We start from the raw sequence: 57264 nt of genomic DNA on the forward strand, positions 1-57264 counted from the left end.
TCGCTGACGCTCTCGAGGGATTCGCCGAAACGTAATCATACAATCCGACAGATGTGTGTATGTTGTTAAACGATCGGGTCTCTACCTACCCAGAGGCTGCAGCCCACTCATGTCGCACGAGACGAGGTATCCCACATGACCGACCTGCACCCCAGAAAGATGGATTTCGCGTTCGACGAACAGGACGTCCCGTTCCTCTGGAACCCCGACAACCCGGCCTGGTCGAACATGTCGAATGCGATCTCGTTCCTGGCCGTCGGCTTCGAGAAGATGATCGTCAAGGCGATCATGCAGGCAAAGCCACGGATGACCGACCCCGAGGTCGCAGAAGAGGCCATGGCGTTCATGCGTCAGGAGGGTCACCACTCGACCGCGCATCGCCAACACGTCAAAGCCCTGATCAGGCGATACCCGGGGCTCCAGAACACCCTGGACGCGGTGATCGGCGAGTACGACCTCCTCACCGAGGCGACCTCCCTGAACTACCGACTCGCCTACACCGCGGATCTGGAGGCGACCTTCACGCCGGTGTTCAAGCTGATGCTCGACAACGACGCGACCCTGTTCCGACCGGGAGACGACCGGGTTGCGTCCCTGTTCATCTGGCATTTCGTCGAGGAGGTCGAACACCGGAGTTCCGCGATGATCATCTTCAATTCCCTTGTCGGGGAAGAGCTGTACCGGATGCGGATGGCGCCGTCGATCTTCGCACATGTGATGAAGGTGATGCGGATCGCCTGCGCCGGCTTCAATCAGCACGTGCTGCTCGAGGAGCGGAAGGTCGATTCGATGTCGATGTTCGCCACGCACCGCACGAAGCAGAAACTGCTCACGTCGTTCGCGCCCTACCTGAGCAAAGGCGTCATGCCGCGTGCGTTCGACGACCTGCCGCGCGGTGAACAGCTCACCGCGCTCGCCGGCATCGTCCGTAGTCAGATGCCGAAGCACGACCCAACCCACGAAAAGCTGCCCACGCTCGCCGACGAGTGGTTCGCCCGATACGACGCAGGCTACGACTGCACCCGCTGGTACACCGCGGACTCGCGCGAACGACGGACCGAGCCCGTCCCGGCGGTGGTCAACTGATGGCCGACCTCTGCTCACTCACCTTCGACCAACTCTCGGCAGCGCTCGGCTTCTCGTGCGCCGAGGCCGGCGGACTCGTCGAGGTCCGTAGCCCGTCGGCGCTGGAGAACTGGACCCTGCCGGTTCTCGAGCTCACCATCGTGGTCGGGTCGGTGCTCGCGCTCGTATTCGCGATCCTGCGCTGGCGCCGCAACGGCGATCCGACCAACCTGGTGCTCTGGTTCGGCGCCACGGCGTATCTGTTCGTCATCGAGCCGCCGCTGTACTTTCCGGCGGCCTTCGGGATCGAAGAGCACGTGGACACGATGTTCGCGCACAACGTGTTCACCGTGGACTTCCTGTGGGGCCGACTGCCGCTGTACATCATCGCGATCTATCCGCTGATGGCCACGCTTGCCTTCGAACTCGTCCGGATGCTCGGCGTCTTCCGGAAGTACGGCGTACTCGTCGGCGCGATCTGCGTGGGCTTCGTGCACCACGCGTTCTACGAGATCTTCGACCAGCTCGGACCACAGCTGAGGTGGTGGGAATGGTCGACCACCAACCCGGTCAACCAGCCCATGTTCGACTCGGTCCCACTGCCGAGCGTGGTGGTGTTCGCGGCCCTGTGGCCCATGTCGCTGGCCCTGTGCGTTCAGTTCTTTGTGGGCCGCCACGCCGACCGGGGCCGGGACTTCACCGGACTCGAACTGGTGTGGCGCACGATCGTGATCGGTCTCCTGGCATCCTTGGGCACGTTCATCCTCCCGATCCCGGCGACGATCCTCGGAATGGAGAGCACCACGGTCCGGGGAATTCTGTATGCGGCCGAACTGATCGTCATCGTGCTCGTCGCGATCCCGATCCTGCTCCGGCAGTGGTCGCAGCTTCGACGGCGGACGTCGGACGTTCCTATCTACTCGAACGATTTCGTCCGTGTCTACAGCGTGGTGTATCTCGGCGTGATGGGCATTCTGTGGGTGACCGCGTTGCCCAGCTACTTCGGCGCTGTCGACGGCGTCACGAGCAACGGCGATCCCATCGGAAATCTCTGGTACACCATCGCCTGCTTCGCGATTGCGATTCTGTGCGTCGCCGCCACCTTCACGGTGCCGCGGGGCCCCGCTGACGGACGCGGCCCGATCTCCGGTGAGGGTGCGGTGCCGAACGCGGTCCGATAGGCGCGACGACGGGAGCGACTGATTGGCCAACGCGGCCCCACCCGTGATCTGGCGGTGATGCGCGCAGATCACGGGCTGGGATGTCGTGACCTACAAGGCGCCGAAAGCTTCACAGGCCTTTCGCACGCCTTCACCGTAGGCGGGGTCTGCTTGGGCACAGTTAACGATGTGGCGCTCGATGACGGCAGCCGACGCTCCGGTGATGGCACGGGCGGTGTTCTCGAACAACAGAGTCTGCTGCTCGGCGCTCATGCTACGGAAGAGGTTGCCGGGCTGTTCGAAGTAGTTGTCGTCGTCTGCTCGGTAGTCGAACCGGTCGGCGACCACGCCGACTTCGAGCGGCGGTTCGGCGTAGCTGCGCTGGTCGGCGAATCGGCCGTGTGAGTTGGGTTCGATGCTCGGGACGCTGCCCTGGTTGCCGTCGACGCGCATGACGCCGTCGCGGTGGAAGGAATTGACATGAGTTGCGCCCCTGGGGCTGTTGACCGGGATCTGGTGGTGGTTGACGCCGAGCCGGTAACGGGCGGCGTCGCCGTAGGAGAACAGCCGGCCTTGCAGCATGCGGTCCGGGGAGAAGCCGATACCGGGAACGATGTTCGCCGGGGAGAACGCCGCCTGCTCGACGTCGGCGTGATAATTCTCCGGGTTCCGGTCGAGTTCGAGTTCCCCGACCTCGATGAGCGGGTAGTCCTTCTTCGACCACACCTTGGTGAGGTCGAACGGATGGTAGTGGTAGGTCTGGGCGTCGGCTTCCGGCATGATCTGCACGAAAAGTGTCCACTTCGGGTAGTTGCCCTCCTCGATTGCATTGAAGAGGTCGCGCTGCGCCGACTCGCGGTCGCCGGCGACGACGGCGGCGGCTTCTTCGTCGGTGAGGTTCTTGATGCCCTGCTGGGTGCGGAAGTGGAATTTCACCCAGGAGCGTTCCCCGGCGTCATTGACGAACGAGAAGGTGTGTGACCCGAATCCGTGCATATGCCGGTAGCCGTTTGGGATGCCGCGGTCGGACATCACGATGGTGATCTGGTGCAGCGCCTCCGGGAGATTGGTCCAGAAGTCCCAGTTGTTCTCCGCAGAGCGAAGGTTGGTCCTCGGATCACGCTTGACCGCATGGTTGAGGTCGGGGAACTTGAGGGGGTCACGGAAGAAGAAGACGGGGGTGTTGTTGCCGACGACATCCCAGTTGCCTTGCTCGGTGTAGAAGCGGACGGCAAATCCGCGGATGTCGCGTTCGGCGTCGGCGGCGCCGCGCTCACCGGCGACCGTGGAGAAACGCAGGAAGACCTCGGTCCGCTTACCGATCTCCGAGAATACGGCGGCGTTGGTGTGTGCGGTGATGTCGTGGGTGACGCGGAAGGTGCCGAACGCGGCCGAGCCTTTGGCGTGCATGCGGCGTTCGGGGATGACTTCGCGGTCGAAATGCGCGAGCTTCTCGAGAAGCCAGACATCTTGCAGGAGCATCGGACCGCGTGCGCCGGCGGTGAGGCTGTTCTGGTTGTCGGGTACCGGCGCACCGGCGACTGTGGTGAGTCCGTTCGGGTTGGTCATCGATTTCTCCTGTCTTACACCCGAGGCTGGGCGGGTGAATGTGGTTCGGCGAGAGCATCCCTCGAGGGAGAGCGAAGCGATGTCTCAATCTGACATTCCCGCGATACGGTCGGTCAGAGCACTATGCCGAATTCGCGGATCTTGCGGTAGATCGTCGCTCGGGACATGCCGATGGCGGTGGCGGCGGCCGTCTTGTCGCCGGCATGAAGCGCGAGCGCGTCCACGATCGCGTCCCGCTCGAGCGCCTGCATCCTGGTCAACGTTCGGCGTGTGGTGGAACGGCATGCGGGAGGCAGGGTATCGACTTCGACGACACCGGACCGTTGCCGGCGGTAGGTGTCCTCGAGAACCGTCTTCAGTTGGGTGACGTTTCCGCGCCACGCCAGACGGGCGAGCTGATTCGAGGCGGCCGGAGCCAGGGTGAGGCCGGTGGCCCCCAGGGTGTCGAGCAGGCTGCGCACGAGATCGGGAAGGTCGTCCAGGTGGTGCCGCAGGGGTGGCACCGTGACTGATTTGGGGAACATGCGCAGCAGTGGGGTGGTGTCGGTCGAGTCCTGGGGATACCGGGTGAGCACCACCCACGGTCTGCGAGGTGGCTCCTGCGCCTGGGGGCCCTGCAATAGGTCCGCGAGTGCGGTGAGATGAGCGTCGTCCAGGGCGTGTGCGTGCAGTATTGCCAGGTCGGATCCGCTGTCGAGTTCGTCGGAGACCTCGGGGAGGAGGTCGTCGCCGAGTGCGGTGGCGTCGAGTACGGCGAGCCCGCGGTCCGGTACGAGTTGGTGTGCCGCTCGGATCAGGGCGGTCTTGCCGACGCCGGGTTCTCCGTCGAGGACGAGCCAGTCCTGTCGCCGGCAGGCGTCGACGACCGCCTGGACCGTGTGTCGCCAGAGCGGGCTGGCTCCGGCGATCGCGGGCGGGATGGGCGCGTACACCTTCGGAGTGGAAAGACGCAGGGAAGAAACCTGTTTCGTGATCCGGACGATTCCCCCGGCCAGCCGGCTGCCGGTGAATGTCGGCTCGTAACTCAGGCGTGCGATCGTTCCGCTGGGCAGGTCGGTGAGGATCGTGACCGGCGTCGTTTCGCCGCCGATGTCTCGGGTGCGTTCGAGAATCGCCATCTGGTCCGGTGAGTCGAATTGTTGCCGGGCCAGCGAGTTCATCATCACGACCTCGTCACCGACAGCGACGACGGGCCGGCTGGAGCGCCGGCATGCGGATCGGTACGCACTGAAGATCGCCCGGTCCAGTTCGGTTGCGTCGTCGAGCATGCGCTCGCGAAGGCGGGCTGCGGCGAGTGTGGCGAAGGACAGCAGCAGGGTGTTGGAATTCTGCGCGGCGGTGGTCAGGTCCACGACACCGAGGATCGCCCCGGTGACGGGGTGTGTCACCGGCGCTCCCGCGCAGGAGAAGGACCGCAGCGGACCACTGAAGTGTTGGTCTCCGTCCACGAGGAGTGGCCGGCCGACCTCGAGCGAGGTGCCGATTCCATTGGTGCCGACCTGGGTTTCCGCGTAGCGAAAGCCCGGGGCGAGGTCGACTCGGTCCAGTGCGGCGAACAAGTCGCTGTCACCACCGGTGCGGGAGAGCACGATGCCGTTCGCATCGGTGAGAATCAATGCCACCGGCTCGTTTTCGATGTAGGCGGTCACGTCGGGCAGTACGGATCGGGCGGCGCGCTCGAGCACCGTGTCGGTGGCCACGCGCTCGACGTACGCGGCGGCGGGCCGGTCGTCGTCACCCAACGCCTGCCGAGATCGCGACCAGGACACCCGGAGCCAAGTGCTCAGACGAAGGTAGTCCGATCCCGCAGGCGAACTCGAGGGCGGAGCCAATTCGGAGTCCGACTTCGAATCCCGCGTCGTGCGGTGGTGTGACGTGCTGATGGGCTGTGGGGTCACTCGCTCTGGTCTCCTGTGTCGGCTGATCGAGGGCGTGATGGTCTGCCGCGGCGCGGGGCAAGTGTAGGCAGCCACCGCCCACTCGGAAGTGACCTGCGTCTCACACTGAGACGAATGAGAGCTGGCTCACGGGGTTCAATCAATTTCCACAACGTCCCCCCACAGCCGGCACCCGGCCGGCTCACGATCCAGGAGGCGCACATTGAGTAGGCAAAGCCTGACAAAGGCCCACGCGAAGATCACCGAACTGTCATGGGATCCGACATTCGCAACCCCGGCCACCCGGTTCGGCACCGACTACACCTTCGAGAAGGCTCCGAAGAAGGATCCTCTCAAGCAAATCATGCGGTCCTACTTCCCGATGGAGGAAGAGAAGGACAACCGCGTGTACGGCGCCATGGACGGTGCCATCCGCGGCAACATGTTCCGCCAGGTGCAGCAGCGGTGGCTCGAATGGCAGAAGCTGTTCCTGTCGATCATTCCGTTCCCGGAGATCTCGGCCGCCCGAGCGATGCCCATGGCCATCGACGCCGTCCCCAACCCGGAGATCCACAACGGGCTGGCGGTGCAGATGATCGACGAGGTTCGTCACTCGACGATCCAGATGAACCTCAAGAAGCTGTACATGAACAACTACATCGATCCCGCCGGTTTCGACATGACCGAGAAGGCGTTCGCGAACAACTACGCGGGCACCATCGGCAGGCAGTTCGGTGAAGGCTTCATCACCGGCGACGCGATCACCGCGGCGAACATCTACCTGACCGTGGTCGCCGAGACAGCGTTCACCAACACCCTGTTCGTAGCCATGCCCGACGAGGCGGCCGCCAACGGTGACTACCTGTTGCCGACGGTCTTCCACTCGGTGCAGTCGGACGAGTCGCGGCACATCTCCAACGGCTACTCGATCCTGCTGATGGCACTCGCCGACGAGCGCAACCGTCCACTGCTCGAACGTGACCTGCGGTACGCGTGGTGGAACAACCACTGCGTCGTCGACGCCGCGATCGGCACCTTCATCGAGTACGGCACGAAGGACCGCCGCAAGGACCGGGAAAGCTACGCCGAGATGTGGCGGCGGTGGATCTACGACGACTACTACCGCAGCTACCTCATCCCGCTCGAGAAGTACGGCCTGACGATCCCGCACGACCTGGTCGAGGAGGCGTGGAAGCGGATCACCGACAAGGGCTACGTCCACGAGGTGGCCCGGTTCTTCGCCACCGGATGGCCGGTGAACTACTGGCGAATCGACGCGATGACCGACAAGGACTTCGAGTGGTTCGAGCACAAGTACCCGGGCTGGTACTCGAAGTACGGCAAGTGGTGGGAGGAGTACAACCGGCTCGCCTACCCCGGCCGCAACAAGCCGATCGCGTTCGAGGAGGTCGGATACCAGTACCCGCACCGCTGCTGGACCTGCATGGTTCCCGCCCTCATCCGTGAGGACATGGTCGTGGAGAAGGTCGACGACCAGTGGCGGACCTACTGCTCGGAAACCTGCTACTGGACCGACGCCGTCGCATTCCGCAGCGAGTACCAGGGCCGCCCGACCCCGAACATGGGCCGGCTCACCGGATTCCGGGAGTGGGAAACCCTGCATCACGGCAAGGACCTCGCCGACATCGTCTCCGATCTCGGCTATGTTCGCGACGACGGCAAGACCCTGGTCGGCCAACCGCACCTCGATCTCGACGATCCGAAGAAGATGTGGACTCTCGACGACGTGCGGGGCAACACCTTCCAGAGCCCGAACGTGCTCCTGAACGAGATGTCCGACGCCGAACGCAACGCGCACATCGCCGCGTACCGCGCCGGCGGCGCAGTTCCGGCCTGATCTCAGGCTCGGTGGGTGGCGCCGCGGCCACTCCGGCGCCACCCACCGCTTCACCATTCATTTCACGAGTCCAGGAGAGACCCCGTGGCCGACAAGCACCGTATCAACTTCGAGCCCGTCGACATCGAGATGGAAGTCGGCGAAGACGAGTACATCCTCGATGCCGCGTTCCGGCAAGGCATCCACCTGATGCACGGCTGCCGCGAGGGACGCTGCTCGGCCTGCAAATCCTTTGTCCTCGAAGGCGATATCCAGATGGAGGACTACTCGACGTTTGCGTGCAACGACGCCGAGGTCGACGAGGGACACGTCCTGCTCTGCCGCTCGACTGCCTACAGCGACTGCACCATCGAGCTGCTCAATTTCGACGAGGACGAACTTCTCGGCGGCGTCCCCATCCAGGATGTGCGCACTCGGGTGACCAGGATCGAGCCGATGACCAAGGACATCGTGTCTCTCCGGTTGGCCCCGGTCGAGCCGGCGGGATACGAATTCAAACCCGGTCAGTACTCCGACCTGCACATCCCGGGCACCGAGGAGCATCGGTCCTTCTCCATGGCGACCACCCGGTCGACGCCGGGGCATGTCGAGTTCCTCATCAAGAAATACCCCGGTGGCAAGTTCGCCGGACTGCTCGAGGACGGGATCTCGGTGGGTGACGAGATCGCCCTGACCGGACCATACGGGTCGTTCACCATCAAGGAAGGCCATGTCCTGCCGATGGTCTTCATCGGCGGCGGCGCGGGGATGGCTCCGCTGCTGTCGCTGCTGCGGCACATGAGCGAGACGGGCAACACCCGGCAGGTGCACTTCTACTACGGTGCCCGCACCCCGCAGGACCTGTTCTACGTCGACGAGATCCTCGAGCTCGGACGAGGATTGACGGATTTCACGTTCGTGGCCTGCCTCTCGGAATCGATGGACCCGCCGCCGGTGGGTGCGATCGCCGTCGAGGACGGCAACGTCACCGACGTCGTCGGCCGCCGCGAACCGGACATCGGCCGGGCCGAGGTGTACCTGTGCGGGCCGCCGCCGATGGTCGACGCCGCCCTGGAACTGCTCGAGGCGAACGGCACCCCGAAAGACCAGATCTTCTACGACAAGTTCACCAGCCCCGCCTTCGAGTAGACGTCCTGGGAAACCACCTTCCTGCTCCACCGACAGAACAGAGAAACGAGATGACCGCAACCGCCGAGTCCAAGCAACGCAGCTTCCCGAAGATCGAGTTCACCGACTCCGAAGCCGGTGCGCTGGAGTTCCCCAGCTCCCGCAGCCGCACCTTCACCTACTACACGCCAGCCAAGAAGCGGTCGACGATGTACGAGGACGTGACCGTTGACGTGCAGCCGGATCCCGACCGCCACCTCTCCCAGGGCTGGATCTACGGCTTCGGTGACGGTCCCGGCGGCTATCCGCAGGAGTGGACGGCCGCGAAGTCGTCGAACTGGCACGCCTTCCTCGATCCGAACGAGGAATGGGACCAGACCATCTACCGCAACAACTCCAAGGTGGTCCACCAGGTGGAGTTGTGCCTGTCCAACGCCAAGCGTGCCCGGGTCTACGACGGCTGGAACACGCCGTGGCTGACGTTCATCTCCCGCAACCTGGGGGCGTGGATGCACGCCGAGAACGGGTTGGCTCTGCACGTGTTCACCTCCATCCAGCGGTCCTGCCCGACGAACATGATCAACACCGCCGTCGCGGTGAACGCCGCCCACAAGATGCGCTTCGCCCAAGACCTGGCCCTGTTCAACCTGGACCTGTCCGAGGCCACCGAGAACTTCGACGGCACCGCCCACAAGGAGGTCTGGCAGTCCGCGCCCGAGTGGCAGCCCACCCGTGAGGTCGTCGAGCGGCTCACCGCGGTTCCCGACTGGTGTGAGCTGCTGTTCGGCTCGAACATCGTCTTCGAGCAGCTGGTCGGCACCCTGTTCCGCAGCGAACTGGTCATGCAGATCGCCGCCGGGAACGGTGACTACATCACGCCCACCATCGTGGGCACCGGCGAACACGACTACGACCGCGACCTCGCCTACACCCGCAACCTGTTCCGGTTGCTCACCCGAGACCCCGAGCACGGGGAGGCGAACAAGGAGCTGTTCGGCACCTGGCTCGCCATCTGGGTGCCACGGTGCCTCGACGCCGCCCGGGCGCTGCAGCCGATCTGGTCGCAGCCGGCCGACAAGGCGATCACCTTCGCCACCAGTTTCGACGCCGCCACCGACAAGTTCCGTTCCCTGCTCGAGGACCTCGGGCTCGACATCCCCAAGGAGTTGGACCAGTGAGCATGCAATTCGGATCGTCCACAGAGTTCTCCAACATGTGTGGTGTCACCTTGATGAACACCCCCATCGGCCGTGTCGTCGCGGAGGTGATGGGCGCCAAGGACGGTGTGGAGCTGACCGAGTACCCGTCGATGATCCGCGTCGACGGCCAACGCCTGCTCGACTTCGACTACGAGGAACTCACAGACGCCCTGGGTCAGGAATTCGACGGCTCCATCTTCGAGGAGATCAGCTCCACCCACTACGGGCGCATGGTCCACCTCGACGAGAAGACCCTGCTGTTCGCAAGCCCGGAGGACGCCGCCGAGTACATCGGATTCGACCTCACAGCGCAGTAGACCGCAGCCGTCCGGGGCCACACAGGGTGGCCCCGGACACCCCCAGCCCACCCGAAAACCAGGACCAAGCGAGGACCCGATGTATCAGAAGGACGGTCAGAAATACTTCATCGTGGACGGCCACGTACACGTCTGGGACGCCCGCGAGTCGAACCAGAAGAACGTGCACGGCAAGCAGTTCATCGACTGCTTCTACGACTATCACAAGAACCTCAGCCCCGAAGAGGTCGTGTGGGACTACGACACCTACACGTACTACGGCAGCGAACGCTTCGAGCGTGACATCTTCGTGGAGGGATACGTCGACCACGCGATCTTCCAGGCCACCTTGCTCAGCGACTTCTACCACAACGGATTCGGGCGAACCGACGAAGCACTCGCCCTGGTCGCCAAGCACCCCGGCAAACTGACCTACAACCACGCCTACGACCCGCGCCACGAGGAGGCCGGGCTCGAACAGCTCCGCAAGGACGCCGACCGGATGAACCTGCAGGGCGTCAAACTCTACACCGCCGAATGGCACGGCGACTCCCGCGGCTACAAACTCGACGACCCGTGGTCGCGGCGCTACCTCGAAGAGTGCATCGAGCTGGGGATCAAGAACATTCACGTCCACAAGGGCCCGACGATCCGTCCCCTCGACCGCGACGCCTTCGACGTCTCCGACATCGACAAGGTCGCCACCGACTACCTGGACCTGCGGTTCGTCGTCGAGCACGTGGGCCTTCCACGGCTCGAGGACTTCTGCTGGATCGCCACGCAGGAGTCGAACGTGTACGGCGGCCTGGCGGTTGCCCTTCCGTTCATCCACACCCGGCCCCGCTACTTCGCCCAGATCATCGGCGAATTGCTCTACTGGATCGGCGAGGACAAGATCCTGTTCGGCAGCGACTATGCGCTGTGGACCCCGAAGTGGCTGATCGAGAAGTTCGTCGACTTCCAGATCCCCGAGGACATGCTGACCGACTACGCCCCGATCACCGCCCTGCAGAAGCAGAAGATCCTCGGCCTCAACGCGGCAGCGCTGTACGACATCGATGTTCCCGCGGACCTGCAGCTGCCCGAGCCGGCCGGGCAGGAAGGTGTCGAGGTCGCGGCAGGAGCGAGGGAGGTCGTGTCATCATGACCACCCTTGCCGTCGGCGCGGAGGAGGACATCCTCGCGGCGCTCGCGACGGTCACTGACCCGGAACTGGACGAGCCGATCACCGATCTCGGTTTCGTCCGGTCGGTGATGCTCGACGACGACGGGGTGACCGTGCACCTGCGGCTGCCCACCGCGTTCTGCTCGCCGAACTTCGCCTACCTCATGGCCTCCGACGCCCTCGACGCCCTGCGTCTGGTCGAGGACATCGGCGAGGTGCGGGTGCTGCTCGACGACCACCACGACAGCGACAAGATCAACACCGGTCTCGCGGCGGACGCCGGATACGTCGGGACGTTCGGCTCCGAGGCGGAGGAGAGTCTGCACGAGTTGCGCCGAACGTTCCGGTCCAAGGCACACGCCGCGGCGATGGAGCGGTGTGTCGAGGCGCACCTGAAGACCACCGATGTGGGTGTGAACGAGATCTACCGGCTCACCCTCAGCGACCTCGCTCCCGGGAAGGCCAAGGCCGCGCTGCTGCGTCGCCGGATCGGTATCGGGTTGAGCATCTGCCCCGCCAGTCGGGTGTTCGTCGACGACGACGGGAAGCGCATCGCCCCGGAATCGGTGCCGATGCGGCTGCGCTTCGCCAAGTCGGTGCGCATCTCGATGGAAGGCAACGCGCATTTCTGCCGCGGCCTGCTCGCCACCCGCTACGCCGACGGCGAATCCGTCGGCGCCACACCGCGAATCACCAATCTCAGAACCAGGAGCCCGCGATGAAGGCCGTGCAAGTGGTGGGATACCACACCAAACTGCAGCTCACCGACATTCCCGAACCCACGATCGACGGCCCGCTCGATGTCATCGTGCGCATCGGCGGCGCGGGTGTGTGCCGCACCGACCTGCACATCCTCGAAGGGCAGTGGGAGGCGAAGTCCGGTGTCGCGCTGCCGTACACGATCGGCCACGAGAACTCCGGCTGGGTCCACGCCGTGGGTGACGCCGTCACCAACGTGACGGTCGGCGACAAGGTGATTCTGCACCCGCTCATCACGTGCGGACTGTGCCGGGCGTGCCGGTCCGGTGACGACGTGCACTGCCAGAACAGCACATTCCCCGGCATCGACGTCAACGGCGGGTACGCCGAATATCTGCGCACCACCGCCCGCAGCGTGGTCCGGATCGACGACTCGCTCGAACCGGCCGACGTCGCCGCCCTCGCCGACGCGGGCCTGACGGCGTACCACGCCGTTGCCAAGGTCGCGAAGACGACTCGGCCCGGAGACGTGTGCGTGGTGATCGGGGCCGGCGGGCTCGGTCACATCGGCATCCAGGTCCTGAAGGCGATCTCCGGCGTCACCGTGGTCGTGCTCGACCGCAACCCCGCGGCCGTCGAACTCGCCGTGAAGATCGGCGCCGACCACGGCATCGTCGCCGACGGCACCCACATCCAGCAGGTGCTCGACCTGACCGGCGGTCACGGCGCCGAGGCCGTCGTCGACTTCGTCGGCGAGGGCGGTGCGACTGCAGAAGGGATCGCGATGCTGCGCCGCGCCGGGAACTACTACGTCGTCGGGTACGGCGAGAACATCGACGTCCCGACGATCGATGTGATCTCCACCGAGATCAACTTCATCGGAAATCTCGTCGGCTCCTACAACGACCTCCAGGAGCTCATGACCCTTGCCGCCCAGGGCAAGGTCACCCTGCACACCACCCGGTACCGGCTCGAGGACTTCCAGCAAGCACTCGACGATCTCGATGCCGGCCGGGTGCGCGGCCGGGCGATTCTCGTCCCGTAGCACATCGCATCCCCCGCTCGAGTACGCACGAAAGGAAACATCAGCCATGGCAAAAGAGCTGCGGTACAACACGGACGCCCGGGCGCGGCTCGAGCACGGCGTCAACGCCCTCGCCGACGCGGTCAAGGTGACCCTCGGCCCCAAGGGGCGCAACGCGGTGCTCGAAAAGCTCACCGGACCACCGACGATCACCAACGACGGCGTGACCATCGCCCGCGAGATCCAGCTCCGCGAACCCTTCGCCAACATGGGCGCCCAGCTGGTCAAGGAAGTGGCGATGAAGACCAATGGTGTGGTCGGCGACGGCACCACCACCGCAACCGTGCTCGCCCAGGCTATGGTCCGAGAGGGGCTGCGGTCCGTCGACGCCGGCGCCAACCCCATGCGGGTGCGCCGCGGCATCGAACGGGCCGTGTCCGTGGTCGTCGACTCCCTCCACGAACAGGCCTCCCAGATCGGGGGGCAGAGCGATCTGCAACGGATCGCGACCCTCGCCGCCAGCGACGACGAGGTGATCGGGCACGCCATCTCGAAGGCCGTCGACTACGTCGGCAAGTCCGGGGTCGTCACCACCGAGGAGAGCGACACCCTCGGGCTGTCGGTCGACATCGTCGACGGCATCGAGTTCGATCACGGCTACATCTCCGGCTACATGGTCACCGACCCGGAGCGGATGGAAGCGGTGCACACCAATCCGCTGATCCTGCTGACCAACAAGAAGATCACCCAGGTCCAAGACATCATGCCGAGCATCGAGGTGGCCAAGCGCGCCGACCGGCCCCTGGTGGTGCTTGCCGAGGAAGTCGACGGGCCGGCCCTGCAACTACTCGTCGGCGGCAACATGCACAAGACAATGCAGTCGGTGGTCGTCCGGGCCCCCGGTTTCGGACACCGCCGGGTCGCCGAGCTCGAAGACCTCGCGGTGGCACTGGGTGGGCACGTGATCGCCAAGGACACCGGCATCGAACTGTCCGAAATCAGTGTCGAGCATCTCGGTTCGTGTGACCGCATCACCGTCACCGAGAACGAGACCACGATCGTCGGCGGGCACGGGGACCAGCGCCTGCTCGACGCCCGCATCGCCCAGCTCGAGTCCCAGCACGAGCGCGCCAAGATCGAGGCGGACCAGGAAAGCCTCGAACTGCGCATCGCCCGGCTCACCGGTCGAGTTGCCGTCATCCGCGTCGGCGGCGCGACCAGCGTCGAGCTCAAGGAGCGGATGTTGCGCGTCGAGGACGCTCTGGCCGCCACTCGCGCCGCGGTGGAGGCGGGGATCGTCTCCGGTGGTGGTACCGCGCTGGCGCAGTCGCATCGGGCGTTGGCCGATCTCGACCTGACCGGCGACGAGGCCATCGGGTGTGACGTCGTGCGCCGCGCCCTCGCCGAACCGCTGCGCTGGATCGCGATCAACGCCGGGTTCGACGGCGACGAGGTCGTCGAGGTGGTCGCCGGTTTGCCGCTCGGGCACGGGTTCAACGCACTCACCGGTGAATACGGGGACATGTTCGACGACGGGGTGATCGATCCGTTCAAGGTCACCCGCGCCGCACTCGAGAGCGCGGCCTCGATCGCGGCACTTCTGATCACCACCGAGACCGCTGTCGTGGAAGAGGTGCTGGGCAATCCCGGCGCCATCATGGCACCCGGTTTCGGCGATCTCGCCGAAGGCATGGTCCGCCCGTCCAACATCTACTAGAGCAAGCCCGTGGGTCACCGCCTCGACGGTCCTGCGAGGCGGTGACCCACTCCCCCGTTCCGGCGGGGAGGCATTCGTCCGAAAGAAAGTGAGTCATCGTGATTTTCATCGTCGTGAAGTTCAATGTCCTCGACAAGTACCGGAACGATTGGTTACTCGTCACCAAGGAGTTCACCGACGCGACCCGATCCGAGCCGGGCAATCTCTGGTTCGAATGGCATCGCAGCGCAGACGATCCCGCCCAGTTCGTGCTGATCGAGGCGTTCCGGGACGGGCAGGCCGGCTCCGACCACGTCGCTGCCGACCACTTCCGGAAGGGATTGGACGCGATGCGCCCGGCACTGAGCGAGACACCGCGCATCCTCCACACCGAACTACCCGGCACCGACTGGTCCCGCATGGGCGAACTGGAGATCAACCGGTAACCCGGTGCGGTGCACAACCTGACGGAATACAAGATTATGGAAGGACAAGCATGACCGTGGTGACGACAGGCCCCGTCGCGGGTCTGCTCGCGGCACTGGGCGATGCCGTGATGACCGACAGCGACACCATGATCGCCTACACCCGCGACCAGTCGTTGCTCTCCCCCTCCGGACATCCGATCGCGGTGGTCCGCGCCCGGACCACCGATCACGTCGTCACAACCCTGAAAACCGCCCACCGGTACGGCATTCCGGTCGTCACGAGAGGGGCGGGCACCGGTCTCGCCGGCGGGGCCAACGCGATCGACGGCTGCATCGTGCTCAGCACCGAGAAACTCGACCGCATCCTCACCATCGACCAACAGTCCCGCACCGCCACGGTCGAGCCGGGAGTGATCAACGGTGACCTCGCCGCCGCGGCCGCGGATCGCGGACTCTGGTACGTCCCCGACCCCGGCAGTCGCGCCGTCTCCACGATCGGGGGAAACCTCGCGACCAATGCCGGCGGAGCATGCTGCGCGAAATACGGGGTCACCGGCGACCACGTCGCCCGGATCAAGGCGGTGCTCGCCGACGGCCGGATCATCCACACCGGTGCCGCCACTCGCAAGAATGTCGCCGGATTGAACCTGACCCAACTGCTCGTGGGGTCCGAGGGCACGCTGGCCGTCATCGTGGAGGCGACCATGCGGCTGCGTCGACCACCGGCACGCACGGCCACCGTCGTCGCCGCCTTCGCCGAGCCCGTCCAGGCGGTCGACGCGGTGATTGCGATTCAGGAAGTGGCCGACCCGAGCCTGGTGGAACTCATGGACCGCACCACCGTCTCGGCCGTCAACGACATGACCCACATGGGTCTCGACCAGACGGCCGGCGCGCTGCTGTTGATCCAATGCGACGGCGACGCGGCCGAGCAGGAGGCCCGGCGCAGCGCGGACGCGTGCCGTGCCGCCGCGGCCACCGAGCTGTACGTGAGCGCCGACCCCGCCGAAGGTCACGCCCTCATGCAGGCCCGCAGTGTGGCGCTGACCGCCCTCGAACGCCGCGGCAGCACTCTGCTCGACGACCTGGCCGTGCCCGTGCCCCGGCTACCGCACATGCTCGACGCGATTACCCGCATCGCCGACCACCACCACCTCCTCGTCGGCACCTTCGGGCACGCTGCCGACGGCAACCTCCACCCCACGATCGTGTTCGACGCCGCAGATCCGGACGCCACCGAACGGGCTCACCAAGCCTTCGACGAGATGGTGGCGGGATGCTTGGCGCTGGGCGGATCCATCACGGGCGAGCACGGCGTCGGCGACCTCAAACGCCGCTACCTCGAACCCATGATCGGCTCGGTGGAGAGGTCCCTGATGGCAGAAGTCAAGGCAGCGTTCGACCCCACCGGAATTCTCAATCCGGGGCGTGCGATATGACACCCACGAAACCACATGTCCGATCGAAGCGGGACGACGACCTCGTCCTGGAGTTCGGCAATCGGTGGGCAGTGTTCGGCGGCGGCAGCGCCGAAGACATCTTCGTCACGTTCGGGTGGACCGAGGCGCGGTACTTCGAACGCCTGAAGGTCCTGGCCGGGCGCCGTTTCCCGCCCCTCGACGACACCCTCCGGCACCGTCTTCTCGCCGTGTGCGCCGAGCGGCTACAGCGAATCGCTCATCCCCGTTCCCCTGCGTCGAAAGGCCACGTCGATGACAGTGCATCCCGGCCGACGCCGCGGCCCTCCCCGCACTGATCCCGGTCCTCCACCACCCCGTCTCATATTGAGACCCGTCTCACATCGAGACGACGTACCCTCAACTACGTGAGAGGCGGAGAATCGGGGCGTCAATACAGCATGACCAGCAAGGATCTACAGAAGGCGCGAGAGCTGTTCCTCGCCGACGACGGCCTCGACAGCTCCGTCCGCCAGCCCATCTCGTACTCGTGGCAGCGATCGAAGTCGCTCAAGGTGCGCCCCGACCAACTCGACCTCCCGTTCGTACGAGAGCCGAATCTGGACTGCCCTCTCGTGGCGGCAGCCGAACCCGTGCTGCGGCAACTCGCGGACGGACTGGTCGACGAACCGGTGAGCGTCATCCTGACCTCGGCTGACGGAGTGATCTTGACCAGGATCACCGCCAGCCGACGACTCAATCGCACACTCGACGACGTCCAACTGATACCCGGTTACAGCTACTCGGAAGAATTCGTCGGCACCAACGGAATCGGCACCACTCTCGAAACTCGTCAGCCCACCCTGGTGACGGGCGCCGAACACTACGCCGACTGTCTCGGGCAACTGGCATGCGCCGGTGTCCCGATCACCCATCCGATGTCGGGCGCCCTCGTCGGCGCGCTCGATCTCACCGGCTGGGTAGAGGACGGGGGCCCGCTGTTGGCCACCCTCGCCAAATCCGCCACGGCTCAGATCGAAGGTCGGCTCCTGGCACAGGCCAGTGCGGACCAGACCGCGTTACTCAACGCCTATCTGAAGGCCTGTCGACGGTCACCCCGAACGGGGGTGTTGGCGCTCGGCGACGACGTCGTTCTCGTCAACCGAAAACTACGCGTGGCACTGGATGCCCAGGATCAGGGTGCGTTGCTCGAACACGCCGTCGACCTGAGCGGCGCTCCGGCCATCCAACGACACATCGTCGCCCTCCCCAGCGGGCAGACGGCCCGGCTGTCCTCGGTCGAGGACTTCGGGCTCGGGGCCCGACGGCAGCTGGCCTTGTTCTACGTACATCTGCTGGAGATCCCCACATCGGGTTCCCCTGCTCTGGAGAGCATCCGCGTCTTGCCCGGAATCACCGGTAACAGCGCGTCCTGGCGTCGCAGTTGCCAGCAGATCGCTCGCTGCGCGCGCGAACAACAGTGGGTCACCGTCTCCGGCGAAGCCGGAAGCGGCCGCGCATCAGCTCTCAAAGCTGTTGCCATCGAGCATATTCCCATCCGCACACGGATCTTCACGGTGGCCGAACTGGCGGGCGACAGCGCCGGCCTGCCGGCACTCGAACAGGAACTCGGACAAGACCGATTCAGCGTCATCCTGCGCGACATCGACCTCCTCGGCGAGTCGCAGCTGCGGACTGTCGCCGACCTCGTTCAAGGACGCGAACACGCCGGATGGATCGGCGCGACCATCGGCGGAACCGATCACAACACCGACCTCGACACGCTGATCCTTCCCCACTTCAGCCATACCGTCACCATGCCCGCGCTGCGTCATCGCATCGACGATCTTCACAGCTTGGTACCGCATTTGCTGCGACAGCTAGGGCGCGGCGCGGACTTGTCTCTCTCGCCTGCGGCGATGCGCCAACTCTGCAAGTACAGCTGGCCCGGCAACGTCACCGAGCTCCGGCAGGTTCTGCACGACGTGGTCCAGCGTCAGCGCTCCGGGGTCGTCGAGGTCGAGCAGCTTCCCCCGATGTGCCGAGCTCTGAGCCGACACACACTCACACAGATCGAGGCCCTCGAACGCGACGCCATCGTGCGCAGCCTCGAAGAGAACCACGGCAACAAGAAGGCCGCAGCAACAGCTCTCGGCATCTCACGGGCCACCATCTACCGCAAGATCAAGGAATTCGGCATCGACATATGACGTCGCCCGCACCGCTTGGTGTCAGGAAATGAGACATGCATCACACCCCAGCCGGCGGATCATGAGGTCAGACAGAGAATCCCGCGCGGATCAGCAACTCGTTGAGGTCCAACCTTTTTCGAGTACCGGTACGCGACGGGGACCGACGTGAGGACGACCCATGACTACGAACCCGCTCGGCGCGGATACCGACTCGGTCTCCCCCGGCAGCACCACCTCCCGGGTGTGGCTGGTCGCCGCGCTGGCGCACACGTGCGAACCCACCGACCGTCCCGCGGTACGTGACGATCTGATGCGGACCTGGGTTCCGGAGCCGGGCAGCGGTTACCGCACCCACGATGGCCGTCGCCGGGCGACCTGGGCGCAATTGCACTCCCGGTTCGATCTCGTCGAGGTGACCCCATGACTACCTCCTACGCGATCCGTCTCGCACCGGCCCACCGCTCATCTGGGGTGAGACGGTCCTGCGCGACCGTGCTGAGTGATCAACTGGCCAGGGAAGACGCCGCTGAGGATGCGCGAACCTTGGCCCCCGACGATCGGACGACGTGCCCGCTACACCGACGGTGGATTCACCAATGCGTCGCGTCGCCGACACACGTCAACGCCGTCACGCGACACAGGTGGTGCCGCCAGTGCGCCGTGCCGCTCACCGTCACTGTCGACGAAATCGCACGGACCGTCACGATGGTGTGCCCGTCCTGTGGTGACGGCGGAAGCCCCGCCACCACCAGACTGGTGTCCGCGTGTTGCGCCAGCCTCGGCGAGGCCTCGAATCACACTTCGCGGACAGGCGCGTAGTGCTCTACGAGCGGGAAGGGATCGTAGAAGTGGTGCAGCAGGTCCTTCCACTGCTGGTACCGGCTGGATTGCCGAAAACCTTCGGTGTGGTCTTCGAGTTCTTCCCACTCGACCAGCAGGAGATAGACATTCGGTCGCTCGAGGCCGCGTGACAATCGCAGTCGCAGGAATCCGGGCATCGACGAAATGATCGACTCGGCCCGCCCGAATGCAGATTCGAATTCCTCGACTCTCTCGGGTGCCACGGACAGCAGTGCGTGTTCCAGGATCATCGGCACAGTATGCGACGCCGCCAGGAATGCACCGCCACGGATTCCGTCGCACAATCGAAAGGAGGAGAACCGCAATCCTGCCGGAGGTCGGATGATGCGTCGGGAGGAATCGGCACCGGTACCCACGCCGATCCGGTTGTGGCGACTCGGGCCGTGGAGTCGCAACCGCCTGATGCGCCGCGGCGACCGATACGAGGCCGTCCTCGTGCTGCTCGCCGCGATGCTTATACTGCTGCTGGTCCCGTGCGCCGCCGCATTCGGAACGGCGACCCACACCAGGTTGGAACAACAAACCCAAACGCTGCGCTCCGGCGTGCACCAAGTACCCGCAGTCCTGCTCGAGGACACCCACCCAGCACCCGACACCCCCGACGACGCACTTCGACACAGCCACAACCAGGACAGTGCCCGAGTCCGCTGGTCCACGCCCAACGGGGACCACACCGCCGTGGTACCCACCGATGCGCACGCGACGGCGGGTCAGACCACCACCATCAGCGTCGGCGCCGACGGCAACCTCACCGGCCCCATCCGAAGTAACCGGGAAGACACGGTGGTGGCCGTGACCGCCGCATGCGGGGTATGGGCGCTCGGATCCGGCAGCATCGCCCTCGTCCCGGCACTCGTACACGCAGTGTCGGCCCGGACCCGGATGCGGCAGTGGGCATCGGAGTGGACTCGGTTCGACGCACCACCGCGATGACCACCAAGACCCTCTACCCAGCGGCAGCCGGCCTCGAGAACAGCTCGCGGTGTGCGGCGACGTACTGCTCGACCGACTGCGCGGGCTGCCCGGTGACGTCCTCGACGTCGGTGGTCAGCCGATTGTAGCGATCGTCGCGGTGCAGTGTGGCGACCGTGAGAAGGTGTTGCACGGTGTGCGACGAGATACCGGGCACCGCGCCCATCAGCTCCACGAAGCTGCCGTAGGGCAGATCGGATCCCGTTACCGGCCGACCCAAGCCACGGGTGTACTGCTCGGCGAGGCCATCGATGTCCAGGACGGCGGGGCCGGTCAGCTCGAAGACCTGCCCGATACGTCCTGCCGGATCCTGAAGAATGGCGGCGATGACGCGGGCGACGTCGGTGGCGGCAACGGGCGAGGTCCTGCCGGTACCGAACGGCAAGGCCAAGACGCCGCGTTCGGCTACCGAACGGCTCGCCACGACGGTGAACAGCGGATTGTCCAGGAAAACCGTGGGTCTGACATGGACGACGGGCAGACCGGACCAGTTCATGATGCGCTCGGCGAGCCAGTGCAGCCGTTGGTGCCGAGACTCGTCGGTGCTGGTCGACGTCATCTGCGACACCGTCATCTGCGACATGTTCACCAACGCCTCGAGATCGCCCCGCTCGTCGGCGATCGCGCAGACGACAGCGGCGGCCTCCAGATAGTCCGCGGAGACACTCATGTTGAAGAACATCCGCCTCACGCCCGCCAACGCTGCAGCGACGTCGCCAGGGCGGGTCAGATCGCCCACGACGATGTCCGCTCCCAGCTCCCGTAGGGCATCGGCGCGGCCGTCGTCGCGATGAACCATCGCCCGCACGGGCTCGCCACTGCGGAGCAGCAGCTCGGCGACCAACCGGCTGATACTGCTGTAACCACCGCCGACACCGGTCATCAGGAACGGCGCGCGGTCACTCATGACCGAATCTCACTGTCCGCGTCAGCCGTGAGCCACGACTGCCCTGCTGATACGAAAATGCGCGCGATAGCCATCGTGAACCTCCTGGTTCTACCGGCCGGCGCAAACAAACAGACGGATGTGCGCCTGCGCAGGCACACCGGAGCCGACCTGCACTTCTACGACGGTACGACAAGCCAACGCACGTCAGCCACCCAACGAGTAAGACACGGATTCGTCGGACGGCACAAGTGCTAGCGGCCGTCTCGGATGAGCGGGCTGACAATCGCGCCTTCCTCTGGGCTACCCGAGCCGACGTCGCGAGGGCCCGTGCCGTGGAGGCGATCGCGGAAACGTCCGAGAGCTGCCCGCCGACCGCGCCCAGATCTCGTCTGGCTCAACCTGGACCGCACGACCGTGATGCGGCAGGTCACCACCCGCACCATTCGGCGGCATCTGCGCCGTAAAGTGCTGTGCTACAGCACCATCGAGACGCCCTTACACCGCCTCTTCCTCCTCCGCGACTACATCGTGCGGTGGGTCCTGTCGTTCGAGCGCGCCGGCGACATGCTCCGGAGCACTGATACCGGAGGCGGGCACGGGCGCAAGATAGTTCGTCAACTCGGCCGTCACCGCAGGCGATGTCGTGATGTTTGGCGCAAACGCGGCCGGGCGCTGCCGCCGCCTCAGGCTGTAGGACGGGTGTCTACGATTGCCCGGCCCGGTCGTTCACGTACCGGCTGTCACGTCACGCACAGGCGCCACCCTAGCTTCATTAGTCCACACCGTTCACATTGGTAATGGCGGCGCGATCGCATATGTCGCAGCCACCGCGAATTCGGTGTTGTGTTGTTTGAGCGGACCACCCGCACGGTACAGCTCACAGCTGCCGGGGCGGCGTTTCTGGGCAGGCGAAGGAAGTGCTGGGCGCGGTGGGGGTCGCCCGTAAGGCGGCACTGGCTGCGGGCAGGGGGGAGGTTGGCCGGGTCTCGTTGGGTTTTGCCGGAGCGAGTAGCGCACCGGCGGCTCCGCTCGGAACGGGCCCCACCCCGGAAATAGGGTACGGGCCGCGCTGCGGGGGTGAGGCCTACGCCCACGCCCACGCCCCCACGCTACGACGAAACGCCACCGACGCCATCCTCGACCAGATCGAACGCTTCGCACCCGGATTCCGCGACCAGATCCTCGCCACCGAAGTCCGCTCCGCCACCGACATCGACACCTACAACCCCAACTACGTCGGCGGCGACACCCTCACCGGCCGCAATGACCCCCTCCAGGTCGTCATGCGGCCACGGATCAGCCTCGACCCCTACCGCACCGGCATCCCCGGCACCTACCTGTGCTCGGCCGCCACACCACCGGGCTGGTTCCTCCCGTTGGTGACCTTCATGCTCTCCCCAGCACTGGTCCCGATCCTGATCCACGGATGCGGACATCTGTACGACAACCTGCGACCAACCGCCCCAATCGAGAACGCACGAGAGAGGGACTGTGATCGGACGGTGTAACTGCGGGGTACGGCTACTCACGAAGCGCCGGAATGCCACCGCCTCCACCCACGATCTACAACACTTTGCGCACCCACAGGTTTCGCTTGACGCTGCGGACCGCATCCTCGCTCCCCCCTATTACAGGGCTTTCGACACTGGGCTCCGACCCCGACCCGTTTCCAGACCGAGCCGCCAGCCTGCTACCGGGCCTCCTGGCAGCTACCCGGACCGGACTTACACCGGCAAGCGACGACGCGCTCATAGCCACACCTCTCGTGACCTGCTGGACGCACCCTAGATCGGGTACAGCCGGGGGCGTTTACGGGCGATCAGCTTCGTCGCCTTCGTCCCGGCCGATCCCCGGCAACGCCCAGATAGCGGTTTCCAGGTCCCACGCGGGCCCCCGGGCCAGCGGGGACCGGTTCACCGCGACCAGATCATCCGCGGGCCCCCGGTCCACCTCACCGGCCCGGTCCCCGGTCCTCGACCACGAATCGAAATGCGCCCCGACATAGGCATCGCCGCCCGGATACGGGCGGCCGTAGTACCGGATCAGTGCCGCGACCGCTACGGCGTCCGAGTCCATCGCGAGTGGTCGGCAACCGCAATGTCATACCCCGCACTCTCCGACCCCCAGGCGCCGGGAACCGAACCGAGGTGGTCGCTGCGCGCCCGGCCCGGCCGGAATCAGGGCGACCGCCGCGCGGCCGCCGGCTGTCTCCGGCACAAGCGTGTGCACCTTCCCCGCCAGATCCGGCAGACCCAACGCACCCCGCCAATCACCGTAGGCCCGCGCCGGGCAGCCAGAGCCGGTTCCACGTCCACCAGCACCACCGGGCTGGTGGAGTACACGAACTGGGCGATCTCGTCGGCGGTCAGGATTTCCCCGAGCGGCGGCGTAGTTGCTGCATTCCCGGTCATGGCCTCTCCCCATTGTCTGAGCTGGCTGGACGTGGTGTGCACAGTATCGCGTTGTGGCCGTGGCCCTTCGGACTTAGCGGGAAGTGGCATCGACCCAGGGCAGAGGGGTGAGATGCCTCCGCTTCCGACAGGTGTCAGGGCAGGCGGGTGAGGTGTCGCGGTCGACCCCACCGCGCTGCTCCGAGCAGCGGCATTCTTGCCGATACGGCAAGAACTCTCGCCGAAACCGTCGGTGCTATTGCACTGTGTCGGTATGGAAGAAGCAGGCGAGGTCACCGAGGTCAAGACGACATCAAGCGAGGCGGACGAATGGGATGCGCGCTACAGCGAGCGGGCTCGCGTGTGGAGCGGAGAACCCAACGGCGCACTTGTCGACGAGATGACCGGCGCACGGCCGGGACGCGCCCTGGACGTCGGTTGCGGTGAAGGCGCCGACGCGCTCTGGCTCGCCCGCCAGGGATGGGCCGTGACCGCGCTGGACGTTTCGCGCATCGCCCTCGACCGCGCCGGGGCCCACGCCGACGGGGAAGACGTGGACATCAAATGGGTATTGAGCGGACTACTCGATGCCGATTTGCCCGCGGGTGGTTTCGACCTGGTCTCAGCTCAGTACCCCGCGTTGCGCAGAACCGCTGAGCGTTCCGCCGAACGTGCGTTGATATCCGCCGTCGCACCGGGCGGCACCTTGCTGGTTGTGCACCACGACATCCCCGACGCGGATGCGGCGCGCGAGCACGGCTTCGATCCCGCCGACTGGGTCACCCCCGGTGACGTGGCGGCGCTACTCGATGACAGCTGGCACATGGACGTCAACGAGGTGCGGGAGCGTTCGATCAGCGGCGGCGCGGGTGCACACCACACCCACGACGTGGTTCTGCGCGCACACAGGCTGCCCCACCAAAGCCCTTCCATCGGGCACCGGACAGCCAATGGTTCTCTCGGCGCAAACGCAGAATCACACAGGAAAACAACGACGGGAACAGCAGCGCCCGCTTCAACTCCGTGTCGTCACTCACACGATCGCGCCCGCTACTGGGACCACCGACAGGCGCGTTGGGTCAAGCATCACGCCAACCAGACCCGAGACTAGAGGCCATCATCACTGGACTGGACGAGACGCCCACCCCTAGCAGGATTGTGGCCCGACAGAGAAGATGGTCAGGAAATGTCGCCGTGGGATGTCGAGAAGCCGCGCGCGGCTTCGTCCCCGGAGTGAATACGGCCAGAATGGGCCGTACCGCACCAAGGAGAACATGATGGCCAAGTACCTGCTGCTCAAGCACTACCGGGGTGCGCCCGCATCGGTCGACGACGTGCCCATGGACCAGTGGACGCCGGAGGAGATCTCCGCCCACGTGCAGTACATGAACGACTTCGCCGCTCGGCTCGAAAGCACCGGCGAGTTCGTCGACAGTCAGGCACTCTCCCCGGAGGGCACGTTCGTCCGCTACGACGGCGAGGGACGACCGCCGATCACCGACGGCCCGTTCGCGGAGACCAAGGACCTGATCGCCGGCTGGATGGTGATCGACGTCGAGACCCACGAGCGGGCACTCGAGCTGGCCGGCGAGCTGTCCGCGGCCCCGGGTGCGGGTGGGAAACCGATCCACGAATGGCTCGAAGTGCGCCCATTCCTGGCCGCCTCTCCCACCGCTACGGAGTGCGGCTTTCACAACGGGTGATGACATGTCCCCCGATCCTCTGATCGCAGTGCCGGGGCCGCTCGAACAAGGCGGACTGTCTACTTCGTGGGCAGGAGTGGGTTAGAGTCGGCGACGCTGCGGATGCACCGGTTCGAGTTCGTGCCCGGCAGGGACTATCAGATATTCGGTGGATCTGACTCTGGCACATCGATTTAGTTCTCACTCGGGGTGAGCCGGCCCTCGAACGTGATCGCGAATGCGTTCAGTGCCGGCTTCCACCTCATTGCCCATCGTGCTCTGCCCTTCCCGGTCGGGTCCAGCGCCCGGGTCGCGAGATACAGACACTCGAGAGCCGATTGGTCCGTTGGGAAGTGCCCGCGTGCCCGGATCGCCCGCCGGTACCGGGCATTGAGGCTCTCGATGGCATTCGTCGAGCAGATGACACGCCTGATCTCGACGTCATAGAGCCCGTCGCAAAATGCGCGTTGAGAGAACGGGTGGAGCAGTCGAGTCGATTTTCTCGTTTGCTGCCGATTCTGAGGTGGCCGACTCGTTCCGGCTGGCGCGTTCAGCTGGCTGTTGCTCGGTGGATCTTCATCAGGTTGAATGCGCTGGCCGCGAGGTTGAGCTCGCCGAGGGCGCTGTTTAGACCACGGCCGGAGAATCGGTCGAGGACCTTCTTCAGGTTGCCGATGCCGGGTTCGACGGTGGCCCCGCGGCGTTTGTAGAGACGGGATCCTTCTGGTGTGCGTAGCCGGTGCGACATCGCCTGTCTCGGGCTCGCGCCTTCCGGAGGTGGTCCTGTCACGGGCTGTTCTATGACCGCTTTCGCGTGGTCGCGTGTCTTGTTCAGCGCGATTAACCGCTCTGGTCCGGGCGCAGAAAGGTTGCTGTCACTGCAGTACCCGGTGTCAGCGAGGACGACACCGATGATGTGTTCGGATCTGCCGGTACCGGTGTGCAGCATCGCGGCGGCGCGCCCACTTGCCTCCATCATCGGTACAAGGGATGCAATGTCATTGGGACTCTGACCAATCTGTACGGCCGCGATGATTTGATCGCTGGTGCCGGCGAGTTGAGCGTTGTAGCCCTGGAGGAATCCGCGCCTGGTCGGCATTAACCGTGATTGTGGATCGGTGGTGTTGGCCACCGTCTTCGGCAATACACGTTTGGCCGGCTTCGTGGCGGAAGCTGTGTGTTCGGCTGCCAGTGCGGCTTCGACGACTCGTCGGGCGCGGATGATTCGTGAGTGCTGTTCCAATGGAACAGGTGGGGCGCCCATCGGTTTCTTCCCCGCGGCGATCAGTGCGGCACGCCGTTCGAGTTTCGACTGGTGAGTAGCGATTTCACGTGCCAGGTGGGCGCGTGCTTCCGCGAGCCGGTGCGGTCCGTCAGGGATACGACCGACCACAGGTTCACCCGCTCGAGATTTCGCCAACCGTGCCCGTGCCGCTGCATCGCGCTCATCTTCGTTGTTGCGCTGGCGTTTCAATTGTGCGGCCACCTCGTCGGCCGCTTGACGGATTCGCCGTGCACGACTGCTCTGGTCCATCAGCCGGGCAGGAACCCGATCATCGTCATCATGTGCACGCTGTGCAGCGCGGATGTTCTCGGTGGCGTCGGTCTGTTCGGCTTCGGCAACCATGCGAGTGACCTGCTCGCTCAGCCACTCATGCCCGCGGTTGGCGTCGATCGATGCGTTCGCGGCGATCTTGGTGCCATCGATTGCGACCGTTCCGAAGTGCCCTAGACCGGCGTGGCCGGCGATCATCAGTACCTGCGTGAACAACCCGGTGAACTCGTCGAACTGCTCCCGTGCGGCAGCCTCGTTGGCAGCGGTATAAATCGGTCGCAGATCCCGTGACATCTCGTCCCAGTATCTGCGGGATGCGTACCGAAACGTGTTGCGGAGCAGATGAATCACGCATGTCTGGACAATCGTTCGATCCCACACCGCGGTGATCGCGTCCGGCAAGGCCTTCAGTCCGTCACACACCACAATGCACACATCGGCGACACCTCGATGCTTGAGCTCGGTGAGGACGGCGAGCCAGAACTTCGCGAAAGCGCACATGTTCGCGCGAACGTGTGCGAGGTGACGCCTGAACTGTCACGGGTTCGGCAGGCGGGCGGTGTCGACGTGGTCGGAGAGGTAGGCGATGACGGCCTCGTTGCGCATGCCGTAAGCGGCGGCGACGAGTTTCGCATCGACGGTGCCGACGAGGTCGACCAGCCGGGTGGAGCGCAAGATTCTGGGTTGAATACCGACCGCGCGCAGGGTGTGCTTGACGTAGCTGTCGGAGGCGGCCGTGCGGGTGGCCTTGGTCTGCATTGTGATCAGCACATGGGAGTTACTGCTGCCCAGGTTCCGACGGTGCTGCAGGCAGCGCTGCAGCGCGGTCCAGGTCCACAGGTCCAACGGAGTGGGATGCGGTCGACGCCCCAGCCTGATGCGGTGCTGGTCATGGTCGATGTCGTCGTCGGCGAGGTGCTGCAGGTCCTGGGTGGTCGCGCCGTGCAGCAGGGCGGCAAGCCCGACGAACGCCTCGTGCGGGTGCACGTGGGGGTCGGTGCTCCATCGCCGGAACAATTCGCGCTGGCGGTCGACGGGAAGCGTCGGTCCGCGGAATGCCATGGTCTGTGGCGCTTGCACCCCGGCGGTGGGATTGATGAGCATCAACCGTCGGCGCAGCGCGTAGCGGCAGAACTGCCGCAGACCGGTCAGATAGAAGGAGCGCCGGCGGGGATGTGCGTGCAGGAACGCTTCGATGTCGCCGACATCGACGACGGCCCAGTCGGTTTTGCCGCGGCGGGTGGTCAGAAACTCGGTGAAGTCGCGCAGGGCGGTCAAGCGCGCTTCGAGCGTGGCGTGCCCGCGCGGGTGGGTGCCGGTGCGGCGGGCACGGTCGCGGCCGGCGACCAGGTGCTCGGCGAACCCGATTACCGCAGGTCGTAGCGGTGCGGGCACGGCGTCGATGCGGGACTGGCGGCGGGCGGCGGCGCGGCGTTCCTCCCGGTCCGGCGGCAGTGCCAGCTTGCTCGCGGTGAGGAAGTCCTCGAGGGCCCGCGCGAGCGGCACGTCGGCGGCGACAGCGTCCAGTAGTGCCTGCGGATGCACCGGGGCATCGTCGGTCAGGTGTTTGCCGAGGCGGGTGAGCATGGCGCACGCGCGGCTGGGGTGATGACGGCCGACCAGGTAGGCGGCGAATCCGCCCAGCCAGCTGGGCGGATCATCCAGTGCTTCAGCGAGATTGGCGGCACGGACGGTGATCCTGTGCGGCGAGCGTTCCCAACAGGGTCGGCACCGCCCGGCGCCGGTCAGTCGGGTGACCCGGCCGCAGTCGACGCAGGCCGCATCCGGATTCGGTGGCCGGCCCGGATGTGAACACGGGCCGCAGTAGCCGGCGTCGGATCGCAAGATCCTGCGTTTGCTGCAGCGCGGGCATTCGGCTCGATCGGCGTCTCGCCGTTGCCGTCGGAGACATTCCTTGCACAGGTCTCGGGCGACGAACAGCACCGGCGCGTCGCAGATCCGGCAGGTGCGCGAGCAGCGCTCGCAGCGGCCGGTGTCCGGTTGCAGGACCCGGTCGGCACCGCAGCCCGGGCAGCGGTGTTTGACCGGGGCGTGCGAGGCCGCCCAGTGGCAGCGTGCACACAGGTCACGGTCGGGTTTGCCGACCGCGCGGCCGCAGCGACGGCAGTCCCGGATCCGGAGGGTCATGCTCAGATCGGCGGCATCGACCGGCCCCGCCGCGATGCCTGTGTGTCGTTCGCCGCGACCTTGGTCGGGTTCGACGAGATCGGTTGTGCGACTGGGGTGGTATCGATGTCGAACAGGTCGTTCGGTGTGCAGTCCAAGGCGGTGCACAGCGCGATCAGGGTGGTCAGCTTGATCTGGCTGGGCTGTTTGGTGAACAACGCCGACACCGACGCCGAGGACAGTTCCAATCCGGCCTTCTCGGCGAGCAGCCGTTGCAGCTGGGTGCCGGTCCAGACCTCGCGGTGGGCGGCGGCCATCCGGAGTTTCCACCTGATCTGCATGCTCACTCCTGTCCGGTCAACTCGGTCAGCGTCGCCGAGATCGCGCGCTGGTAGGCGTCTTCGATGAACGTTTCCGACGGGCGCACATACCGCATGGTCGACGCCACCGTCCAGTGCCCTAGAAGTTGTTGTATAGCAACCAGATCCACGCCGCGCTCGTAGTTGTGGGTCGCGCACGCGCGCCGCATCCCGTGCGGGCTGAACCACTCCGCTTCGGGCCGACCCTCCACGCTCATCAAGTGCCGCAACCGGTTGCGGATCGTGGCCGCGGCCATCCGGCCGCCGGACTCGTCACACAGCAGCACCGAGCTGTCCGGGAACCGGCCGCGCACGTCATCGAGATACCAGCGCAACACCAGATCCAGCCCGTCCAGCATCGGTACCCAGCGCGGCCGCGGCCCGGATCCCTTGGCGCCCTTCCCGAAGCGCACATGCAGTTTGCCGAACGTGCCACGCCCGAAGTGCACGTCGCCGCGGTCGAGCATCACCACCTCCTCGGCGCGCACTCCGGCGTGATACAGCGTGCGGAACAATGCGTAGTCCCGCGCGGCCGGGCCGTACTTGCGCGCCGTTGCAATCCGCGCCTTGAGGAACTCGAAGAATGCCGCCACCCGCTCCGGCGCCGGCGGCGGGTTCGCGGTTGGCGAGTCGTCGCCGACGTGTCGGGCGGCGTTAAACTCGTCCAGCGGACAGGCCAGCCGCACGCCGAACGCTGCCTCGATCTCCGCCGCTTTGCGAACCTCGAGGAACCGGTGAAAGCCCTTGAACACCTGCACGTAGTTCCGCCGCGTCGACACCGCTCGACCCGAGCTGGCCAGCTCGCCCACCACCCGGTCGACATCGGCGGCGGTCACCTCCCACACCGGCCGACCCAGCCCCGCCAGCATCCGCTCCAGGACACCGACGTCGTTGGTGATCGTCGAGTCCGCGAATCCACGCGCGGTCCACGACGCGACGAACGCCTCCACGCATTCGGCCTGGAACCGCTGCGGATCTCGCATCGCCACGCCCGGTGTGACCTCGCCCGGGATCACCCGCAGTCGCCCGTCACCCACTGCACACCTTCCTCACACCAAGGGTTTCGTGGTAGTACCTTAACTCACGGGCTTACACCTCGAAGATCAACGACACGCCAATCAGTGGGAAAACCTCAGGCAGCAGCACGAAACTCCGGAAACGAACCTGTGCGCGTTCCATATCCCTCACCACTGTCACCGGCCCATAGCCCCAGGATGTCGCGCTCCCCGTTCACGGTGACGCCGATCGCGACATAGATCGGCCGGTTCGTGACCTGACCGTCCCGGACCTTGACATGGATGGCGTCGATGAAGATCACCGGGTCTAGGGGCCGGAGGGACCATTCGGCCATCTCCGCGAGGACTTTGTCGGTGATCTTGCCGATCGTCTCCCTCGACACCGAGGCGCCGAAGACGTCATCGAAATGGGCGACGATCTCACCTGTGGTGAGGCCTTTCGATGAGAGCGACAAGATGATCTCGTCGACACCGGTGAGCCGTCTCTGTCGCTCCTTGACGATCTGGGGATCGAACGAGGCATCGGTATCACGGGGTACTTGGATTTCGACCGGTCCGATCTCCGTCAGCACCGTTTTCGCTCGTCTGCCGTTGCGGGAGTGTTCCCTCCATTTCTTCCTTCGATCTGGTGTTTCTCGTAGCCGAGGTGCTCCTCCATCTCTGCTTCGAGAGCGGTTTCGAGCACGTTCGCTGCGAGTTGGTTGAGTAGTCCGTTCGGTCCGACCAGTTCCACGCCGTCAGCCTTGCCCTGCGCCAGCAGTTGCTGCGCCAACTTCTGGTGATCGATCTTCGTCTGATCCATAGGATCGAGTGTCTCGGTCATGATTCCGCCTTCCCGCCAAGCAAAGCTCGGCGTGTCGGCCAGCCAGACTCAGATCAACCGATTACCGGACAGTCCCGCCGGGCATGGGTTGCCATCGTGTGCCGGTCGAAATCTTGGCGCGATCCCGGCTGCAGGGTCGAGGACAGCTTGACCGGTTCCTGCGGGACCGTGTGCGGGAGCGTCACCGCGCAGTACAGGATGCGTCCTCGGTCGTTGAACCGTTCCGCGATCTGGATCGCAGCCAGCGGGCGGCGTCGTGGCGGTAACTGTCGATGCCCTTATAGGCGGCGATGTCGGCGGGAAGTTCGGTGATGATGGCGGCGAGTTGCTCGGCCCACGCGGGAATGGTGGCGATGTCCGACAGTGGCGCCATGTAGGTGTGGATGTTGAAGACGAGTGCTCCGGTGAGGGGCAGTCGGATGAGGTGTTCGAGTTCGATCCGCAGTTGCACGCGTCCGTAGTCTCCGTCGGCGATGAGCTTCGGAATGTCGTCTTCCCATTCTGGCCGGGTTTCGAGGCTGGTGTCGCGGTGCGGTGAGCCGACGGCGGAGAAGGTCCAGTTGGCGCGGCGGAAGATCCGGTCGGTGGTGAGATGGCGCATGAACTGCTGCGCACGGCTGGTGATGCCGCCGCTGGTCAGCCCAGGCACCGGGCGGTGAATTTCGTTGAAGTTCATACCGACGTCGAACTTGATCGACCAGTCGGCTGCGAAGGTGACGATGGCCGCATCGAACCAAAGTTGGTCGTGGCGCTCGGTGAGCAGGAGGATGTCGTCAGGCACCTGGCAGCCGATGAAGGTCAGCGGGTCCTCCGGCAGCGTGACCAGATCACCCATTTCGAAGTGTTGGTCGATACCGAGCAACGTGTTGCGCCAGTGGTACCGGATGCCCTGGCCGGTCAGCTGCATGGTCTCCGGGTAGGAGTCGGCCATCTGCCGCATGAGGTAGAGCATGACGTCCCAACAGGCGGGCATCATGTGCGGCAAAATCTGCACTCGACCTGGGTCTTTCGCCAGGATCTCCCGTTTGAGCTGCATCATCGGCACGTATTCGAGGCCGAGGTCGACGACGTGCCGACCCCAGCCCCCGGCGAGGGTGGGGGTATAGCGGGGTGCGGGCTCGACATTGACCGCGTAGCGGAAAGTTTCGTCCCCCGCCGGGAAAGGCCAGGGCAAACAGGTCAGGTCGCTTGTGAGCAGTTCGGTCACGGTACTTCGCTCCAGAGTCGGGACGGAAATGGCGGTGCAAGGGTGATCTCTGGTCGGTCGTCAGGCAACCGATGCCAGATACATCGCACGATGCGAGGAAGTGTGCGGTCGCACGACGAGGTCGCGGGCGCAGCCCGAGCACTCGATGGTGTGGTCGGGGCCCGCGAGGGCCCGGGTGGCGGTGTCGCAGTGCGGGCAGAACACGCTGATCACGTCCACGTGCGAGATGTGGATGAACAACTCGCACGGCAGAATTCCCGCGGCGCGCGCTACCGCAACGGCCTGCATCACCCCGTACTCCGCCCCGGCAATCATGATGCGGACCCCGACGGTGCTGGTGTCGATCAGGTCAGCGATACCCGCACCGTCGGGGAGGCTGTACAGCGTCACTGCGCGGTCCGCGGAGGCGAGATCCCGCCCCCACTTTGCGACCTTGGCGGTGGTGCTGGGGGCATCACCGATCGCGATCAGGAGGTACTGGCGGCCGGATAGGTCCATGCTGGCCGCGGTGATGCCGACCTGCGCGGTGGCGATGTCGGACTCGTCGATGCTTGTCATGACATTCCTCTGAGAGTCGTTGAGGAGCAGGCTCTGTGGTTTGGTGTTCGAGGATCGGAGGAGAGGATCCGGGCGCGCTCGGCAAGTTCGGCGCGGTGGTGATCGTCGATGACGACTCGTCGCTCACTCCCGACACCCGCCGCGGTAGCTACTCGTGCACCGGAGGGTTCGATATCGGCGCTGTACCGGTACCGGTCGCGGGGAAACGGAAATGGGAAGTGTATGAGGCCTTCCGTGGCGGTGCCTGATGCGGCGGACGTCATAGCTCCAGCTCCAGATCCGCGCCGGCGGCCCGGGACACACACGGCATCATCACGTCACCGGTGGACTTCTCCTGATCGGTGAGATAGAGGTCGCGGTGCTCGATCTGTCCGCCGCGCACCGCGAGCTTGCATTCCCCGCATACGCCCTGCCGGCACAGGTTCGGCACATCGAAGCCGTTGTCCAGCAGCGCGTCGAGCAGGCTGGTGTCGGGTCCGACCGTCACAGTGGTACCGGTTCGGCCCAGGGTCGCAGTGAAGGGTTCACCCCCGGCGGAGATGCCGGAGGAGAACGGCTCCGAGTGCACACGCTGCAATGGCCAGCCCCGGGCGAGCGCGGCTTCGGTGACGGCGTCGATCATTGGCGTCGGTCCGCAGGTGTAGAGGTGTGTGCCGATCGGCTGGCGGGTCAAAGTTGGTGTCACGTGGTCCCAGAACTGTTGCGGGGTGTTCACAATCGTCAACCGGTCCCCGCACAGTTCCATCAGGTCGTCGACGTGTGCACCGAAGCCGGAGCGGAAGGAATAGATCACCTCGAACGAGCGACGCCACTGCACTGCCGCACGCACGTGCGACAGGATCGGGGTGACCCCGATGCCGCCGGCGACGAGGACGTGGTGGCGTGCGTTCGGAATCGGAGCGAACGCACTGCGCGGGCGGGACGCGTTCACCTGGTCGCCGACTGCGAGGTTGTGCACCCACCGCGACCCGCCGGCGCCGGCCCGGTCCAGTCGAGCAGAGATCGAGTAGTGGTCCGGTTCGATCGCCGGGCCGGTCAGGGAGTAGGAATTGCGTGTCCCCGGCTTCCAGGTGACCGCGATGTGACTGCCCGGGGTGAAGGACGGCAACGTTCCGCCACCGACTGGTGCCAGGACAACCTGACGGATGTCCTCGCACAGCATCGTGGTGTCGGCAACGACGACGGAAAGGTCGCTTCCTACCGCGGCGTTGGTTGTCGCGGCCTCGACTACTTCGGTCACGTCAGGTCCTCCGAATCTGCTTGATAGCCAAGATAGGCATGGTGACGGCGGGAGAAGTGGTGGTAGACGGTCAGCGTGACGGTGTGGCAGTGCGCGCAGAACACCTGACGTGTCCGCTGAGTGCATCCACTGTTGCCATCGAGGATTTCGATCACGCCGGTCTCGATCCGTGCCCACACCTGAGCGAGCCCCACACACGCGACGTCGTCGGGGTCGGTGAGTGCGATGCTCATTACGCATAGCGGTCGCGGCCGGCGCACGAGCGCGTGCGCGGGAATTCGCGCGGCAGCACCCACGGCCACCACCAGGTAACAGGAGGCCGAGCTCTCGACGTCACCATCGCGTTGTGGCCACGCGGTCGCCCAGCGAGGCACGCTGGTGGTGGTCATGCTCACTGCCATCGCTGGTTACGGTGCGAAGGAGCGCTGACCGACATAGAACGCCAACGCACCCTCAGGGGTACTGAATCGGATCCGCGATCCCTTCGGGAAGAAAATCGCGTCCTTCGCCTTGGCGACCTCCTTCTGTCCGGTGTCGAGATTCTCGAGAACGAACTCGCCCTCGAGCACAACCTTCATTTCGTCGTACTCGTAGAGGTAGTCGAGGGGATCGTCCGTGTGCCGGAGTTCGAAGTAACCGGCCGACATCTCGGACCCGTCTGGGTTTGCGTACACGTCGTCGATGAAGCCTTCGGTGCCCGGGTATTCCGCAACCGGCATCTGCGGCAGAGACTTCCAGAAATCTGCAGTGACGCGGAACGGTGCGACGGTCTGTCCGATCGCACTGGAATCGGCAACGGTCATTGGGGTCCTCCTGGGGATGGGATTGCACGATCGACACTCGATCACCATGTGATGAAACTGAAGATAATGGTAGGAAACCATGCCGTGGGTTACGCGCTCGTAAACGCGCGTGACAAGGAGGTTTTATCTGTAGGAGCTGCGGGTGAGGTGAGAGAGTCGACGTGGCGCCGCCGCTCGGGGTCACCGGCGGTGCCCGGCTCGGACCATCCCGAGGCAGCGCTGTCTGCAGGGCTTGGTGGCTCGCTGGTCGAAGCACTTCGGGGACAACGCCGATGGAAGGTTGCGCTTGTCCACACCCTTCACCCGCTGTTCTGGATCTGGACACGAAAGGCGGGGACACGACCGACCGGACCGACCGTCCTGGCCGGCCATCCGGAGGGATCGATAGTGGGTGCATTCACTCAGAAGGTCCTGAGAGCCCGCTGGTCCGCGGACGAAGCCCCATCGGTCCTGCACTTCCCCGCAGGAAGCACAGGCGATCACCAGCGTTTGGAGGCACTGACGTCCGGAGTAGCCGACGCGGCCGTTCTGGGCTCCGCGTTCGCCCCCAGCGCCCTGTCACGACTCGGGCTCACCGACTCGCTGTTCTTCGGCGTCGCCCTGAAATTCCCCACTGCGGGTGTCGCCGTCGACGTGGCGAGAACCAGCGTCGACCACCCGTCGGTACGAAAGGTCGTCGCCGCACAGACGGCGGCAATCGCGAAGGTCAAGAGCCGGGATCCCGTGGCACTCGATGCGGTGGCGTCGCTGCTGCACGACAACAGCCGGACAGATGCGCAGCACGCTTGCGTGCAGCACTTCCCCACCTTGCGCGTCGTCGACCGGGTCAGGCTCTGATCGATGCTGCATCCGTATCCACGGAAGCGGTGTCCATCCGCGAGTTGACGACTGCGGACGAGTAGCCCGCGAAGCCCCGTGGCTTGTCAGAGATCGAGTACGAGGTCGGTTTCGGGTTGCGAGCAGCACAAGAGAGTCGTGCCTGGCATCGGGGGCTCCAGGGGGTCCGGTCGGTATCGAACGGTTCCGGAGAGGATCGGGGTCTGGCAGGTGTGGCACACGCCGGTGCGACACGACCAGCGGGTCGGAACGTCGCAGGCTTCGGCGAGATCGAGGACGGTGCTGTACTCGTCGCTCCATGGCACGGTGAGTCCGCTGCGGGTGAACGTGATGCGCGGCCCGCTGCCGACGGGTCCAGGGGGCAGATGTGGCGGGGTGTGGGTCGCGTCGGTGAGTCCAGGATTGATGGCCGGGAGTGCGCCGAACAACTCGGTATGGATGCGGTCGGACTCCACACCGAGGTGCATGAGTGCCTCGCGCAGCACGGCCATGAACGCGGTGGGACCGCACAGGTAGGTGGTCACGTTGGTGGGCAGGCCCAGGGCGACCAAGGCTTCGCGGTTGATGCGGCCGGGGAGGGCGGGCGGATCCAGGTTCGCCGTCGAACTCTGGGCGGTGTAATAGACGTGTTCGTGACCTCGGTCGACGCCGGTCAGCAACCGGTGCGCTTCGGCCGCGAAAGCGTGTTCGGCGGCTGAATGGGCGGTGTGCAGCCACCAGATGTCGCGCTTGCTGTGGGCTGCGGCGAGTGCATGCAGCATCGCCAGAACGGGGGTCACCCCGACGCCGGCCGAGAGCAGGAGCACGGGCGTCGTGCCGTCGTGATCTTCGGGAAGGACGAAATCGCCACGCGGAGAGGCGACGTCGAGGGTGTCGCCGACACGTAACTGCGTGTGGAGATAGGTACTGACGAGGCCGTGGGTCTCACGTTTGACGCTGATGCGGTACTCGTTGTCCGACGGCGCGGCCGACAGCGAATAGTTGCGCACCGGTGGTGGTTCGCCGGCGCCGGCGACGCGGAGGGTGAGGTACTGGCCGGGTTTCGGACGGGTCAACGGGGCGTCGTCCTGTGGTGCCAGGTGGATCGACGCCACCGTTGTGCTCTCGGAAACGATCCGTGCGACGCGCAGCGGTCGGAAGCCGGCCCAGCCGTCCGGTTGGGCTCCGGCGGGCGGCTCGCCGGCGCGCGTCGGGCGCTCTGCGGCGTCGAGCAGATCACGAAACGATCGCTGCCAGCCGGGGCTGAGCGCCGGGATGTCGACTGCGTTCCGGAGCTGGCCGATGTCCCGGTCGGGCAGGTAGAGCAATGCGTCGATCGCGGCGACGCTCATGCGGTGCCGGCCGATCCGGGTGCGGATGATCTCGTCGCCTGCCTGCACGTGACCTTCGGCGATGACCCGGAAGTAGAACCCGGGCCGGTGGTGAGCAACAAGCAGCGCCGGCATCTCGGGTTCACCCAGACGCATTCCGACCCGATAACAAGTGACGCGTGGCTGAGTGACCTCGAACTCGGCATCACCGATGCGATAGCGGTCACCGATGTGCACCTCGTCGTCGGGTAGGCCGTCAACGGTGAAGTTCTCACCGAACTGACCGTATTCGAGATCGTCGCGACCGAGATGACGCCGCCAGAAGTCGTAGGACTGACATTGATAGACGAGCACGGCACGTATTTCTCCGCCGTGACCGTCGAGGTCTCCTTGACCGTCGCCGTCGATGTCGAGCGTGCGGACCATGCGTGGACCGTCGACGGGGTACTTGAAGATGCCCGTGTGGACGGTCCGGCCTTGCCACGGCACGTCCTTGGGCATACCGACGTTGAGTGACTGCAGGCGTGCCACTGTGGTTGCCCCTCACTGTTTCGCGCGGAACGGGTTGCCGGAGGTGTCCGTCGTTCGCGCCCCGGTCATCGCAATGAGCAGCGTCGTCAACCAACAGCGACCACCTCGTCTGCATCTCTCCTACGGTTGGCACAAAGGCGTCCCGTCGCAGAACATCCTATATCCAACTGTGATCTGCGCCACTCGGCCTGGGCTGGCCCGTTGTGGTCGCCTGTCTACGGGAATCTGGTTGCCAGCCACGCGCCGATGTCGGCGGCGGCGAGGCTGGCACCGGTGGGTGCGCCGTCGTGGATCGGTCCGCCGAAGTGGGTGCCGGCAACGCGGACGTGGGTTTTGTCCGTCGATCCGAGTGCATCGCACATCGTCTTGGCATCGTCGGGGAAGCAGGCCTGGTCTCCGGTGAGTTCGACGAACAGTGTCGGTGCGGTCACCGTCGGGGCGCAGCGCAGGAAGTCGGCGTTGCTGCTGAGCCCGGACCAGGTCGACAACCAGGCGTCCGGCGTGGAAAAGCGGCCGAAGCCGACGAGTCCGTAGTTGGTCAGGTCGGGTCGCCGGCCGAACAGCGACCCGTAAGGGCGTTCGTTCGGGTTCAGCGATAGATCGACGAACCGTAGGTCCGCATCGGTGCGATAGACGGTCAGGACGCGGGGCGCGAGGGCGGCGCGGCGATCTCCCGGATCCGACGTGCTCTTGTACCGTCGGCGCGCGTCGGCCGCTTCGTCGATGCGTTGCCGGGCGATGGTGTCGAGGCGGGTAATGCGGTCGTGCTGCGCTCGGCGGTAGCGGGTGATGAATTCCGTTGAGTAGGACGAACTGTGGGGTGGATCGGCGAATCCATTCGCTGGATCGAACGGGTTCAGGTCCGGATCTGTCGAGAGCGGGTCGGACTCGTCGACGACCGACGGGTCGATCAGCCGCAGCAGCAGTGCACCCTGACCGGGGTGCGGTGCCATGAATATCGCCGCGTCGGGCCGGGGCATGTCGGCGCCAGCCAGATCGATGGGTCTGTCCGCGGGGGTATGCGTCAACCGCTCCCCCGACGGCAACCCAGCTTGCTGGTGGTAGAACGCAAAGAGGGTCCCGCCGCCGGAATGGCCGAGGGTGACGATGTGGTCGAAGCCCCTCTCCCGCAGGAATATTTGCCCGGCCGCGACATCCAGCAAAGCCTGCTCGTGCACGAGAGCGACGTCGTTGTTGACCGATCGAGTGCCCTGCGTCCACACCGCGTATCCGCGGGCGAGCAGCTCGGGCACCAGCACGTGGTGAGTCAGATCCTGGCGCGGGTGCATCAGCGCGACGACGGTGTGCGCGCCGGGCACCATCCGCAGGACGCCGGAGACCTTCGCTCCGTCCGCGGTGGTGAGTTCGTGTACCGACGTGACGGTGGTGTCGGGGGCCTGGGCGGCGTCGATGTACCGGCCGGCGCCGAGCCGCTGGGTGCTGTCGTTCATTGCGGCTCGACTCGCATGGCGTCCTTGTCCCACTGTGTGATTCGGGACTGCGCCAATCCGGCGACGCTGCTGTACCAGACGGCGTGGCGGCAGCCGGTGGCACGGCGGTCGATGACGATGGCCGAGTCGGAGACGATTCGGAAGTAGGGTCCGACGTGGTCGACGGTGACCGCCGGGTTGCGACCGGCCACCTCGGCGACAGCTGTGTTCTCCGGGACGTCGAGGATGAACAGGGTCGTCATCGTGTCACCATCTCCTTCGATTCCTGCTCCTGATGCCAGGCCGCTGCCCGTTCGGTGATCAGTTCGGCTTTGCGGGTGAGCAGCGCGGCCATGCTGGGGTCCGGGCCGGTCACGACGTCGACGAGGGCGTCGATGGTCAGGTTGGCGTCGAGGTCTTCCTGCGGGGTGACCGGGCGCAGCGCCCGGGTAATTTCGATCATGTAGCCGTTGGGGTCGTGGGTGTAGATCGACTCGATCGTCTCGTGCTGGATCTGCATCTCCACCGGCCACGCGCTGTGGTCCAAGCGCCGCCGGTATTCCATCAGGTCGTCTTCGCTGTCCACGTGGATTGCCAGGTGACGGGAGCGGATGAAGAAGATCGGGACGTCCTCGGCAAAGCGCGAGTAGGAGTCGCCCTGCGGGCCGCCGTCGAACGGTTCGAGGCCGAAGTAGTAGAAGAAGGCCAATCGGTCGTCGTTGCCGATATCGAAGAAGAAATGGATGAAGTCGGGGTGTTTCTCCGGGCCCCAACCGGCCGCGCAGATCGAGTGCACCACCGGGAACCCGAGAACGTCGCGGTAGAACGTGACGGTCGCGGCGGGGTCGAATGTCGGGTAGGCGACGTGGTCGACGCCTTTGACTGTGTGTTGCAGGTCGGACATGGTGAACTCCAATGGATTCGAGGCTACTGAACAGTGGTGGCCGGAGCATCGGCACGCAGCAGACCGCCGGCTCCGGGAATGTCGACCGCAAGGTCGAGCGCCCGCAGCAGGCTGTAGGCGCCGGCGGTGGCGGCCGAGAGGACGGGCAGCCCGAACTCGTCTTCGGCCGATTGGACGAGGTCGAGTGAGGGCATCTGCACGCACGCGGAGAGCACCAGCGCGTCGGCTCCGGCGCGGTCGAGCGATCGGGCGGCGTCCATCACCCGGTGGCCGGGGATGCAGCCGACCTCCGCGTTGTCGGCGACTTCGAGGGCTCGCCAGTCCGTTACCCGGATTCCTTCGGCCTCGATGTACGCGACGACCTGCTCGGCGAGGGGACGCATGTAGGGGGTGACCAGGACGATCCGTTCGGCGTGGATCGCGTGGAGTGCTTCGACGAGTGCGCCCGCGCTCGAGCGGATCGCCGCTTCCGAACCGCCGGTGGCCAGTTGCTCGGCAATCAGCCCCTCCACTCGCTGATGCTCTCCGGGCCCCACCGACATCAGGGCGACCAGGCACGCGTAGAGGATAGCGTCGACCCCGGCATCACCGAGCTCGAGGATGCATCGCTCGCGTTGGGCGTTCATCGCCCGTAGCTGCTCAGGGGACACGGACTGCATCCGCATCCGGCTCGAGTGAAACGAGAACCGCGCGTCCGCATGCCGGTTGAGCAGTGCCGGCATTTCCGTCTCGACGGTCACATTTGAACTCGGTACGACGAGCCCGATGCGATGAATGCCCATGTTGTGGCCCTTCTGAGGGGGAGTCGGACGTAGATTTACGCCTATGACGAGTATTCGACGCCGATGATGATTCGTCAAGACCCCGAGTGGCGCGAGCGTGGGTTCGCCGCGGCTTTCCTCGCATCCGTGACGGCACTCACAGTTGCCTCTTGACATGTCATCAGTCACGTCGAATACTCGACACAGACGTAAGGAGTGTTCGAGGATGACCTCACACCGCCCCCTGAATTTCCCCCAGCACGAAGGAGCGCAGCTGCAATGGCATATGTGATCGGAGTGGACGTCGGTGGCACGTTCACCGACGCGGTATTGGACGACGATGCCGGCACTGTTCTCGCCGCGAAGGCCCCCTCGACACCGCCGGACTACTCCCGCGGCGTGATCGATGTCCTCGAGGTACTCGCCGGGCAATTGGGCTGCCCGATCGAGGAAATGCTGGCAAACACCCACCACATCGCACACGGCACCACGTCGTCACTCAACGCGCTCGTCATGGGCAACGTGCCCCCGGTCGGCTTCCTCACCACCAAAGGCCATCGCGACTCCATCTACATCATGAACGTCGAGGGCCGATACCTGGGCGGCTCACCGGAACAGTTACAAAATGTCATGGGACAGAGCAAATCTCATGGACTGATACCGAAGAAGCATGCCCTGGAAGTCACCGAACGACTCGACCGCGACGGCAACGTCGTCGTCGCACTCGACGAAGAATCCGCCCGTCGATCCATCCGCGCGCTCCTCGCCGACGGCATCACCGCGATCGCAGTCTCCCTGCTGTGGTCGTTCCGCAACCCGACGCACGAGCAGCGCATCCGCGAGCTCGTCCACGAGATCGACCCGACGGTGTTCGTGTCCCTGTCGAGTGAGGTGAGCCCACGCATCCGCGAATTCGCCCGCAACGCGACGACCATCATGAGCACCCAGATCGGACCGGGGCTGCGTGACTACCTCGGTTCACTGGAGTCCGAGCTGCGGGACCGCAAACTCGCCGGACCCCTGCTGGTGATGCAGAGCAACGGCGGCGCCGTCGCAGCCGCCGAGGCACCGAAGAACGCGATCAGCACCGTCGGATCGGTGCTGACCGGTGGCGTGGTCGGTGCGGTGTCCCTCGGCAAACAACTCGGCCACCGCAACATCATCGCCACCGATGTGGGCGGCACCACCTTCCTTGTCGGCCTCGTCGTCGACGGCGAGCCCGTCCGGGCGTCCAGCACGATCATCAACCACCACCCGATCAACGTTCCCACCCTCGAGGTACACGCCATCGGATCCGGCGGCGGCGCCATCGCCTGGGTCGACCCCGGCGGCAATCTCCAGATCGGCCCGCACAGCGCCCAGGCCGTCCCCGGCCCGGCGTGCTACGGCCAGGGCGGCATCGAACCGACCAACGCCGACGCGAATCTGGTTCTCGGGATCCTGCCCGAACACGGGCTCCTCGGCGGCCGTAAGCCGCTGGACAAGGACCTCGCGCGGGACGCGATCCGCACCAAGATCGCCGAACCCCTCGGGCTGTCGATCGAAGACGCGGCCGCGGCCATCTACGCCGTACAGAACGCCCAGACCGGTGACCTGCTGCGCAAAACGGTGGTCGAGGCGGGACACGACCCCCGCGACTTCGTGCTCTACGCCTTCGGCGGAGCCGGCCCAGCCCACTGCGCCGCCTACGCTCGCGAGGTCGGCGTCAGGGAAGTCATCGTCCCACTCGGCCAGGTGGCCTCGGCGTTCTCCGCCTACGGATTGGCCTCGTCCAACATCGTCCTCGCCGCCGAACTGTCCGACCCTGCCGCCATGCCGCTCGATCCTGTCCGTGCCGAGCGCAACTTCGCCCAACTCGAGTCCCAGGTCCTCGAGCAACTCAACCGGCAGGGGTTGACGTTCACCGGGGTGGAGATCGAACGCGAAATCGACATGCGCTACACCATGCAACTCGCGGAGGTAGCGACGGCGGTACCTGCCGGCAGCCTCGACGCCGCCGGTATCCACGCCGCGTCGGACCTCTTCGAGCAGCGGTACGCCGAACTGTACGGAAAAGACAGCGGTTTCCGTGAGGCCGGAATCCAGGCCATCACCTACCGTGTCCGGGCCACCGGCCTCCTGCCGTTCTCCCCTACCCTGCCGGAGGTCAAGTCCGCGGACTCCGCCGATCCCACACCAGCACACATCGGAACCCGAAAAGTGTGCCTGGACGGCCGGATCGGGTACGTCGACACCGACGTCTACGACTACAGCAAGCTGCTCGCCGGACACGTCCTGCACGGGCCGGCCATCATCGAAGTCCCCACGACCACCGTCGTCGTTCCCCACGACACCACCGGCACCGTCGACCGCCTCGGCAACCTCACCATCGTCGCCCAGTAGGAGCACCGAAGATGACCATGCAAATCCCCGGCTCCGAAATCTTCTCGAGCCGACCGATCGACCCCGACGCACTCGCGCGATCGCTGCCCCCGACGCTGGCAGTCCACACCGTCAGCCAGGAGCACATCGACAACCTCGACCCGCTGACCTACGAAGTCATCCGGCACCGGCTGTGGTCGGTCACCGACGAAATGGGCGAAGCACTCAAACGCATGTCCGGCTCCCCCATCGTCACCGACGCGAACGACTTCGACTTCGCGATCAGCGACGAGATCGGGCAGGAAGTGCAGGTAGGCCTGTACAACACCATGCTCGTCGGCGCCGTCGACCTCGCCATCTACTGGACCCTCCAGCACCGCGCGACCAACCCTGGCATCACCGAGGGCGACATGTTCCTGTGCAACGACCCCTGGGTCGGCGGCGGACTGCACCAGAGCGATGTGATCGTCTACCAACCAATCTTCCACGAGGGCAAGCTCTTCGCCTGGACCAGCGCCATCTGTCACGAACCCGATCTCGGCGGATCCGGGCTCGGCTCGTTCGACCCCTCTGCCCAGGACGTGTTCTCCGAGTCGCTGCCGACACCCCCGATCAAGGTGGTCCGCGACTACGAACTGCAACGCGACGTCTCCGACGCCTGGGTGCGGCGCTCGCGGGTGCCGATGCTCGTCGGACTCGATCTCCGCGCGAAGATCGGCGCCAACACCGTAGGGCGCAACCGACTGCTCGCGGTGATCGAGCAGTATGGCGCCGACACCGTCAAGGCCGTGATGAAGCGGATGATGGCCGACGCCGAGGGGCGTCTGCGCGGCAAGCTCACCTCGCTGCCCGACGGAACCTGGAAGGCCACCGGCTACCAGGATCAGTCACACACCGGCGACCGCGGGATCCACAAGATCACCGTGGCCATGACCAAGACCGCCGACCACCTCACCTTCGATTTCACCGGCACCGACCCGCAGACCGGCGTCATCAACTGCACGTACGCGGGCATGCGCGGCGGAGTCATGCTCGCCCTGCTTCCGATCCTCGCCGGGGACATCCCCTGGTCCGCGGGCGGACTGATGCGCTGCTTCGACCTGGTCTCCGAAGAGGGCACGATCAACAACGCCACCTTCCCCGCCGCGGTCAGCCGCGGACCGATCGGCCCCGCCTGGCTCACCGGCACCCTGATCGCCGAATGCCTGTCGCAGATGCTCGACCGGTCGGTCGATCTCGGCACAAGCGTGCAGGCCGCGTGCTGCGGCACCTGGGACACCGCCGTGATCGCCGGTCTCGACGAACGCCCCGAACAGTCGGTGCCCTTCCTCAACATCATGATGGAGCCGATGGCCGGCGGCTACGGGGCCCGCCCCACCGCCGACGGCATGGACACCGGTGGTCTCTTCTGCATCCCGATGGGCCGCATCCCGGACACCGAAATGACCGAATTCCTCTACCCGCTGCTCACCCTGTGGCGCCGCGAGGAACCCGACTCCGGCGGACCCGGACGGCAGCGCGGCGGTGTCAGTGCCTCCATCGCCATCACCCCCTACGGCACCAGCCTGCCGATGGGCCTGGTACTGGCGTCGGCGGGCAAGGCCGTCGCTCAGAACAACGGTCTCGCAGGCGGATACCCCGGCAATACCGGCGTCGAGGTCCTCGCCCGCGGCACCGACATCGTCGAACAGTTCGCGGCCGGCCGCATCCCCGGCGCCCTGGACGATCTCGGTGGCGGCCGTGAACTCGGAGCCTGCTACGCCGAGAGCTACGTGGCACCCGGTGAGGTGCTGTACATGCACTGGCAGGGTGGCGGCGGCTACGGTGATCCGTTGCTGCGCGACCCGGCCGCCGTGGCAGCAGACTTCCGTGAAGGCAAGGTCACCGAAAACGGTGCCGAAACCGTCTATGGAGTCATCCTCTCCGGCGGAGACGTCGATGAGATCCGGACCTCGGATCGGCGGGACGAGATGCGCACGGAGCGTCGAGACCGCTCGGGGACTACTCGGTCCGACGCCCCCGCGCTCGATCTGGCCGGGGCTCGCAGACTCGACGACAACCTGGCGGAGGTCACGATCGGGGACACCCGCGCGATCGCCTGCGCCCAGTGCGGACGCCTTCTCGGAGACGACAAGACCAATGCTGCGCTGGACCTCGCCCGGTTCGAAGGCCCCTCCTCGACCGCCGGACCACAGGTGACCTCCGATCCGCGCGAGTACGTCGACGCCCCCGTCGTCTTCCGGCAGCTGTGCTGCCCCGGTTGCTGGACCGCTATCTACTCCGGCATCGTCCCCGCCGATCACCCTGATCACGCCCTGGACATCGCCCGCCTCCTCCCCGCGGTAGCGGAGCGATAATGTCGGCGAACCCCGTGATGACACTGGAAGCAGGAGGATTGCGGTGACCTTCTCGGATTGGGGCGGACGCCTCGTCACCTTCCCCGCGGACCGGGCCGGACACTACCGCGAAAGCGGGATGTGGAGCGCCGATCCCACCGGGCGGCGACTGCACCGTATCGCCACCCGGTTCCCGGATCGAACGGCGGTGATCAGTGCGGAGGGTTCGATGAGCTTCGCCGAACTGGACCGTCGGACCGACCGGATCGCGGCCGGACTGGTGCGGCTCGGGCTCGACCGACTCGATCCGGTCATCTTCCAGCTGACCAATCGCCTGGAGACCGTCCTTGCCTGGTATGGCTGCCTCAAGGCAGGCCTGGTTCCCGTCGCGACGTTGGCCGCGCACCGCATGCACGAGATCGGGCACGTCAGCCGGAAGGTCGGCGCCGTGGGGCACATCGTCGAGGCCCGCACCGCGGGATTCGATCTCGTCGAGTTCGCACGCGAACACGCTGCCGGGCATCCCAGCATCCGGCACATCATCAGCGTCGGCGACGAGGCGGGTAAGGATCAGCCGGGTGTGACCCGACTGGAAGACATCGGTCGCGAGACCGATCCCGCCGCAGCCCGTGCCGTGGTCGAACAGATAGAAGCGCGGATCGACCCACTCGACGTCGTCGCGTTCCAGCTGTCCGGCGGTACCACCGGTGTGCCCAAGGTGATTCCGCGCATCCATGCCGAATACTGGAACAACGCCCTGCTCTACGCACAACGACTCGGCTGGGACGAACACAGTCGCGTGGCACACCTGATACCGATCATTCACAACGCCGGAATCTCGTGTGGGCTGCACGCGGCGCACTCCGTCGGCGCCTGCCTGGTACTGGCCACCGCTGACGCTCCCGCGGCGTTCGAATTGATGGCACGGACGGAGGCGACCGAAGTCCTCATCGGGCACGGCCACTACCAGGCAGTTCTGACCCCGGACTTCGACAAGGCCCGCGCATCTCTCCGACGGGTCGTACTGTCGGGCGCCAAGGTTCCACCCGAACTGTTCGAACGAGTCGACGACGGTGCGGGGCATTGGGCCGGCCAGCTGTTCGGCATGTCCGAAGGGCTGCTGACGGTGACCCCGATCGACTCCCCCACCCACGCTCGCCTGACGACCGTGGGGACCCCGATCGCGTCCGACGACGAAATTCGCATCCTCGAGCCGGGTACCGAGATAGATCTGCCCGACGGCGACGTCGGAGAACTGTGCTGCCGCGGCCCGTACACGATCCCCGGCTACTTCGACGCCCCGGAGCACAACCGAGATGCCTTCACCTCCGACGGCTTCTACCGCACCGGTGACCTCGCCGCGATCACCGTCATCGACGGCGAGCGGTATCTGTCGATCGAGGGCCGAATCAAGGACCTCATCAACAGGGGCGGGGAGAAGATCAACGCGGAGGAACTCGAATTACTCCTGCTCGAGCACCCTCGCATCGCCAACGCGGCGGTAGTCGCCATGCCCGATCCCCGCCTCGGGGAGAAAACCTGCGCATATCTGGTGGCGACCGATGAAGAGCCGTTGTCGATGAAGGCCATTCAAGAGCATCTGGCCCGGCTCGGCGTCGCCAAGTTCAAGTGGCCCGAACGGCTCGAATGGGTGCCGTCCTTGCCGCACACCAATGTGAACAAGATCGACAAGAAGCGGTTGCGTGCCGCGATAGCCGCGAAGGTGCTCGCCGAAGCCGAAGCCGAAGCCGAAGCCGATGCGCGCGGCGCGGCCGTCTAGGACCACCTGTTCCGTTCTGGATCAACGTCTTCGGGGCATGTCCACACGGGCATGCCCCGAAGACGATCACTCTCCGCACGACATCGACCGCACGCATCACATTGACTGTTCGACACAAACGTAGAATACTCGACTTTACCGTCACACAGACTGGAGTTTTGCCATGAATCTCGCGCGAGTCGCAGTTCTCGGAGGTGGACCCGGCGGTCTCTATGCCGCAAGACTGCTCAAACTCAGCCATCCGGACGCCGAAGTGACCGTGTACGAACAGAGTGCCCCGGACAAGACATTCGGATTCGGCGTCGGCCTCGCCTCCCGCACGCAGCGCAATCTTCGCGAGGCCGATTCGACATCGCTGGAGGCCATCGTTGCCGCTGCACACCCGCACGACATGTCGATGCAGGTCGGCGAGCACATCGCCCGGCTTCAGAGCGGCGACCTCCTTGCGATCGCGCGCACATCCCTGCTCGAAGTGCTGCAACAGCAAGCCCGACAGGCCGGTGTCCGACTGCACTTCGGCGAACGCCGGGACATCGCCGACCTCGACGCGGACCTGATCATCGCGGCCGACGGCATCAACAGCGGAACGCGCACCCAGCTCGCAGACCGCTTCGATCCACACATCGACACCGGCACCGGCCTGTACCTCTGGTGCGGAACCGATTTCGCTCTCCCGAGCGCGATATTCACACCGGTCACCACCGAGCACGGCACGTTCGTCGCGCACGCCTACCCCTACGCGCCCGACCACAGCACCTTCCTCATCGAAACCGACGAGGACACGTGGCGGCGGGCGGGATTCGACGTATCCACCGAGCAGACAGCACCACTCGACAGCGACGAAACCTCACTGCACTACCTGCAGGCAGCGTTCGCCGGCACTCTGCAGCACCACCGGCTGATCGGTAACCGCACCCGCTGGATGCGCTTCCGGACAATCTCGTGTGGGCATTGGCGCAGCGGCAACGTCGTACTCCTCGGCGACGCCGCCCACACCGCGCACTACTCCATCGGCTCGGGCACCAAGCTCGCCATGGAGGACGCCATCGCACTCGACCACGCACTCACCGCCTCTCCGAACATCGAGGACGCGCTCGCACAATATGAGCGAACCCGCCGCCCCGCCGTCGAATACCTCCAGCACATCGCGCACCGCAGCGAACTCTGGTGGGAGTCCTTCCCGCAGCGGATGAACCTACCCGTCGAACAGCTGCTGATCGCGTACATGACCCGCGCCGGGAAGGTCAGTCTCAGCCGATTCCACGACACCGCCCCCACGCTCGTGCGGAAGGGCCTGGCGAACTACGCGGACGTGCCAGCCGACGCGATCCCCAGCACCGACATCACGGACTGGACGATCGGGCAACCACTCGACCACGGTGACCGCCGATTCGAGCACCGGATCGCACCGGCGGACCTGCGCGACGCAGCCACCACCACAGTGCTCGACATCGACTTCGATTCAGCCTGGGGCCCGGAGGCTACCGCACTCGTCGAGACCGCACCAACCGCGCGAACTCTCTGGCTCACCGGCCCATCCACCCGCTCGTCGCTGCTCAGCAGACTCGATTTCGCCGAACGTCTCGGTCACCACACAGACGCAGTCGTCGTCGTCGAGGCGCCCGGTTCCTGCCGCGCAGATGTCGCAGCAGGTTTGGCCAGCGTGCGGATGCACCTCGCGTTCTTCAGCGATCCGGCGACGTCGGACGCTGATCCGGCGCTTTCCGGGTTGCGGGTCTCGACATGAGTACGCGACCAGCGACCGGCGCCCGTTATCCTTCGGACATGACAAGCGAGGAGGCCCCGAACGAGCGCCGACCCCGAGGCCGGGGCAAATCCCGTTCCAGCGATCAGGCCGCGACCGAAAGCGCGGGCCTTCGCAGCAACCCTCGCCGTGAGCTGGTGGAGAAGCAGATCATCGAGCAAGCCACTCGACTGTTTGCCGAACGAGGATTCGCGAGCACCACGCTGCAGGACATCGCCGACGCAACCGGCCTGACACGGCCGGCCCTCTATCACTACGTGGCCAACAAAGACGAGCTCCTCTCCCGCCTGGTCAGCGAGAGCACCGAGACACCGGCCGCGTTGCTACACACCATCAACGAGCGCACCGATCTGGGTCCGACAGAAAAGCTCCGCGAGATGGCCACCGCCATCGCTCTGCATCAGGCGCAGGCTCCGGATCGATTCCAGTTGATCATCCGTTCGGAAGCCGAATTACCCGAAGACATCTCACGCAACTACGAGCAGAGCCGTCGACACGTGCTCAAGGAATTCATCCACGTCATCGAAGACGGTATCCGCATCGGCGAAATGCGACCGGTCGATCCGCGAACCGCAGCTCTGGCCGTCATCGGCATGCTCAACTGGATCGCCTGGTGGCATCAGCCGGGAAACGCAGACGACGACCGAGTCATCGCCACTCAACTCGCGGACATGGCAGTACGCTCGTTGGTTCATCAGGACCCACAGTCGGCGACCCCGGAAGGTCCCGCGCGAGCGATCGCGATGATCCGCCAGGACCTGAACTACCTCGAACGGCTGCTCGACGAATCACGCCCCGACTGACCGCGCTCGACAGCAACGGCCCTGATTCTGACGGAGGTCACGCGCGTCGCAGCGCCAGCACGGGGATTGTCCGGATGCCCGCCGTCTTCTCCGCATATTCGGCAAAGCCGGGGTACCGGCGCGCCTGCTCGGTGTAGATCCGATCCCGTTCGTCACCGGTCACCTCGACGACAGTCACCGGGTACTGCTCGGTGCCGCGTTCGATCTCGGCCTCACCTGCGCTGACGAGGTTGTAGTACCAGTCGGGATTGCTCGGGGCACCGGCCTTGGACGCGAAAACGTAGATCGTGTCCGGACCTTGCTCATCGGGTAGATACATCATCGGGCTCACACGATCGCGCCCAGTCTTACGGCCCCGGTGGTGAACCAGCACCACCGGGGCGCCCTCGAACGGGCCACCAACTCGGCCCTGGTTTGCCCGGAATTCGGCAATGATATTCGCGTTCCAGTCGTCAGGGGTGCTCATCCTGGGAATTGTCCTAGCCCGGCACCGGAACGGGCGGCATTTCCGGTCGACGTCGTCGTCTCGTGTCGCGCTCTTTCCCGCTGACCGCGATGGCGACCATTCCGGCACCGCCAATCCGACGCCACGCACATGCAGGCGTCAGTCGTCACCAGGCCCGAGTGGAAAATCAGTCTTGCTTGGGAACCCAGTGGTCGGTTGCGAGCTCGTAACTCTGTTTGAGCTCCCCGTACGCCGCTCGTTGGGCCTCCTCGCCCTCGCCGTACCGCCGGACGGCCATCTCGTGGGCCGCCGCGAAAGCCGCCTGTACCTCCTTCGACGATCGCCGCAGTGTCTGTGGGAGCTCGGTTCGGTTCACCGCTCCACTCCTTCTCGGTCGTGGCCGTGATGTACCCCTCGATTGTCCGCCCGGGACCATCGCGGCGGTACCGGGTTGACCGGGTTTTCCGATCTCGGCCGCGGGGCGCCTGCGGGCAGGGTCTGCGCAGGGCACCCGGCACCGAGAATCACAGGCATCGAAGCGGGTCTCCACGGTGGCCTGCCAACGGTGTAGACCGGGGAAACACCTGGCACCGGGGCCCGGTATGGGTAACAATGACCCCGGAAAACACACAGCAACGCCAATTTCATTCTCGCCGAAGGGAAGTCCTTACCAGAGGAGACTCGATGCCTGTTTCGCCACACACATTGTTGCAGCACGTCCAGGATCGCACCACCGACCTACGCCGATGGTTGGATACCGGCGAGAACACCGCCGCCCTGACGGCGTATCTGCGCGACGAACCCGTCGACCACCGATGGCTCACCACCTACAAACAACTCACGCACGACCTGCTGAGGGCGGTAGACCATGCCTGCCCGCCCAGCGCGCCGCACGAAACCCAGGCGCCGAACGCCGGCCGGCCGCCGGACCGTCGATGAACGACGACCAACGCCGGGCTCTCGAGCACGTACGCGACACCTGCGCCATGCTGCACAGCTTCCTGACCACCCACCCGAGCGACCGACCGCCCGAACGGGTCCGATGGGCCACCTTCGAGCAGCTCACCGACGAACTCCTCGACGCGGTTACCGCAGCGCAGAATGCAGGAGTTCCCGAACAACGCATCTTCGACAGCATGTGACAACCGTCTGCCGGCCCGGTCCCTGGCCGAAGCGCCCCGGGATCGAAGTTCGGCTCTCTAGCTGGTGCCGGGCGCGGAATACGCAATGCCGGGTGCAATTCCCGCTCGTATTCCGATTGCTCCGGCCTCCCCACGGTTGGCGACGTCGAGTTTCTCGAGCACGCTCGCGACGTGAAACTTGATCGTGCTCTGGCTGATCCCGAGTTCCTCGGCGATGGCGCGATTGCGTTTGCCCACTGCGAGGTGCGCGAGGACTTCGAGCTCGCGGGGGTTCAGGGTGGACAGAAGATGCTCGTCGGGACGGGCGGCGGGCGGGTCCAACGGGATGGTCAGCGTCACCCGACTCCCCCATCCGGCGATGGACTCGATGTCGATCCGGCCGCGCAACGTGTGCAGGCGTCCGGACAGTTGCCGAGTCAGCGCGTTGCGGTCGATGGTGCCGGGCCCCTGGTCACGGACCTCGATCAGGACGTTGTCACCGTCGCAGTCCCACGCGATCCGCAGCCTGGCCAGTACCGGTTGTGCGCCGAATGCCAGCACGATGGCGCGAACCATCGCGCGCGCCGCATGCGCCACCTCACCCGGAAGCGGACGGCCGTCGGCCGGCGGGTCGACATAGTCGACGTCGACCTCCCGATGCCGCAAGAGAGGTCGCAATTCGCCCTGCAACCTGGCGAATGCCGTGGTGACCGCCTCCTCTGACAGGGCCCGATCGGCGGCACCCGCCGATCGCAGCGCGATCAGTGCGGCCGATGCCGTCTCGCTCGCGGTGATGCGCGACCGCCGATCGTCGAGGTCGTTCGATCGGAGGGTTCCGAGGATCGACGACAGGGTCGCCTCGTGCACCTCCGTCAGTTCGGCGATGGTGCGAGCGCGTTCACTCGACGCCGCCCGTGACTCGGCGAGATAGTCGGGGCTGGCCTGTGCCACCTGTTGCTGGATGGAGGTCGCGACGATCCCGAACATCGCCGCGACCCCATCGGGCTCGGGTGGGCCGGCCTGAGATGGCCGCGGGACCAGGACGAGCAGCGTGTCGCCGGAGTCGCGGACCGCCCAGACCCGGCGGCGTCCACCTCCCAGTGAACGGATTCCGGCGACGACACCGCCGGGTTCGATGGATTGTTTGATCTCGTCGAGTTCGTCGATGGTCACTCGGTCGACTATCTCGCGGTTTCCGGCGACTTTGCGGGGGCGTCCGGTGCACTCCCGGGTGAAGATCACCAGCGCGTCGTGCGGCCACCATCGGCCCAGGAACCGGGAGAAGCGGGTCGCGATGTCCGGGAGCGGTCCCGTGATCACCTTCCGCATCTCCACCCAGGGGTCGACCTGCAACCGAGCCGAGTCCTCCACGCTTACCACCCATTCACAGTATGGCCGGGTACGAGGCAACGGCACTGGCCAAGCGGCCGGCCCGAACCGGCCGACCGGCCGGGTGCCGCGGCGCACCGGAGTCGGCAGCCTTGGATGAGACCGGAACGGCTATCACCGAGGAGGACCATGACCATCACCGTCGAGCAGACACGCACACGGTTCAGTGACGGGCGCCGCATCGTGCTCGACGAGAACGAGCGCCTACTCAATTCCGTTGCCGCAGAACAGTGGGACCGCGCCGGTTCGCTCATCACCACCGCGCGGGCAGTGTTCGTGATCGGCAACGGGCGCAGCGGCCTGGCCGTCCAGATGGCCGCGATGCGACTGATGCACCTCGGCCTGCGCGTCCATGTGGCCGGGGAGGTCACCGGCCCTGCCATCGGCGACGGCGATCTGCTGATTGCCGTCTCCGGGTCGGGCACCACCGCCTCGGTCGTCGGCGCAGCCGATACCGCGAACAAGGTGGGTGCCTCGGTGCTCGCTGTGACTACGGCCTCGGACTCGCCGCTCGCCCGGCGCGCCGACGAGATCCTGGTCCTGCCTGCGGCCGACAAGCAGGACCACAGCGCAGCCATCACCGCCCAGTACGCGGGCAGCCTGTTCGAGCAGTCCGTGCTCCTCGCCTTCGATGCCCTGTTCCAGGCGCTGTGGAGCAATGAAGACCAGACCGCCGAGCGGCTGTGGGAACGCCACGCCAACATCGGCTGACCACGAATCCCATCAGAAGATAACCAGGAGAAACACATGACGAAGCTGCAGGTTGCCGTCGATCTACTCACCACCGCCGACGCGCTGGCCCTGACCAACAAGGTGGCCCCGTACGTCGACATCATCGAACTCGGCACCCCACTGATCAAGAGCGCCGGCCTCAGCGCCATCAGCGCGATCAAGGCGGCGCACCCGGACAAGGAGGTCTTCGCCGACCTCAAGACCGCCGACGCCGGCTTCCTCGAGGCCGACCTGGCCTTCTCCGCCGGCGCGGACCTGGTCACGGTCCTCGGCGCCGCCGGTGATGCCACCATCAAGGGTGCGGTCGAGGCAGGCCAGAAGCACGGCAAGAAGGTCGTCGCCGACCTGATCGGCGTGGAGAATCGGGTCGAGCGGGCCCGCGAGATCGCCAAGCTCGGTGTCGCGTTCGTCGAGATCCACGCCGGCCTCGACGAGCAGGCCCAGCCCGGATACTCCATTCAGACCCTCCTCGACGACGGCAAGATCGCCGGTGTCCCGTTCTCCGTCGCCGGTGGCGTGAAGGTCGACACCATCGCCGCCGTCCGTGACGCGGGTGCGGACGTCGCCGTCGCCGGTGGCGCCATCTACAGCGCCGAGGACCCGCCGCGGCCGCGAAGGCACTCAAGGAAGCACTGACCCAATAGCACGCGATTGCTGACGGTGAAGGCCCTGAACACATCCAGTTCAGGGCCTTCACTCTTTCGCACCCCGGGTCAGATTCCGTCCCGGTGCAGACAGCCGAGAGGGGTTCTCCGCCGGCAACAGATGGCGAGAACCCCGTGAGTGGTCGTGGCGCCTCGCCGGCCTCCATGCCTGGTTAGGAGGCCATCTACCGACTGCGCCGCGAGCGGGCTGATCGACCAGGCGTTCGATGGCGACCGAGATGAGCGTTCGCCATGGCATGCCCCGGCCGGAAACGCCCGACACCTGTGAAGACAGCCGTGATGTGCAGGTCGCGCCTTGATTGAACCCGGCCGCAGTGGGTATGCAGGCACTGCCCCCACGCCGGGTCCCACACCTGGGCGCCGCGCACCCGGTCTCGATCGCCCCGACGATCACCTCACCCGCCCCGGCGACCGAGCAACGACGGCACCACGTCGCGACACAGCAGGATCGATCTCATGACCACACACACGCATCTCACCACCGACCACGAGGAAGTCCGCCAATGGACCCAAGCCCATCACGGCATCCCCGCCCGGGTCCCTCACACCACGGCCGGCGACGTGCTTCGAATCGACCTGCACGGAGTCGACTCCGGTCTCGAACATATCTCCTGGACGGAATGGTTCGCCGCCTTCGACCAGCAGGGCCTGGCCCTCAGTTATCCGGACCCGCACCTACAGGGCGGGATCAGCGCCTGGTTCGAACTCGTACCCCGACCCCGATCCCGCACCGCGGACGGCCCGTAGTAATCGCGCGCGCCACACCCCCGCCCTTTCCACCGGTGTGATGTAGTAGTCACAGGGAGGCGGTCGTGAATGCGCCTGCCGGGTAGGTGGGGCCGTTGGCGGAACGGATCTCGGGGTGCCGCGGACGAGATCCGTTCCGGGCCGCGTTCGCCGCCACAATCAAACGGCCGGGTCGCCGGGACGGACGTCGTCGCCACTGAGGCAGGGTCAGGTACTCGCGTATACCGTCTCGTACAGATGCCAGGCCGCGCCGCCCCCATGGTGCCGATGCCCTGGATTGCCACCGTCGTGTCTGCCGGAGTCCAGCCATATGCTTTCACCGTTCCGATGCAGGCCTGCGCGACTCCGTAACCGTCAATCACATCTGCCCAGCAGAAAACCGCTGGGCACCGGGGCGTTCAGATATGACTCCGCCCCGGTCCCTTCCCGTCCTCCAATCTTCGCGACCCGAGGCGGAGTACCCATGACCTCACGTCGAGAACCGCCCCGACGCGGCGCGCTGTAGGGACGGGTGGGCGCGATGCGCCGTGGGCGCCGGTTCCGGCTCGGGACACCTCGCCCGCTGCTGTGACCGCCTGGGACACGGAAACCATGAGCGAACGGCTCACTTCTCGGACTGTGGCCCCCGCTCGGCCACCTCGCGCACCGCCGCGGCGACCGCTGGCGCGACACCCGCGTCGAACACGCTCGGCACGATGTAGGTGGCATTGAGCTCGGACGGCGACACCCTGTCGGCGATCGCTCCGGCCGCGGCGATCAGCATCTCGTCGGTGATGTCGACCGCGTGCGCGTCGAGCAGACCGCGGAACACCCCCGGGAAGGCGAGCACGTTGTTGATCTGGTTCGGGAAGTCCGACCGGCCGGTGGCCACCACGGTGGCATGTTCGCCGGCGGCGACCGGGTCGACCTCCGGGACCGGATTGGCCAGCGCGAACACGATCGACTCGTCGGCCATCGCCGCGATGTCGTCGCCCGTGACAATGTTCGGCGCCGAGACCCCGATGAACACGTCCGCCCCGACCAGCGCGTCCCGCAGTGATCCCGTCCGACCCTCCGGATTGGTGTGCTCGGCGATCCAGGTACGAAACTCGTCGGCGGTGTCGTCCGGGGACAGAATTCCCTTCCGTCCGCAGCCGATGATGTTCGTCGCGCCCTGGGCGACGAGCAACCGGATGACGGCGTGCCCGGCGGCGCCGACGCCGGACACCACGATCCGGGCCCGGTCGAGCGACTTGCCGACCACCCGCAGCGCGTTGGTCAGGGCGGCCAGGACCACGATCGCGGTGCCGTGCTGGTCGTCGTGGAACACCGGAATGTCGAGGATATCGCGGAGCCGGGCCTCGATCTCGAAACACCTTGGGGCGGAAATATCTTCAAGGTTGATGCCGCCGTAGACGGGCGCCAGGGCCCGGACGATCTCGACGATGGCATCGGGGTCCTGGGTGTCCAGGCAGACCGGCCAGGCGTCGACCCCGGCGAATTGTTTGAACAGTGCCGCCTTGCCCTCCATCACCGGGATCGACGCCGCGGCACCGATGTTGCCCAGGCCCAGGACCGCGGACCCGTCGGTGACCACTGCGACGGTGTTGCGTTTGATCGTCAGGCGGCGCACGTCCTCGGGGTGTTCAGCGATGGCGGTACACACCCGGGCGACGCCGGGGGTGTAGGCGCGGGAGAGGTCGTCGCGGTGTTTGAGCGGAACCGTGGGGACCACCTCGAGCTTGCCGCCCAAATGCAGAAGGAAGGTGCGGTCGCTGACCTTGCCGACGATCACCCCCGGAACCTCGGCAATCGCGGTAGAGATCTGGTCGGCGTGCGCGACGTCCGAGGCGTCGCAGGTGAGGTCGATGACCATGTGGTCGGGATGGCTCTCGACTACATCGAGCGCCGTCATGGCACCCTTCACCGATGCGATCGCGGCCGCCAACGTCGACGTGGTGCCAGCGCCAACCGGTGCATGGACGCGGACGGTGATCGAATAACCGGGGCTAGGACTGGGCATGTGAAGCTCCTGGATACTGAATGACGACCAGCAGGGTTCCGGCCGGATCATCGGGTGCCCGATCGGCACACACGCACCGGGTGTTTCCGCCCGCAACACCCTTAGTCTGCGCTGCCATCGCCGATCCGGAC

The 57264-nt window shown here is 65.7% G+C and carries 51 protein-coding genes and 6 pseudogenes; 30 read left to right on the forward strand and 27 right to left on the reverse strand.

The annotated features are described in order from the left end of the window. The first annotated feature begins 135 nt into the window (after positions 1–135). Both RHA1_RS02145 and RHA1_RS02150 read left to right on the forward strand, forming a co-directional pair. Positions 136–1086 (forward strand): metal-dependent hydrolase, encoded by a 951-nt coding sequence (locus RHA1_RS02145; RefSeq protein ID WP_011593710.1) that lies wholly within the window; start codon positions 136–138, stop codon positions 1084–1086. Then, positions 1086–2246, forward strand: coding sequence for a hypothetical protein (locus tag RHA1_RS02150; RefSeq protein ID WP_011593711.1), 1161 nt, complete (start codon positions 1086–1088; stop codon positions 2244–2246). The genes RHA1_RS02145 and RHA1_RS02150 overlap by 1 nt, the downstream gene beginning before the upstream one ends. Before the next feature lie 90 nt (positions 2247–2336). Here the strand turns inward: RHA1_RS02150 and RHA1_RS02155 are convergent, their stop codons facing one another. Continuing rightward, entirely contained in the window at positions 2337–3794 is a 1458-nt protein-coding gene (locus RHA1_RS02155; RefSeq protein ID WP_011593712.1) for a catalase, read from the reverse strand. A gap of 113 nt (positions 3795–3907) precedes the next feature. Further along, positions 3908–5767 carry a sigma-54-dependent Fis family transcriptional regulator gene (locus RHA1_RS02160; RefSeq protein WP_518525570.1) on the reverse strand — a complete coding sequence of 620 codons (1860 nt, stop codon included), beginning with the start codon at positions 5765–5767 and terminating at the stop codon, positions 3908–3910. Positions 5768–5894: 127 nt separating this feature from the next. Here RHA1_RS02160 and RHA1_RS02165 point away from each other — a divergent pair, with 127 nt between their 5' ends. The 13 genes from RHA1_RS02165 to RHA1_RS02225 all read left to right on the forward strand — a co-directional run bounded on the left by RHA1_RS02165 (position 5895) and on the right by RHA1_RS02225 (position 19156). Next, the gene (locus RHA1_RS02165) at positions 5895–7529 is read left to right on the forward strand and encodes a ferritin family protein (RefSeq protein WP_011593714.1); all 1635 of its coding nucleotides are present in this window, start codon (positions 5895–5897) and stop codon (positions 7527–7529) included. 84 nt (positions 7530–7613) lie between these two features. Continuing rightward, on the forward strand, positions 7614–8657 hold the full coding sequence (locus tag RHA1_RS02170; protein ID WP_041810948.1) for a 2Fe-2S iron-sulfur cluster-binding protein: 1044 nt from the start codon (positions 7614–7616) through the stop codon (positions 8655–8657). 50 nt (positions 8658–8707) lie between these two features. Continuing rightward, positions 8708–9814, forward strand: coding sequence for an aromatic/alkene monooxygenase hydroxylase subunit beta (locus RHA1_RS02175; protein ID WP_011593716.1), 1107 nt, complete (start codon positions 8708–8710; stop codon positions 9812–9814). After that, a complete protein-coding gene (mimD, locus tag RHA1_RS02180) occupies positions 9811–10152 on the forward strand; it encodes a propane 2-monooxygenase effector subunit MimD (RefSeq protein WP_005242368.1) in 342 nt (113 codons plus the stop codon). The genes RHA1_RS02175 and mimD overlap by 4 nt, the downstream gene beginning before the upstream one ends. Positions 10153–10231: 79 nt before the next feature. Next, entirely contained in the window at positions 10232–11278 is a 1047-nt protein-coding gene (locus RHA1_RS02185) for an amidohydrolase family protein (protein WP_011593717.1), read from the forward strand. After that, entirely contained in the window at positions 11275–12018 is a 744-nt protein-coding gene (locus tag RHA1_RS02190; RefSeq protein WP_009472936.1) for an iron-sulfur cluster assembly protein, read from the forward strand. The genes RHA1_RS02185 and RHA1_RS02190 overlap by 4 nt, the downstream gene beginning before the upstream one ends. Then, entirely contained in the window at positions 12015–13040 is a 1026-nt protein-coding gene (locus RHA1_RS02195) for an NAD(P)-dependent alcohol dehydrogenase (RefSeq protein WP_011593718.1), read from the forward strand. The genes RHA1_RS02190 and RHA1_RS02195 overlap by 4 nt, the downstream gene beginning before the upstream one ends. Before the next feature lie 46 nt (positions 13041–13086). Continuing rightward, entirely contained in the window at positions 13087–14736 is a 1650-nt protein-coding gene (gene groL, locus RHA1_RS02200; RefSeq protein ID WP_005242375.1) for a chaperonin GroEL, read from the forward strand. Between the two features lie 98 nt (positions 14737–14834). Further along, positions 14835–15161: a putative quinol monooxygenase gene (locus tag RHA1_RS02205; RefSeq protein WP_011593719.1), complete on the forward strand. Its 327-nt coding sequence runs from the start codon at positions 14835–14837 to the stop codon at positions 15159–15161. Between the two features lie 50 nt (positions 15162–15211). Continuing rightward, positions 15212–16582, forward strand: a complete 1371-nt coding sequence (locus RHA1_RS02210; RefSeq protein ID WP_011593720.1) for an FAD-binding oxidoreductase — start codon at positions 15212–15214, stop codon at positions 16580–16582. Then, positions 16579–16899 (forward strand): hypothetical protein, encoded by a 321-nt coding sequence (locus RHA1_RS02215; RefSeq protein WP_009472941.1) that lies wholly within the window; start codon positions 16579–16581, stop codon positions 16897–16899. Before RHA1_RS02210 ends, RHA1_RS02215 begins: the two co-directional genes overlap by 4 nt. Before the next feature lie 102 nt (positions 16900–17001). Next, positions 17002–18750 carry a sigma-54-dependent Fis family transcriptional regulator gene (locus RHA1_RS02220; protein WP_011593721.1) on the forward strand — a complete coding sequence of 583 codons (1749 nt, stop codon included), beginning with the start codon at positions 17002–17004 and terminating at the stop codon, positions 18748–18750. A 160-nt stretch (positions 18751–18910) separates the two neighbouring features. Continuing rightward, positions 18911–19156 carry a hypothetical protein gene (locus RHA1_RS02225; protein ID WP_009472943.1) on the forward strand — a complete coding sequence of 82 codons (246 nt, stop codon included), beginning with the start codon at positions 18911–18913 and terminating at the stop codon, positions 19154–19156. Between the two features lie 370 nt (positions 19157–19526). On the opposite strand, the gene RHA1_RS02230 is transcribed toward RHA1_RS02225, so the two are convergent. After that, entirely contained in the window at positions 19527–19823 is a 297-nt protein-coding gene (locus RHA1_RS02230) for an antibiotic biosynthesis monooxygenase family protein (RefSeq protein WP_009472946.1), read from the reverse strand. A gap of 94 nt (positions 19824–19917) precedes the next feature. Here RHA1_RS02230 and RHA1_RS02235 point away from each other — a divergent pair, with 94 nt between their 5' ends. Next, entirely contained in the window at positions 19918–20526 is a 609-nt protein-coding gene (locus RHA1_RS02235) for an Rv1733c family protein (protein WP_011593722.1), read from the forward strand. A gap of 13 nt (positions 20527–20539) precedes the next feature. Here the strand turns inward: RHA1_RS02235 and RHA1_RS02240 are convergent, their stop codons facing one another. Then, on the reverse strand, positions 20540–21472 hold the full coding sequence (locus RHA1_RS02240; protein WP_011593723.1) for an NAD(P)H-binding protein: 933 nt from the start codon (positions 21470–21472) through the stop codon (positions 20540–20542). A gap of 1067 nt (positions 21473–22539) precedes the next feature. Between RHA1_RS02240 and RHA1_RS51490 the strand changes: the two are divergent. Then, positions 22540–22818: pseudogene (locus tag RHA1_RS51490) on the forward strand (hypothetical protein); the annotation flags it as partial. A gap of 420 nt (positions 22819–23238) precedes the next feature. Here RHA1_RS51490 and RHA1_RS51495 read toward each other — a convergent pair. Beyond that, positions 23239–23289, reverse strand: a pseudogene (locus RHA1_RS51495) (DUF6308 family protein); the annotation flags it as partial. 829 nt (positions 23290–24118) lie between these two features. On the opposite strand from RHA1_RS51495, the gene RHA1_RS02265 reads away from it, so the two are divergent. Next, the gene (locus RHA1_RS02265) at positions 24119–24955 is read left to right on the forward strand and encodes a class I SAM-dependent methyltransferase (RefSeq protein ID WP_193384917.1); all 837 of its coding nucleotides are present in this window, start codon (positions 24119–24121) and stop codon (positions 24953–24955) included. Between the two features lie 166 nt (positions 24956–25121). Beyond that, positions 25122–25547: a YciI family protein gene (locus RHA1_RS02270; RefSeq protein WP_041810953.1), complete on the forward strand. Its 426-nt coding sequence runs from the start codon at positions 25122–25124 to the stop codon at positions 25545–25547. Positions 25548–25720: 173 nt separating this feature from the next. Here the strand turns inward: RHA1_RS02270 and RHA1_RS45555 are convergent. From RHA1_RS45555 to RHA1_RS02330, 12 genes and pseudogenes are all read right to left on the reverse strand, one after another. Next, positions 25721–25972, reverse strand: a pseudogene (locus RHA1_RS45555) (transposase); the annotation flags it as partial. A gap of 104 nt (positions 25973–26076) precedes the next feature. After that, entirely contained in the window at positions 26077–27279 is a 1203-nt protein-coding gene (locus RHA1_RS53165; RefSeq protein WP_337505176.1) for a transposase, read from the reverse strand. Between the two features lie 24 nt (positions 27280–27303). Further along, positions 27304–27570: pseudogene (locus RHA1_RS51505) on the reverse strand (transposase); the annotation flags it as partial. Between the two features lie 48 nt (positions 27571–27618). After that, a complete protein-coding gene (locus RHA1_RS02285) occupies positions 27619–29229 on the reverse strand; it encodes a site-specific integrase (RefSeq protein ID WP_041810956.1) in 1611 nt (536 codons plus the stop codon). Between the two features lie 2 nt (positions 29230–29231). After that, positions 29232–29549, reverse strand: coding sequence for a helix-turn-helix domain-containing protein (locus tag RHA1_RS02290; protein ID WP_041810958.1), 318 nt, complete (start codon positions 29547–29549; stop codon positions 29232–29234). A gap of 2 nt (positions 29550–29551) precedes the next feature. Next, a complete protein-coding gene (locus RHA1_RS02295) occupies positions 29552–30604 on the reverse strand; it encodes a tyrosine-type recombinase/integrase (protein ID WP_011593731.1) in 1053 nt (350 codons plus the stop codon). Between the two features lie 143 nt (positions 30605–30747). Next, positions 30748–31406 (reverse strand): annotated as a pseudogene (locus RHA1_RS44405) (IS256 family transposase); the annotation flags it as partial. Positions 31407–31587: 181 nt separating this feature from the next. Next, a complete protein-coding gene (locus RHA1_RS02305) occupies positions 31588–32613 on the reverse strand; it encodes a heme-dependent oxidative N-demethylase family protein (protein WP_011593734.1) in 1026 nt (341 codons plus the stop codon). A 60-nt stretch (positions 32614–32673) separates the two neighbouring features. Continuing rightward, positions 32674–33171, reverse strand: a complete 498-nt coding sequence (locus RHA1_RS02310; RefSeq protein WP_009473078.1) for a dimethylamine monooxygenase subunit DmmA family protein — start codon at positions 33169–33171, stop codon at positions 32674–32676. Between the two features lie 259 nt (positions 33172–33430). Beyond that, the gene (locus RHA1_RS02320) at positions 33431–34411 is read right to left on the reverse strand and encodes a PDR/VanB family oxidoreductase (protein ID WP_011593736.1); all 981 of its coding nucleotides are present in this window, start codon (positions 34409–34411) and stop codon (positions 33431–33433) included. Further along, the gene (locus tag RHA1_RS51510) at positions 34408–34800 is read right to left on the reverse strand and encodes a hypothetical protein (protein WP_237726832.1); all 393 of its coding nucleotides are present in this window, start codon (positions 34798–34800) and stop codon (positions 34408–34410) included. Before RHA1_RS51510 ends, RHA1_RS02320 begins: the two co-directional genes overlap by 4 nt. An 18-nt stretch (positions 34801–34818) precedes the next feature. Further along, positions 34819–35214: a cupin domain-containing protein gene (locus tag RHA1_RS02330; protein ID WP_011593738.1), complete on the reverse strand. Its 396-nt coding sequence runs from the start codon at positions 35212–35214 to the stop codon at positions 34819–34821. A 387-nt stretch (positions 35215–35601) separates the two neighbouring features. Between RHA1_RS02330 and RHA1_RS02335 the strand changes: the two genes are divergently transcribed. Continuing rightward, positions 35602–36051: a hypothetical protein gene (locus RHA1_RS02335; protein ID WP_237726833.1), complete on the forward strand. Its 450-nt coding sequence runs from the start codon at positions 35602–35604 to the stop codon at positions 36049–36051. Positions 36052–36137: 86 nt separating this feature from the next. Here RHA1_RS02335 and RHA1_RS02340 read toward each other — a convergent pair whose 3' ends face one another. The 5 genes from RHA1_RS02340 to RHA1_RS02360 form a co-directional block, all read right to left on the reverse strand. Continuing rightward, on the reverse strand, positions 36138–37892 hold the full coding sequence (locus RHA1_RS02340) for an MOSC and FAD-binding oxidoreductase domain-containing protein (RefSeq protein ID WP_011593740.1): 1755 nt from the start codon (positions 37890–37892) through the stop codon (positions 36138–36140). 215 nt (positions 37893–38107) lie between these two features. Then, entirely contained in the window at positions 38108–39343 is a 1236-nt protein-coding gene (locus RHA1_RS02345) for an alpha/beta fold hydrolase (RefSeq protein WP_011593741.1), read from the reverse strand. Next, positions 39340–39585 (reverse strand): hypothetical protein, encoded by a 246-nt coding sequence (locus tag RHA1_RS02350; protein WP_009473087.1) that lies wholly within the window; start codon positions 39583–39585, stop codon positions 39340–39342. The genes RHA1_RS02345 and RHA1_RS02350 overlap by 4 nt, the downstream gene beginning before the upstream one ends. Further along, entirely contained in the window at positions 39582–40226 is a 645-nt protein-coding gene (locus RHA1_RS02355) for a VOC family protein (protein WP_029538308.1), read from the reverse strand. Before RHA1_RS02355 ends, RHA1_RS02350 begins: the two co-directional genes overlap by 4 nt. A gap of 23 nt (positions 40227–40249) precedes the next feature. Continuing rightward, positions 40250–41008, reverse strand: coding sequence for a maleate cis-trans isomerase family protein (locus RHA1_RS02360; RefSeq protein ID WP_041810960.1), 759 nt, complete (start codon positions 41006–41008; stop codon positions 40250–40252). A gap of 258 nt (positions 41009–41266) precedes the next feature. Between RHA1_RS02360 and RHA1_RS02365 the strand changes: the two genes are divergently transcribed. The 5 genes from RHA1_RS02365 (at position 41267) to RHA1_RS02385 (ending at position 50032) form a co-directional block, all read left to right on the forward strand. Further along, positions 41267–43369: a hydantoinase/oxoprolinase family protein gene (locus RHA1_RS02365; protein ID WP_011593744.1), complete on the forward strand. Its 2103-nt coding sequence runs from the start codon at positions 41267–41269 to the stop codon at positions 43367–43369. Between the two features lie 11 nt (positions 43370–43380). Further along, positions 43381–45705 (forward strand): hydantoinase B/oxoprolinase family protein, encoded by a 2325-nt coding sequence (locus RHA1_RS02370; protein ID WP_011593745.1) that lies wholly within the window; start codon positions 43381–43383, stop codon positions 45703–45705. A 43-nt stretch (positions 45706–45748) separates the two neighbouring features. Beyond that, positions 45749–47464: a (2,3-dihydroxybenzoyl)adenylate synthase gene (locus RHA1_RS02375; protein WP_011593746.1), complete on the forward strand. Its 1716-nt coding sequence runs from the start codon at positions 45749–45751 to the stop codon at positions 47462–47464. A 163-nt stretch (positions 47465–47627) separates the two neighbouring features. Then, positions 47628–49211, forward strand: coding sequence for an FAD-dependent monooxygenase (locus RHA1_RS02380; RefSeq protein ID WP_011593747.1), 1584 nt, complete (start codon positions 47628–47630; stop codon positions 49209–49211). Between the two features lie 38 nt (positions 49212–49249). Then, complete coding sequence (locus RHA1_RS02385) at positions 49250–50032, forward strand: TetR/AcrR family transcriptional regulator (RefSeq protein ID WP_029538303.1); 783 nt, start codon at positions 49250–49252, stop codon at positions 50030–50032. A gap of 37 nt (positions 50033–50069) precedes the next feature. Here RHA1_RS02385 and RHA1_RS02390 read toward each other — a convergent pair whose 3' ends face one another. Beyond that, the gene (locus RHA1_RS02390) at positions 50070–50498 is read right to left on the reverse strand and encodes a nitroreductase family deazaflavin-dependent oxidoreductase (RefSeq protein ID WP_011593749.1); all 429 of its coding nucleotides are present in this window, start codon (positions 50496–50498) and stop codon (positions 50070–50072) included. A gap of 166 nt (positions 50499–50664) precedes the next feature. Next, positions 50665–50853, reverse strand: a complete 189-nt coding sequence (locus tag RHA1_RS02395; RefSeq protein ID WP_009473096.1) for a ChaB family protein — start codon at positions 50851–50853, stop codon at positions 50665–50667. Positions 50854–51161: 308 nt separating this feature from the next. On the opposite strand from RHA1_RS02395, the gene RHA1_RS02400 reads away from it, so the two are divergent. Together RHA1_RS02400 and RHA1_RS02405 are read left to right on the forward strand one after the other, a co-directional pair. Next, entirely contained in the window at positions 51162–51416 is a 255-nt protein-coding gene (locus tag RHA1_RS02400; protein ID WP_237723896.1) for a hypothetical protein, read from the forward strand. Next, entirely contained in the window at positions 51413–51619 is a 207-nt protein-coding gene (locus RHA1_RS02405) for a hypothetical protein (RefSeq protein WP_041810962.1), read from the forward strand. Before RHA1_RS02400 ends, RHA1_RS02405 begins: the two co-directional genes overlap by 4 nt. A gap of 57 nt (positions 51620–51676) precedes the next feature. On the opposite strand, the gene RHA1_RS02410 is transcribed toward RHA1_RS02405, so the two are convergent. Then, the gene (locus tag RHA1_RS02410) at positions 51677–52969 is read right to left on the reverse strand and encodes a helix-turn-helix transcriptional regulator (protein WP_011593752.1); all 1293 of its coding nucleotides are present in this window, start codon (positions 52967–52969) and stop codon (positions 51677–51679) included. A 147-nt stretch (positions 52970–53116) separates the two neighbouring features. On the opposite strand from RHA1_RS02410, the gene hxlB reads away from it, so the two are divergent. The 3 genes from hxlB to RHA1_RS02425 all read left to right on the forward strand — a co-directional run bounded on the left by hxlB (position 53117) and on the right by RHA1_RS02425 (position 55131). Beyond that, on the forward strand, positions 53117–53698 hold the full coding sequence (hxlB, locus tag RHA1_RS02415; RefSeq protein ID WP_011593753.1) for a 6-phospho-3-hexuloisomerase: 582 nt from the start codon (positions 53117–53119) through the stop codon (positions 53696–53698). Between the two features lie 36 nt (positions 53699–53734). Then, on the forward strand, positions 53735–54355 hold the full coding sequence (gene hxlA, locus RHA1_RS02420; RefSeq protein WP_011593754.1) for a 3-hexulose-6-phosphate synthase: 621 nt from the start codon (positions 53735–53737) through the stop codon (positions 54353–54355). 485 nt (positions 54356–54840) lie between these two features. After that, positions 54841–55131 (forward strand): hypothetical protein, encoded by a 291-nt coding sequence (locus RHA1_RS02425; RefSeq protein ID WP_011593756.1) that lies wholly within the window; start codon positions 54841–54843, stop codon positions 55129–55131. A 228-nt stretch (positions 55132–55359) separates the two neighbouring features. Here RHA1_RS02425 and RHA1_RS53170 read toward each other — a convergent pair. Together RHA1_RS53170 and RHA1_RS02430 are read right to left on the reverse strand one after the other, a co-directional pair. Further along, a pseudogene (locus RHA1_RS53170) lies at positions 55360–55533 on the reverse strand (glutamate dehydrogenase); the annotation flags it as partial. A gap of 202 nt (positions 55534–55735) precedes the next feature. Continuing rightward, complete coding sequence (locus tag RHA1_RS02430) at positions 55736–57133, reverse strand: NAD-dependent malic enzyme (protein ID WP_011593757.1); 1398 nt, start codon at positions 57131–57133, stop codon at positions 55736–55738. Positions 57134–57264 lie beyond the last annotated feature (131 nt).

The sequence above is a fragment of the Rhodococcus jostii RHA1 genome (assembly GCF_000014565.1).
Classification (GTDB): Bacteria; Actinomycetota; Actinomycetes; order Mycobacteriales; family Mycobacteriaceae; genus Rhodococcus_F; species Rhodococcus_F jostii_A.

Excerpts from the sequence above, each read along its gene's own strand:
- RHA1_RS02145 (WP_011593710.1), top strand. The coding sequence starts at position 136 with ATGACCGACCTGCACCCCAGAAAGATGGATTTCGCGTTCGACGAACAG.
- RHA1_RS02150 (WP_011593711.1), top strand. The coding sequence starts at position 1,086 with ATGGCCGACCTCTGCTCACTCACCTTCGACCAACTCTCGGCAGCGCTC.
- RHA1_RS02155 (WP_011593712.1), bottom strand. The coding sequence starts at position 3,794 with ATGACCAACCCGAACGGACTCACCACAGTCGCCGGTGCGCCGGTACCC.
- RHA1_RS02175 (WP_011593716.1), top strand. The coding sequence starts at position 8,708 with ATGACCGCAACCGCCGAGTCCAAGCAACGCAGCTTCCCGAAGATCGAG.
- RHA1_RS02185 (WP_011593717.1), top strand. The coding sequence starts at position 10,232 with ATGTATCAGAAGGACGGTCAGAAATACTTCATCGTGGACGGCCACGTA.
- RHA1_RS02190 (WP_009472936.1), top strand. The coding sequence starts at position 11,275 with ATGACCACCCTTGCCGTCGGCGCGGAGGAGGACATCCTCGCGGCGCTC.
- RHA1_RS02195 (WP_011593718.1), top strand. The coding sequence starts at position 12,015 with ATGAAGGCCGTGCAAGTGGTGGGATACCACACCAAACTGCAGCTCACC.
- groL (WP_005242375.1), top strand. The coding sequence starts at position 13,087 with ATGGCAAAAGAGCTGCGGTACAACACGGACGCCCGGGCGCGGCTCGAG.
- RHA1_RS02210 (WP_011593720.1), top strand. The coding sequence starts at position 15,212 with ATGACCGTGGTGACGACAGGCCCCGTCGCGGGTCTGCTCGCGGCACTG.
- RHA1_RS02215 (WP_009472941.1), top strand. The coding sequence starts at position 16,579 with ATGACACCCACGAAACCACATGTCCGATCGAAGCGGGACGACGACCTC.
- RHA1_RS02220 (WP_011593721.1), top strand. The coding sequence starts at position 17,002 with ATGACCAGCAAGGATCTACAGAAGGCGCGAGAGCTGTTCCTCGCCGAC.
- RHA1_RS02225 (WP_009472943.1), top strand. The coding sequence starts at position 18,911 with ATGACTACGAACCCGCTCGGCGCGGATACCGACTCGGTCTCCCCCGGC.
- RHA1_RS02230 (WP_009472946.1), bottom strand. The coding sequence starts at position 19,823 with ATGATCCTGGAACACGCACTGCTGTCCGTGGCACCCGAGAGAGTCGAG.
- RHA1_RS02235 (WP_011593722.1), top strand. The coding sequence starts at position 19,918 with ATGCGTCGGGAGGAATCGGCACCGGTACCCACGCCGATCCGGTTGTGG.
- RHA1_RS02240 (WP_011593723.1), bottom strand. The coding sequence starts at position 21,472 with ATGAGTGACCGCGCGCCGTTCCTGATGACCGGTGTCGGCGGTGGTTAC.
- RHA1_RS02265 (WP_193384917.1), top strand. The coding sequence starts at position 24,119 with ATGGAAGAAGCAGGCGAGGTCACCGAGGTCAAGACGACATCAAGCGAG.
- RHA1_RS02270 (WP_041810953.1), top strand. The coding sequence starts at position 25,122 with ATGGCCAAGTACCTGCTGCTCAAGCACTACCGGGGTGCGCCCGCATCG.
- RHA1_RS53165 (WP_337505176.1), bottom strand. The coding sequence starts at position 27,279 with ATGATCGCCGGCCACGCCGGTCTAGGGCACTTCGGAACGGTCGCAATC.
- RHA1_RS02285 (WP_041810956.1), bottom strand. The coding sequence starts at position 29,229 with ATGACCCTCCGGATCCGGGACTGCCGTCGCTGCGGCCGCGCGGTCGGC.
- RHA1_RS02290 (WP_041810958.1), bottom strand. The coding sequence starts at position 29,549 with ATGCAGATCAGGTGGAAACTCCGGATGGCCGCCGCCCACCGCGAGGTC.
- RHA1_RS02310 (WP_009473078.1), bottom strand. The coding sequence starts at position 33,171 with ATGACAAGCATCGACGAGTCCGACATCGCCACCGCGCAGGTCGGCATC.
- RHA1_RS51510 (WP_237726832.1), bottom strand. The coding sequence starts at position 34,800 with ATGACCACCACCAGCGTGCCTCGCTGGGCGACCGCGTGGCCACAACGC.
- RHA1_RS02330 (WP_011593738.1), bottom strand. The coding sequence starts at position 35,214 with ATGACCGTTGCCGATTCCAGTGCGATCGGACAGACCGTCGCACCGTTC.
- RHA1_RS02345 (WP_011593741.1), bottom strand. The coding sequence starts at position 39,343 with ATGAACGACAGCACCCAGCGGCTCGGCGCCGGCCGGTACATCGACGCC.
- RHA1_RS02350 (WP_009473087.1), bottom strand. The coding sequence starts at position 39,585 with ATGACGACCCTGTTCATCCTCGACGTCCCGGAGAACACAGCTGTCGCC.
- RHA1_RS02355 (WP_029538308.1), bottom strand. The coding sequence starts at position 40,226 with ATGTCCGACCTGCAACACACAGTCAAAGGCGTCGACCACGTCGCCTAC.
- RHA1_RS02360 (WP_041810960.1), bottom strand. The coding sequence starts at position 41,008 with ATGGGCATTCATCGCATCGGGCTCGTCGTACCGAGTTCAAATGTGACC.
- RHA1_RS02365 (WP_011593744.1), top strand. The coding sequence starts at position 41,267 with ATGGCATATGTGATCGGAGTGGACGTCGGTGGCACGTTCACCGACGCG.
- RHA1_RS02370 (WP_011593745.1), top strand. The coding sequence starts at position 43,381 with ATGACCATGCAAATCCCCGGCTCCGAAATCTTCTCGAGCCGACCGATC.
- RHA1_RS02380 (WP_011593747.1), top strand. The coding sequence starts at position 47,628 with ATGAATCTCGCGCGAGTCGCAGTTCTCGGAGGTGGACCCGGCGGTCTC.
- RHA1_RS02385 (WP_029538303.1), top strand. The coding sequence starts at position 49,250 with ATGACAAGCGAGGAGGCCCCGAACGAGCGCCGACCCCGAGGCCGGGGC.
- RHA1_RS02390 (WP_011593749.1), bottom strand. The coding sequence starts at position 50,498 with ATGAGCACCCCTGACGACTGGAACGCGAATATCATTGCCGAATTCCGG.
- RHA1_RS02400 (WP_237723896.1), top strand. The coding sequence starts at position 51,162 with ATGCCTGTTTCGCCACACACATTGTTGCAGCACGTCCAGGATCGCACC.
- RHA1_RS02405 (WP_041810962.1), top strand. The coding sequence starts at position 51,413 with ATGAACGACGACCAACGCCGGGCTCTCGAGCACGTACGCGACACCTGC.
- hxlB (WP_011593753.1), top strand. The coding sequence starts at position 53,117 with ATGACCATCACCGTCGAGCAGACACGCACACGGTTCAGTGACGGGCGC.
- hxlA (WP_011593754.1), top strand. The coding sequence starts at position 53,735 with ATGACGAAGCTGCAGGTTGCCGTCGATCTACTCACCACCGCCGACGCG.
- RHA1_RS02425 (WP_011593756.1), top strand. The coding sequence starts at position 54,841 with ATGACCACACACACGCATCTCACCACCGACCACGAGGAAGTCCGCCAA.
- RHA1_RS02430 (WP_011593757.1), bottom strand. The coding sequence starts at position 57,133 with ATGCCCAGTCCTAGCCCCGGTTATTCGATCACCGTCCGCGTCCATGCA.